General features: G+C 39.2%; 33 protein-coding genes and 1 riboswitch. Of the genes, 17 read left to right on the top strand and 16 right to left on the bottom strand.

Features of this window, described 5'->3' with window-relative positions; all coding sequences use genetic code 11:
* Positions 1 to 268, bottom strand: a 268-nt coding sequence (locus H4J50_RS08555) for a gamma carbonic anhydrase family protein (RefSeq protein ID WP_182255712.1), incomplete at its 3' end; no start/stop codon positions are given.
* Between the two features lie 285 nt (positions 269 to 553).
* Here H4J50_RS08555 and H4J50_RS08550 point away from each other — a divergent pair.
* From H4J50_RS08550 to H4J50_RS08530, 5 genes are all read left to right on the top strand, one after another.
* On the top strand, positions 554 to 2,092 hold the full coding sequence (locus H4J50_RS08550; RefSeq protein WP_108456382.1) for a Re/Si-specific NAD(P)(+) transhydrogenase subunit alpha: 1,539 nt from the start codon (positions 554 to 556) through the stop codon (positions 2,090 to 2,092).
* Positions 2,093 to 2,103: 11 nt separating this feature from the next.
* Entirely contained in the window at positions 2,104 to 3,507 is a 1,404-nt protein-coding gene (gene pntB, locus H4J50_RS08545; protein ID WP_182255710.1) for a Re/Si-specific NAD(P)(+) transhydrogenase subunit beta, read from the top strand.
* Positions 3,508 to 3,795: 288 nt separating this feature from the next.
* Positions 3,796 to 5,202, top strand: a complete 1,407-nt coding sequence (locus tag H4J50_RS08540; protein ID WP_182255716.1) for an alanine/glycine:cation symporter family protein — start codon at positions 3,796 to 3,798, stop codon at positions 5,200 to 5,202.
* A 126-nt stretch (positions 5,203 to 5,328) separates the two neighbouring features.
* Positions 5,329 to 6,669: a DEAD/DEAH box helicase gene (locus tag H4J50_RS08535; RefSeq protein WP_182255708.1), complete on the top strand. Its 1,341-nt coding sequence runs from the start codon at positions 5,329 to 5,331 to the stop codon at positions 6,667 to 6,669.
* Positions 6,670 to 6,702: 33 nt separating this feature from the next.
* The gene (locus H4J50_RS08530) at positions 6,703 to 7,341 is read left to right on the top strand and encodes a hypothetical protein (protein ID WP_182255706.1); all 639 of its coding nucleotides are present in this window, start codon (positions 6,703 to 6,705) and stop codon (positions 7,339 to 7,341) included.
* Positions 7,342 to 7,474: 133 nt separating this feature from the next.
* On the opposite strand, the gene H4J50_RS08525 is transcribed toward H4J50_RS08530, so the two are convergent.
* Positions 7,475 to 8,371, bottom strand: a complete 897-nt coding sequence (locus H4J50_RS08525) for a GGDEF domain-containing protein (RefSeq protein WP_182255704.1) — start codon at positions 8,369 to 8,371, stop codon at positions 7,475 to 7,477.
* A gap of 319 nt (positions 8,372 to 8,690) precedes the next feature.
* Between H4J50_RS08525 and H4J50_RS08520 the strand changes: the two genes are divergently transcribed.
* The gene (locus tag H4J50_RS08520) at positions 8,691 to 10,658 is read left to right on the top strand and encodes a monovalent cation:proton antiporter family protein (RefSeq protein WP_182255702.1); all 1,968 of its coding nucleotides are present in this window, start codon (positions 8,691 to 8,693) and stop codon (positions 10,656 to 10,658) included.
* 164 nt (positions 10,659 to 10,822) lie between these two features.
* Here the strand turns inward: H4J50_RS08520 and H4J50_RS08515 are convergent, their stop codons facing one another.
* From H4J50_RS08515 to H4J50_RS08470, 10 genes are all read right to left on the bottom strand, one after another.
* Complete coding sequence (locus H4J50_RS08515; protein WP_182255700.1) at positions 10,823 to 11,974, bottom strand: patatin-like phospholipase family protein; 1,152 nt, start codon at positions 11,972 to 11,974, stop codon at positions 10,823 to 10,825.
* A gap of 201 nt (positions 11,975 to 12,175) precedes the next feature.
* Entirely contained in the window at positions 12,176 to 12,535 is a 360-nt protein-coding gene (locus tag H4J50_RS08510) for a DUF3718 domain-containing protein (RefSeq protein ID WP_108456376.1), read from the bottom strand.
* Between the two features lie 66 nt (positions 12,536 to 12,601).
* Positions 12,602 to 12,695: riboswitch (cyclic di-GMP riboswitch) on the bottom strand.
* Between the two features lie 169 nt (positions 12,696 to 12,864).
* Positions 12,865 to 13,521 (bottom strand): 3-oxoacid CoA-transferase subunit B, encoded by a 657-nt coding sequence (locus H4J50_RS08505; protein ID WP_108456375.1) that lies wholly within the window; start codon positions 13,519 to 13,521, stop codon positions 12,865 to 12,867.
* Between the two features lie 13 nt (positions 13,522 to 13,534).
* Entirely contained in the window at positions 13,535 to 14,233 is a 699-nt protein-coding gene (locus H4J50_RS08500) for a CoA transferase subunit A (protein ID WP_182255698.1), read from the bottom strand.
* A 133-nt stretch (positions 14,234 to 14,366) separates the two neighbouring features.
* Positions 14,367 to 15,296, bottom strand: a complete 930-nt coding sequence (locus H4J50_RS08495; RefSeq protein ID WP_182255696.1) for a hydroxymethylglutaryl-CoA lyase — start codon at positions 15,294 to 15,296, stop codon at positions 14,367 to 14,369.
* The gene (locus H4J50_RS08490; RefSeq protein ID WP_182255694.1) at positions 15,296 to 17,308 is read right to left on the bottom strand and encodes an acetyl/propionyl/methylcrotonyl-CoA carboxylase subunit alpha; all 2,013 of its coding nucleotides are present in this window, start codon (positions 17,306 to 17,308) and stop codon (positions 15,296 to 15,298) included. The genes H4J50_RS08495 and H4J50_RS08490 overlap by 1 nt, the downstream gene beginning before the upstream one ends.
* Positions 17,309 to 17,313: 5 nt before the next feature.
* Positions 17,314 to 18,168 carry an enoyl-CoA hydratase/isomerase family protein gene (locus H4J50_RS08485; protein ID WP_182255692.1) on the bottom strand — a complete coding sequence of 285 codons (855 nt, stop codon included), beginning with the start codon at positions 18,166 to 18,168 and terminating at the stop codon, positions 17,314 to 17,316.
* Between the two features lie 12 nt (positions 18,169 to 18,180).
* Positions 18,181 to 19,788: a carboxyl transferase domain-containing protein gene (locus tag H4J50_RS08480; protein ID WP_108456370.1), complete on the bottom strand. Its 1,608-nt coding sequence runs from the start codon at positions 19,786 to 19,788 to the stop codon at positions 18,181 to 18,183.
* Between the two features lie 339 nt (positions 19,789 to 20,127).
* Positions 20,128 to 21,297, bottom strand: a complete 1,170-nt coding sequence (locus H4J50_RS08475) for an isovaleryl-CoA dehydrogenase (protein WP_108456369.1) — start codon at positions 21,295 to 21,297, stop codon at positions 20,128 to 20,130.
* A 74-nt stretch (positions 21,298 to 21,371) separates the two neighbouring features.
* Complete coding sequence (locus H4J50_RS08470; RefSeq protein WP_182255690.1) at positions 21,372 to 21,764, bottom strand: MerR family DNA-binding transcriptional regulator; 393 nt, start codon at positions 21,762 to 21,764, stop codon at positions 21,372 to 21,374.
* A gap of 299 nt (positions 21,765 to 22,063) precedes the next feature.
* Between H4J50_RS08470 and H4J50_RS08465 the strand changes: the two genes are divergently transcribed.
* The 3 genes from H4J50_RS08465 (at position 22,064) to H4J50_RS08455 (ending at position 24,879) form a co-directional block, all read left to right on the top strand.
* Positions 22,064 to 23,248 carry an acetyl-CoA C-acyltransferase gene (locus H4J50_RS08465; protein ID WP_182255688.1) on the top strand — a complete coding sequence of 395 codons (1,185 nt, stop codon included), beginning with the start codon at positions 22,064 to 22,066 and terminating at the stop codon, positions 23,246 to 23,248.
* 234 nt (positions 23,249 to 23,482) lie between these two features.
* Positions 23,483 to 24,253, top strand: coding sequence for a hypothetical protein (locus tag H4J50_RS08460; RefSeq protein WP_182255686.1), 771 nt, complete (start codon positions 23,483 to 23,485; stop codon positions 24,251 to 24,253).
* Positions 24,254 to 24,309: 56 nt separating this feature from the next.
* Positions 24,310 to 24,879 carry a GNAT family N-acetyltransferase gene (locus H4J50_RS08455; RefSeq protein ID WP_182255684.1) on the top strand — a complete coding sequence of 190 codons (570 nt, stop codon included), beginning with the start codon at positions 24,310 to 24,312 and terminating at the stop codon, positions 24,877 to 24,879.
* A 79-nt stretch (positions 24,880 to 24,958) separates the two neighbouring features.
* Here H4J50_RS08455 and H4J50_RS08450 read toward each other — a convergent pair whose 3' ends face one another.
* Complete coding sequence (locus tag H4J50_RS08450) at positions 24,959 to 26,218, bottom strand: alpha/beta fold hydrolase (protein ID WP_182255682.1); 1,260 nt, start codon at positions 26,216 to 26,218, stop codon at positions 24,959 to 24,961.
* 180 nt (positions 26,219 to 26,398) lie between these two features.
* Positions 26,399 to 28,195 (bottom strand): DNA helicase RecQ, encoded by a 1,797-nt coding sequence (gene recQ / locus H4J50_RS08445; protein WP_220466139.1) that lies wholly within the window; start codon positions 28,193 to 28,195, stop codon positions 26,399 to 26,401.
* 546 nt (positions 28,196 to 28,741) lie between these two features.
* Here recQ and H4J50_RS08440 point away from each other — a divergent pair.
* Both H4J50_RS08440 and H4J50_RS08435 read left to right on the top strand, forming a co-directional pair.
* The gene (locus H4J50_RS08440; protein WP_182255680.1) at positions 28,742 to 31,084 is read left to right on the top strand and encodes a TonB-dependent siderophore receptor; all 2,343 of its coding nucleotides are present in this window, start codon (positions 28,742 to 28,744) and stop codon (positions 31,082 to 31,084) included.
* Positions 31,085 to 31,158: 74 nt separating this feature from the next.
* Entirely contained in the window at positions 31,159 to 31,839 is a 681-nt protein-coding gene (locus H4J50_RS08435; protein WP_182255678.1) for a Fe2+-dependent dioxygenase, read from the top strand.
* 97 nt (positions 31,840 to 31,936) lie between these two features.
* Here the strand turns inward: H4J50_RS08435 and H4J50_RS08430 are convergent, their stop codons facing one another.
* Complete coding sequence (locus H4J50_RS08430) at positions 31,937 to 32,236, bottom strand: 2OG-Fe(II) oxygenase (RefSeq protein WP_182255676.1); 300 nt, start codon at positions 32,234 to 32,236, stop codon at positions 31,937 to 31,939.
* 273 nt (positions 32,237 to 32,509) lie between these two features.
* Positions 32,510 to 33,451: an AraC family transcriptional regulator gene (locus H4J50_RS08425; protein ID WP_182255674.1), complete on the bottom strand. Its 942-nt coding sequence runs from the start codon at positions 33,449 to 33,451 to the stop codon at positions 32,510 to 32,512.
* Positions 33,452 to 33,725: 274 nt separating this feature from the next.
* On the opposite strand from H4J50_RS08425, the gene H4J50_RS08420 reads away from it, so the two are divergent.
* From H4J50_RS08420 to gmhB, 6 genes are all read left to right on the top strand, one after another.
* Complete coding sequence (locus tag H4J50_RS08420; protein WP_182255672.1) at positions 33,726 to 37,121, top strand: methylmalonyl-CoA mutase family protein; 3,396 nt, start codon at positions 33,726 to 33,728, stop codon at positions 37,119 to 37,121.
* Positions 37,122 to 37,162: 41 nt separating this feature from the next.
* The gene (locus H4J50_RS08415; protein ID WP_182255670.1) at positions 37,163 to 38,956 is read left to right on the top strand and encodes an acyl-CoA dehydrogenase C-terminal domain-containing protein; all 1,794 of its coding nucleotides are present in this window, start codon (positions 37,163 to 37,165) and stop codon (positions 38,954 to 38,956) included.
* 173 nt (positions 38,957 to 39,129) lie between these two features.
* Positions 39,130 to 40,143 (top strand): oxidoreductase, encoded by a 1,014-nt coding sequence (locus tag H4J50_RS08410; RefSeq protein ID WP_182255668.1) that lies wholly within the window; start codon positions 39,130 to 39,132, stop codon positions 40,141 to 40,143.
* 51 nt (positions 40,144 to 40,194) lie between these two features.
* Complete coding sequence (locus tag H4J50_RS08405) at positions 40,195 to 41,361, top strand: enoyl-CoA hydratase/isomerase family protein (protein WP_182255666.1); 1,167 nt, start codon at positions 40,195 to 40,197, stop codon at positions 41,359 to 41,361.
* 89 nt (positions 41,362 to 41,450) lie between these two features.
* Complete coding sequence (locus H4J50_RS08400) at positions 41,451 to 42,212, top strand: SDR family oxidoreductase (protein ID WP_182255664.1); 762 nt, start codon at positions 41,451 to 41,453, stop codon at positions 42,210 to 42,212.
* A 175-nt stretch (positions 42,213 to 42,387) separates the two neighbouring features.
* The gene (gene gmhB, locus H4J50_RS08395; RefSeq protein ID WP_182255662.1) at positions 42,388 to 42,939 is read left to right on the top strand and encodes a D-glycero-beta-D-manno-heptose 1,7-bisphosphate 7-phosphatase; all 552 of its coding nucleotides are present in this window, start codon (positions 42,388 to 42,390) and stop codon (positions 42,937 to 42,939) included.
* Positions 42,940 to 43,233: the final 294 nt, after the last annotated feature.

Genomic DNA, 43,233 nt, shown 5'->3' with positions numbered 1-43,233 from the left:
TAGTGCAGCCATGTAGCATAACTTTATGGCCTACGGTGACCTTATTTCCAATCGTCATTGGATATTGAGCATCAACATGCAAAATGGAACCGTCTTGAATATTAGTATGCTCACCAATGTTAATACTGGCGACATCGGCGCGAATGACCACATTAAACCAAATACTGGTGTGCTCACCTAAAGTAACGTCTGCGATAAGTGTGGCATTGGGGGCAATAAAGTTACTTTCATTTACGTTGGGGACTAAATCAGCTAAACGATAAATCATCTATTGTTCCTTACATTAAATTTGTCTCTTCATATTAATCTATTTATATCTCAGAGCAAACTAGACCTTAGGGCTATGCCTGATAAAACTATAAACGCTAACATATACTGAAAATAAACAAGCTTGATGTATGAAAATTAAACAATTAATGGTAAAACATTAATCTAGTTAGTAATAATAATAATTTTTAACGTTCAATCGAATCAAATTCTCACAAGTAGCTCAACACAAGTTAGTTAAATATTGGGTTACTTAGCAGGGGTTTAGATGAAACAAAGGTGATTTATGATTATTGGTATACCCAAAGAAGCATTATCAGGTGAGAACCGAGTCGCTAGCGCGCCAACCGCGGTAGTTTCATTGCTCAAGCTTGGCTTTGAAGTGCAAATACAAAAAGGTTGTGGCACAAAAGCAAGCTTTACAGATCAAGAGTTTATTGACGCAGGTGCAAGTGTAGCGACTAAAAAAACTGTTTGGCAATCCGATATAATATTTAAAGTAAATCCTCCTACTATTGAAGAAATAGCGACCATGAAGGACGGTGCATATTTAATTGGTTTTATTGCGCCAGCTCAAAATGAAGATATTTTGAATGCGCTTAAAGAAAAGTCAATTACCTCGTTAGCGATGGAAATGGTGCCAAGAATGACCCGCAGCCAATCAATGGATGCATTAAGTTCAATGGCTAACATTGCCGGTTATCGTGCCGTTATTGAAGCAACTCATCATTTTGGACGATTTTTAACAGGACAAATAACCGCCGCAGGTAAAATGCCACCAGCAAAAGTGATGATTATTGGTGCTGGTGTTGCGGGTTTAGCAGCCATAGGTACAGCGAGTAGTTTAGGGGCGATTGTTCGTGCGTTTGATACTCGCCCTGAAGTAAAAGAGCAAATAGAAAGTATGGGCGCTGAGTTTCTAGAGCTTGACTACGAAGAACCAGAAGATACGGGCTCAGGTGATGGTTATGCAAAAGAAATGAGCAAAGCCTTTATCGATGCTGAAATGGCATTGTTTGCAGCACAAGCAAAAGATGTTGATATTATTATTACCACCGCGATGATCCCCGGTAAACCTGCCCCTAAGCTTATTACAGCGGCAATGGTTGAATCGATGAAAACCGGTAGTATTATTGTAGATTTAGCCGCTGCGGGTGGTGGCAACTGTGAATTAACTGAAGCGGGTAAAGTGGTTAATGCCAATGGCGTAAAAATAATAGGTTACACCGATTTAGTATCTCGCTTACCTAACCAGTCGTCACAACTCTATGCCAATAACTTAGTCAGTTTGACAAAACTGTTGTGTAAAGAAAAAGACGGTACGCTTAATATTGATTTTGACGATGTCGTTATTCGTAACATGACTGTGGTTAATCAAAACGAAATTACCTTCCCACCACCGCCAATTCAGGTCAGTGCGGCTCCAGCTAAACCTAAAGTAGCACCAGTTAAAGCTGCTGAAGTGAAAGTTGAAAAACCCATGAGTCCCACTAAAAAATACGGCATGATGGCAGCTGGCGCATTACTGTTTGGCTGGGTTGCTAGTGTTGCCCCTGCTGATTTTCTGTCGCATTTTACCGTGTTTGTTTTAGCCTGTGTTATTGGTTACAACGTGGTGTGGAATGTTAGTCATTCGCTGCATACACCATTGATGAGTGTAACCAATGCCATTTCGGGCATTATTATCGTTGGCGCAATTTTACAAGTGGGTAATAGTAGCCCGTTAATTCAATTGCTCGCCGGTGTCGCAATACTTATTGCCACTATCAACATTGTTGGTGGCTTTGTTGTCACTAAACGTATGTTAAAAATGTTTAGAAAATAAGGGACACTGTAATGGAATTTTCTCAAGGTTTTATCAGTGCAGCGTATATTGTTGCCGCGTTATTATTTATTTTTAGTTTAGCTGGACTAAGTAAGCAGCAAACCGCTGAAACAGGCAATTGGTATGGCATTGTCGGTATGGCTATCGCACTTATTGCCACCATTGCTGATCCTCGTGTTGACAACGTTTGGATTATTTTAGTCACTATGGTGGTGGGTGCCATTATCGGCTTGAAGCTCGCTAAACAAGTTGAAATGACTCAAATGCCAGAACTTGTCGCTATTTTGCATAGTTTTGTGGGTTTAGCTGCAGTAATGGTTGGCTTTAACAGCTACTTTGAAATGGATCATTCATTAACTGCTACGTTCACCGAGAGCCAACTAATGGCTGTTAACATTCATTTAGTTGAAGTTTTTCTAGGTGTGTTTATTGGCGCTGTAACCTTTACTGGTTCAATTGTTGCGTTTGGTAAATTGCGCGGTGTTATTAACTCAGCTGCATTAATGTTGCCTCATCGTCATAAATTGAATTTTGCTGCTGTCTTGTTATCTTTTATGCTCTTAATCAGTTTTGTTGAGCAAGGTGGTGGTGATAGCACATTATATTTTATGGCCTTAATTGCTTTAGTGTTTGGTTGGCATTTAGTTGCATCAATTGGTGGTGCAGATATGCCCGTGGTTGTTTCAATGCTTAACTCTTATTCAGGTTGGGCCGCTGCCGCTGCTGGTTTCATGCTAAATAATGATTTGTTGATTGTTACTGGCGCATTAGTTGGTTCTTCAGGGGCAATTCTTTCTTACATTATGTGTAAAGCGATGAACCGTTCTTTTATCAGTGTTATTGCCGGCGGATTTGGTACCAATGTTGTTATCGACACCGACACTGATTACGGCGACCATGTTGAAATTAATGCAGAATCCGTAGCTGATATGTTAAACGGCGCAAAGTCAGTTATTATTACTCCAGGTTACGGTATGGCTGTAGCGCAAGCGCAGTATCCTGTATATAAATTGACTCAAGCACTGAAAGATAAAGGCATTGAGGTTCGCTTTGCTATTCATCCAGTAGCAGGGCGCTTACCTGGCCATATGAACGTACTGCTAGCTGAAGCAAAAGTGCCTTACGATATAGTATTGGGCATGGAAGAAATTAACGATGACTTTCCTAAAACTGATGTTGTGTTAGTTATTGGGGCGAACGATACAGTTAACCCAGCCGCAGCTGAAGATCCTACCAGCCCTATAGCAGGTATGCCTGTATTAGAAGTATGGCATGCGAAAAACGTGGTTGTATTTAAACGCTCAATGAATACGGGTTATGCTGGAGTGCAAAATCCATTATTCTTTAAAGACAATACACAAATGTTGTTCGGTGATGCTAAAGACTCTGTTGAAGAGATCTTTAAAGCATTATAACTTGCTGGCTTAATGCCAAGTTAGATAGCTGAAATTGCATATTAAATAGCCGACACTTGTTGTCGGCTTTTTTAATTCCAACATTTAACTGCTTGGCTTCGTTTAATAAGCATTACTCATCACGCATTGCTATTGATTTTATTCGCTATTTCTTCTCTATTTCTTCGCTAATTCGGATAAAAATTACATATAAGGTAAATAATTTTGTTAAAGTACTGAAGATAAGAATTATTAGCATTTAACCCTTCGGAGAGTAACGTGGTAGAAGCCAGTATAATTGAACCCAGCATCATTGAATTGTGGGTCGGAACTATTAACGGTTACTTGTGGGGTAGTATTTTAATTTACTTACTGAGTGCCTGTGGGATCTGGTTTACCTTTCGATTGAAAGGTTTACAAATCACCCGTTTTTTTCATATGTTTACCATTTTAAAAACCAGTCGTAAAAGCTCAAGCCAAGGCATTTCTTCTTTCCAAGCACTTTGTACTTCTTTAGCGGCACGTGTAGGTACCGGTAATTTAATGGGAGTGGCAGTCGCTATTTCATTAGGCGGTGCTGGCGCAGTTTTTTGGATGTGGTTAATTGCCTTAGTTGGCATGGCAACGGCATTCGCTGAAAGCACTTTAGGTCAGCTCTATAAAGAACGTGATAGCAAGGGCAACTTCCGTGGCGGTCCCGCTTATTATATGAGTAAAGGCTTAAAAAATAGAAAATTAGCGATAACTTTTTCGCTGTGTTTGTTTTTTGGTTATGGCTTTGTCTTTAGTGCAGTACAAGCAAACTCTATTACCAGTGCTTTTAATGGTTCATATGGTTTTAACCCACTTTATACGGGGATAGTAATTACTATTCTTGCCGGTTTTATTATATTCGGCGGATTAAAAAATATTGCCCGCTTTGCTGAACTCACAGTGCCTTTTATGGGCTTGCTTTATTTACTGGTGTGTTTTGCGGTTATTTGGATAAACATTGAAAGAGTTCCTATGGTCATTAGCGATATTTTTGCTTCTGCTTTAGGATTAAAAGAAGCAGGTAGTGGTCTTGTGGGGGCTGCAATCGTGCAAGGTGTTAAGCGAGGTTTGTATTCTAATGAAGCGGGTATGGGTAGTGCACCTAATGCCGCGGCGGCAGCTGAACCTTATCCTCCACATCCGGTTTCACAAGGCTATATTCAGATGTTAGCGGTGTTTTTTGATACCATTGTTATCTGTTCTTGTACGGCAATTTTGATCTTACTATTTAAAGATACCGGTGGTGAAGCACAAGGTATTCAATTAACTCAACAAGCACTTGCTTATCAAGTGGGCTCTTGGGGCAGTGACTTTATTACTCTTGCTATTTTGTTGTTTGCTTTTACCTCTATCGTGGCAAATTTTGCCTATGCTGATAATAATTTAAAATATTTGAATATGGATAACGTCATCGGTCGTTGGTTTTTACGTATTGGTTTTTTACTGATGTTAGTGTTTGGCTCCGTAGCTACGTTACCTGAAGTTATCGCTTTAGCCGATTTATCTACCGGCTTAATGACCATATTTAATGTCACGGCGTTGTTTATGCTTTCTAAAGTGGTGGTTAAAATAACTAAAGACTACCATAGCCAACAAGACAAAGGCTTGTTACCAACATATGAAGCTGATGAAGCTGAAGAAAAGCGCTTAAATTTAACCAAAGGCATCTGGCTTAAAAAGTAGGATTAACACGCTTAATATTTAATACAAGCAACTGTTACCAAAGCTGCTATAATGCGCGCCTTAATATTTTGGCGCAATACTTTTAGTTATGCGCGTTGTTTACGATAATACAGAAATGGTGATGTAATGAGTGTGGATTCAATAGGTTTATCGGCTAACTTACTTAAAGCGGTAAAAGCCTGCGGGTATAAAAATTTAACCCCGATTCAACAAATAGCTATTCCTGTTATTCGTACCGGTGTTGATGTTTTAGCAAGTGCTCAAACAGGTACTGGTAAAACAGCCGCTTTTACTTTGCCGATTCTTGATAGTTTAGCAAATAAAGTTAAGCCAAACGCAGATGGCTTTGACACTACCACCACGATTAAGGCCCTTATTTTAACGCCAACTCGTGAGCTAGCAGCACAAGTTGAAAAAAATGTTAAAGCCTACAGCGAATTTTTGCCGTTACGTTCAGGTGCTATTTTCGGTGGTGTAAATATGCCTCCTCAAACTAAAATGCTTAAAAGTGGCGTTGATGTATTAGTTGCAACACCTGGTCGTTTAATTGAACACCTTGAACAACGCAACTTGGATTTATCGCAAGTGCAGTACTTGGTATTAGATGAAGCCGATCGTATGTTAGATATGGGCTTTTATAACGATATTGAACGCATTGTGGCAATGATCAAAGCCAAGCATCAAACCTTAATGTTTTCTGCTACGTTTTCGAATAAAGTTAAAACATTAGCAAAAAAAGTACTTAAAACACCAAAAACTATTGAAGTTGCGCGTCAAAACTCTACTTCAGGCAAAGTAAAGCAGTCAGTATATTGGGTTTCTGAAACCCGAAAAGCTGAACTATTGTCTGAACTTATTGGCGTTAACAACTGGCAGCAAGTGTTAGTATTTGCTGGTACTAAAGAAAGCGCTAACATTTTAGCGGCAGAATTAAAGCTCGACGGGATAAAAACCGCTTTATGTCATGGCGATAAAACTCAAGGCGCCCGTAATAAAGCCCTTGAGCAATTTGTTGATGGCAGTGTTCGTGTATTAGTCGCCACTGATGTTGCTGCTCGCGGGCTCGATATTGCGAACTTACCTTATGTGGTTAACTTCCATTTACCTTTCCTACCAGAAGATTATGTTCACCGTATTGGTCGCACAGGTCGAGCAGGTAAGTCAGGTACGGCTATATCGTTAGTAAGTCCTAAAGATGAGCAATTTCTTGATAATATTGAAGCGTTAATTGAGCGTAAATTCGAGCGTATAGTGGTCCCTGGTTATGAGTTAGACAGACCTTTACCTGCACACTATGATGCTAAAGATGATGCGCCTTTAAAGAAAAGTCGTTATAAAGCCACGCAAGAGAAAAATCAATTAATTGCGCGCAAAAAAGCTGATGCAACACCTGCAGCCCAACGCAGAGCAAAAGCAAACAAGAAAAATAAACCGGTAAGTAAAACAGTTAACAAAAAACGTAAATAGTCAGTTAATCTAATATACACGCTGAAGTTACTTATGTTTGATGATACTTATATCGACGTCCCTTTTAATTTTCGACACCACTGTTGGTTCTGTTCAGAGCCAGCAGGGCACTCTTTTACCTTCCCACATTCAGCCCATTTGGTTTTCGATTGTCCGCACGCAGTACTAACTATACCCAGTTGTTTAGAATGTTCACGTGCAGCAAACAAAGCCGAAGTTCGTTCAATTTGGCAAGTTGAACAAAGCGTTAAAGTATATTTGATTAAAAAATATCGCAAAGACCTAGCAATAGGCCTTAACTGGACAGAAGAGTCTTTAGCTAATTCTGGCTTTGAAAGTGGCAGTTTTGCTGGTTTTCAAAAGAGTGCTTGGTTTATGTATCAAGTAGCAAAAGATAGAGTTAATTTTCGAGGTTGGCCGCTAGTGCTTAATGGTGTTGAATTAATTAACGAAGACGTTGACAGAGAATTTTGCTTTGACGGGGTCAGTTACCCCAATATTGACCAAGCTATTGAGCACTATAGTCTTAATTTTAATTTAGACGCTGATTATCTTCGCCGAGTACTGGCAAAAATTGGTCTACAATACTTTGCAAAGGCGGTAAGATTTTGCCGCTTGTATGTAGGTGCTACGCCGAGTGAAAAATCACAAGCGTTACGAGAGTTCAGTTAACACTCAGTGCTTTGTCATGTTTAAGTAAAGTCAGAGGTAAATTGATAACTATCTGGGTATTAATGGCGTTTTGTTAAAGAGCTGCTTCATTGTGCTGCTATTTAACTCATTTGATTAGCTTACCTCAACGTTATCAACTTTGAGAAACAATACTTAACTTTTGTGGAATAGCCCTTTTTTGTGAATATAGAGCATTATCTGCTCGTTTAAAAAAGCTTGTCGCATTATCAGCTCTATTCATGAAAGCTAATCCTAAACTACTGGTAACATTGTACTTTGCTAACAAAGCATCACGCGATATGGCATGATAAATTCTCTGCTCTATAACAGCAAGTGACTGTTCAGTTGCATCTGCTACTATGATTGCAAACTCATCACCACCAAAGCGGAAAACAGAGTCAGTATCACGAACACTTTGACGTAATGCCTCAGCAAACTGTATTAATACATTGTCGCCTATATCGTGACCATAGTTATCATTAATTGCTTTAAACTTGTTGAGATCACTCAAAATTAACCCTGCACGTGTATGTCGACGACAGGCTTGTGCCATGGTACGTTTAATTTGTTCGTCAAAACTACGTCGGTTTCCTAATTGCGTTAAGCTGTCTTGCATCGCCAACTGCATAGCTTGATGATACTGAACGGTATTATTTAACGGGTTAATCAATAAGTCATGTAACTCAGTTAACACTTTAAAGTTGGCAATACTAATCGGCATATTAACCGCGTAGGTGATAATGCCAAAAAACTGACCATTAAGTTTTAACTCAAATTGGCGCTCAGATTTTGCTTGCCTGCTGCCTCTAGCGGTCGCACTTATATCGGCATGCTTGAAATACAGGCCACTAAAATCAAGATACTTAGCTACTTCTATCGCAAAAATGTTGATCAGCTGCTTAACATCTAATGTAGTTTGTAACTGCTCAAGCAAGGCCAAATTACGTTGGCTTTGTTGTTCACTGTGTTGAAATAACGTGAAGGCATTAAATTTTGAGTTAGGGTGATTAACAACATTGACTGTTCGCATAGTTTTTCCCAGCTAATTTTGACGTTTAAACTTTCTGCGTTAACTAAAGCAATAATCATACCTAATATATAAATGTTGTTAATATTACTTGCGAGCTTAATTAATTACCTCTAATAAACACGCTATACCGCAAGCTTAAAATAATGGAGTATATTGGGGGACTGTAAGTTAAGTCGTCGTTTTTATGCGCTTTTTCCTAACCTAAATATAAATAATTTAGACAAAAGGGTCTCTAGAAGGCTACACTGATATAACTGTAATCATTCATCAACCAGTAAAAATTCACCATTATCTGTTCATCGCTCTGTAAGGAATACATGTGACAAGCCACCTTGAATTACTCGCCATATTATCTAGTGCTGTACTTATAGTCTGGCTATTTCGTCGCTTGCAATTGCCTGCCATATTAGCTTACTTAGTGGCTGGGGTTTTGGTCGGTGAACATGGCCTAGCCTTAGCTCAAGAACATGTAGATTACGAACATTTTGCAGAGCTTGGTATCGTATTTCTGTTATTTACTCTCGGGCTTGAATTCTCATTACCAAAATTACTGGCCATGCGGCATTTAGTAGTTACCGTGGGGAGCTTACAAGTTATTATTTCCCTTGTGCTCTTTATGTTAGTCGCTATGTTTTTCGGTCAAAGCTTTGCTGCCGCCATAACCATAGGTGGCATTTTAGCCTTATCTTCAACGGCCATTGTTATACGCCAATTAAGTGAAAGTGGCGGTATGAAGAAAAAGTCAGGGCAATTATCAGTCGCTGTTTTGCTGTTTCAAGATGTTGCCGTTGTGCCTTTGTTAATTGTTATTCCATTATTAGCCCAAGGTGGTGACTCTTCTTTTATCATGGCGTTACTTTTTGCTTTGGTTAAAGGCGTTTTCGTCGTTTCATTGTTATTATTTGCTGGTAAATGGTTACTGCCAAGACTATTCAACTTAGTGGCGCAAGTTAGAACCGATGAATTATTTGTACTAACAACACTACTGGTAACCTTAGTCGCTTCTGCATTAACGCAATGGTTTGGACTTTCTATGGCCTTGGGTGCATTTTTAGCCGGGATGATGCTTGGTGAAAGCCAATATAAACATCAGCTTGAAGCCGATATTAGGCCATATCGCGATATACTGCTTGGTTTGTTTTTTGTGACTGTTGGTATGAAGCTCAACGTTGGTGTGGTTTTTTCTTCACCTTTGATTATTATTTCGCTATTAATTTGCTTTATGGCAGTAAAAATATTGGTGGTTGTTTTACTAGCAAAGCGGGCTGGAGAGTCATCAAAAGATGCTTGGGCTGCCGGTATTATGTTGGCGCAAATGGGCGAATTTGGTTTTGTGTTAATTGCCTTAGCGAGTCAGGTAGAAGTATTACCAGATACAACCGCATCAATTCTATTAGGTACGGGAGTGTTGAGTATGGCAATTACGCCATACATGATAAACCATGCAAGAACTTGGGCACTTTGGCTTAGCAAAGAAAAGCAGCTAGATACGCAAGCATTAGAAGAGTTACCTCAAAATACTTCATTACATGATCACGTTATTATTTGTGGTTTTGGCCGAATTGGACAAACGGTTAGTCGATTTTTAAAGCAAGAGTCTATTGATTTTGTTGCCATTGATATCGACCCATTAAGAACAACAAAAGCACGAGAGGCTGGCGAAAATGTACTTTTTGGTTCATCACGTCAGGCTGAGTTATTACATGCGGCAAAACTATCAAAAGCTAAGCTTGTTGTTATTGCTTTTGGTGAAGACAAACAATCGCTCGATGTCATTCAAAAAGTACGCGCTTTAGCGCCAGATGTGCCTATTTTAGTTCGAACTCGAAATGATGATCAATTAGACGAGTTACATGCTGCAGGTGCAAACGAAGTGGTACCAGAGAGCTTAGAAGGCAGCTTAATGTTAGTTTCACAAGTATTGTCATTATCTGGCGTACCTTTTTCTAGAATTGTTCGCCGTGTGCAAAAAGAGCGTAAGAATCATTACAACCATTTACATGGCTTCTTTCAAGGTGAACATACCGATATGAGCCCAGATGCGATTGATCGTATCGAGTTTGCTCATGCGATAATTTTGGTCGACGACTCGTTTGCTACTGGTAAATCTATTCGGTCATTAAAATTAGATGAAAGTCGCGTGTTTGTTATAGCGCTTAGAAGAAACAATATTGAAAGTGAAGAGCCAGATTTAGATACAATACTTTTAGCACAAGACACCTTGATTGTTCGAGGTAAGCCCCGTCGAGTAGAACGCGCAGAACGTTTTGTGCAAGAAGGGCATTAGCAATCTACATAAACGTTAACTCACTTTAATCGTTAACGTTTAGCTTCGTTCTCTTTTTAACTTTGCAGAGATTAAGGCGAGTGACGTCAACAGCATATTATAGGTTAGAGAGGTGCAGTCGAAAATCGAACTAATACTAAAAGGAACTACATCGACTAGCTTTATTAGATGTTAAGGAATTGACGTATTTTAGTTTCTTGTTCGAGCGCATCGTTAAAACCAAGTTTTATTAATTCTTTACAGTAGGTTTTCTCAAATAATAAATAGCTAAGCAAACTTGATTCTGCATCATTGCTTATGCCAATTCCGCGCAATAATAACCGAATCGACATAGGTAGTTTATCGTAATGCTTAACGGCAATACTGTTAAAGTTATGGCTAGGATTTATAACATAAGATTCAATGGTCTTTAAACCTGAGGTATTTCTTTTAGTTTCGTCGGGTATTAAAGACAATGTATGGTTAACTCGTTCCATACGTTCTATATCACTTTGCAAAGTATCTGAGAAAACAGAATCGAGTAAATGGCCTGCAATTGAAGCTGTTGTTGGCGGATGAGGGTTATTCTCTTGTGCGTGTATAGGCTCTTTGGGTTGTTCTACACCCACAATAAATATTTTATCAGCACCTAAATGAATAGCAGGGCTTAAGGGGGATAGTTGATGCACTGAACCATCACCCAAATGATGATTTTTTACTTTTTCAGACGGAAACACAAGCGGAATGGCAGCAGATGCCATTAAGTGTTGGCTGTTTAATTGTGTTGGCTCACCACGTCGCTTAGATCTAAACCACGGTGAAATAGAGTCTTCTGATTGAAAAAAACTAATAGAGTCGCCGCTTGAGTAACTTGATGCAGTAACCGATACAGCAGAAAGGTAACGGCGTCTAATGTTTGTATCGATTCGGCTAAAATCTACAACGGTTTCTAGTAGTTGCCTTAGCGGTGCGTTGTTTAATAAACTGCGAGCACTTTTATTGGCATAATCTGCTTGAAATCCACCCAAAAAACCACCAATTATGTGGCTAGATACACGCATAGGATCGGTATGATAAATTCTGCATGGATCTAAGTTATTCCAAACCCACTCTAATTTTTTTACCGCTAATTGGAAACATGAAGCATAGCAAGCCAGTGCAGTTGAGTTTATAGCGCCTGCTGAAGTACCACAAATAATTGGAAATGGTACTCCGTGAGTACGTGGCATAAACTTCGCTATTGCAGATAAAACACCCACTTGATAGGCTGCTCGAGCACCACCACCGGTTAATACTAGGGCATTATTACTGTCTATATAGCTGCGTTTATTGCTCATTCATGAAACCGATTTTTATTAATAGAAAATATTGACGTGATTTTAGTCAGTTTTCGCTAGCGTTACTAGCTGAAATTAGTTTTTGATGATTTTCAGGTGAAAAAAAGGCCAGCTAAAGCTGACCTTTTTAATGACACAGAATTATTAACTAATAAAACATAGAACTTACGATAAGTTAAACGCCTATAAGAAAATAAATATCTAACTGCTAACGCGTTCGTTTGCAGCGTCGATTAATGGTTGCGATCCATTTTGAATAAGCGCTAAGTTAGCTGAAATCGTTTTCTTTGGTAATTTACTAATCATCAAAGAGCCGGTTTTAACTGAACCTTTAGTAGCTGCGAATTCTAACAAGTTTTGACCGTTACACATAATACCTGAGAAGATATTACGAATTTTTAATTTATTCGTCTTTAAGAATGAACGCATACGTTTCTTGTCGTCAGCAGCAACATACTCACAAACACTTTGTGCTACGTTAGCAGCTTGTGCTTTCGGGGCGGATACAATAGACGTCATCGTTAAAGCAGTAATGGTTGTAACTAGTAATAATTTTTTCATTTTAATAACCTTTATAATTATAAATTAGAGTTAGTAAAAGAAAAAACCACAGGATGTACCTAATAACACGGTAACTCCGCTGTCATAGATAAACGTTATGTTTATCCTTAGACCGGTGGTTTTGCGTAACACGTTTTCGCGTGTTTTGCCTTTTCTTTGTCAATTTTAGTATCCCTAAAATCTTAACCAATTGCAACCTAAGTGTAACTTTTTGTACAAAAAAAGTAAGGTTTCTAGTGATAATATAGCCGTTTGAAATAAAACTTTGGGAATAAAAAAGGGGCTGATGCCCCTAGTTATATTATTGATTTAGTTACAAGTATTATTTTTTACAATTGCATCTCAGGTACTTCACCTTCAACAACAAGTTCACCGTCAGTTAATGAGATTATCTCTTCAACTGATACACCAGGTGCACGTTCTAATAAGTAAAACTTGCCATTTTTAATTTCTATAAAAGCAAGGTCAGTTAACACCTTTTTAATGCAACCTTTACCTGTTAACGGCAGGGTACAATTACTCAATAATTTAGAAACACCGTGTTTTGAAGCGTGTGTCATGGTAACTATAATATTATCAGCACCGGCAACAAGGTCCATCGCGCCGCCCATGCCTTTAATTAACTTGCCTGGGATCATATATGAAGCAATGTTGCCGTTTACATCAACTTCAAATGCGCCTAAAACAGTTAAATCGACATGGCCGCCGCGGATCATGGCGAATGACTCCGCTGAGTCAAAAATAGAGGCGCCTTTTGCCATGGTTACTGTTTGTTTGCCCGCATTAATTAAGTCAGCGTCAATTTCGTCTTCAGTGGGGAATTGTCCCATGCCAAGTAAACCATTTTCCGATTGCAGCATAACTTCCATGCCTTCAGGAACATAGTTTGCAACCAGTGTTGGAATACCTATGCCTAAGTTTACGTAGTATCCATCTTGTAGTTCTTGTGCAACGCGCTGTGCTAGTTGCTCTCTTGATAAAGCCATAAATTACTCCTTACTAACTGCGAATTGTGCGCTGTTCAATGCGTTTTTCGAATGTGCCCAAAATTAAGCGGTTTACATAAATACCCGGTGTGTGGATGTGATCTGGGTCTAACTCGCCCGGTTCAACTATTTCTTCCACTTCTACCACGGTTATTTTGCCAGCTGTTGCCGCCATCGGGTTAAAGTTACGCGCAGTTTTTCTAAACACTAAATTACCATAACGATCAGCTTTCCATGCTTTTACAATCGCAAAGTCACCTTTAATTGCCGGTTCTAAAATATAATGTCTACCGTCAAATTCACGTTCTTCTTTGCCTTCAGCTACCGGAGTTCCGTAACCTGTAGCAGTGAAAAAAGCGGGAATACCAGCACCACCAGCACGCATTTTTTCTGCTAATGTACCTTGTGGTGTTAATTCAACGTCGAGTTCACCATTCATCATTTGGCGTTCAAATTCGGCATTTTCGCCGACATAAGAGGCAATGATTTTTTTGATTTGACGATCAGGAAGTAAAATACCAAGACCAAAATCGTCAACGCCGCAATTATTAGATACTACGGTTAAACCTTTGGTACCTTTGCGTTTAATTTCATTAATTAAGTTTTCTGGAATACCACATAAACCAAAGCCACCTGCAATAACGGTCATATTGTCTTCAAGACCTTCCATTGCTTCTTCATAGCTTGACACTACTTTGTCAAATCCTGCCATTGTTTGATCCTCAATAAAAATTGTTGTCTTTATTCTTGTTGGCTAACTCATCTAATATTTTCATAAATGAATTAGCAAAATTACTTTTAGTTTTACTTAAGTGCTCAATCTAGCGCAGAAACAAATTAACGTGCTATTTAGCACGATATGCCACCGAAACTTTCGATATGGGGGCTTTACCTAACTTGTCGCTAATAAACCAACCCGCGTTGAGCAATTTGTCGAAATCAATATTGGTTGTTATGCCTAAGCCGTTAAGCATGTACAACACGTCTTCAGTCGCAACATTACCTGATGCACCTTTAGCATATGGGCAACCACCTAGTCCTGCAATAGCACTATCGACTACCTTTACACCCGCTTGTAATGCGGTGTAAATATTGGTTAACGCTTGACCGTATGTATCATGGAAGTGTACGGCTAATTTTTCAACCGGTACCTTAGTACTAACCACACGTAACATTTCACTTACGCTGGCCGGTGTACCAACACCAATAGTGTCGCCAAGTGAAATTTCGTAACAACCCATTTGGTATAGCTTCTCGGCAACTTTGGCAACTTGCTCAGGTGCTATTTCGCCATCGTAAGGACAGCCCACTACACAAGAAACATAACCACGAACGGGAATATTAGCTGCCTTGGCGGCCAGCATAATAGGTTCGAAGCGCTGTAAGCTTTCGTCGATTGAGCAATTAATGTTTTTTTGACTGAAGGCTTCAGAGGCTGCGCCAAAAATAGCCACTTCATTAGCATTAACAGCCATGGCGGCTTCAAAGCCTTTCATGTTAGGTGTAAGTGCCGCATACGTAACACCTTTTTTACGATTAATGCCGTTAAAAACATCGCTAGACGTTGCCATTTGTGGCACCCATTTAGGTGAGACAAAACTGCCACTTTCAATGTAGCTAACACCTGCATCGGCTAATTGTTCAATTAATTCGATTTTATCTTCGGCGCTGATTTGCACTTTTTCATTTTGCAGGCCATCACGTGGCCCAACTTCGACAATTTTTACTGACGTTGGTAACGAACTTTGTTGTGTAGGTTTAAATACAGCGCTCATTATTCGTCCTCAGCAGTAAAGGCGACTAATTCAGCGCCACCGTCAACCATATCGCCATCGTTATAATAAATAGCATCTATAACACCGTTGCTTGGAGCACGAATGGTATGTTCCATTTTCATCGCTTCCATGATCATTAATGGTTGGTCAGCAATAACACTGTCGCCAGCTTTAATTAATACCGACACCATAGTGCCATTCATCGGAGCGACTAAACCGCCATGGTTATCATCGCTACTATTGTCGCCACAATCAGGCAATATATGCGTGAAGTTAAACACACCATTTTGAAGATAAAGACTAATTTGGTTAGCATGTTGTGCAATGGTTGCATGGCTGCGATAACCGTCAATACTGACATGCAAAGTATCGTTTTCTATACGACCTTGGCAATCAACAGTTTTGCCATCAACGGTAATTAAATAATAGCTACAACTGCCTTGGCGTTTCTGCTCAACAACAATAGAGTATTCGGTGCCATTATGAGCCAATACGATATGATGAATATTGGCTTCATTTAAGCGCCATGCATTGGTCATGTTCCAAGGGGAAAATGGGTCGTTAGTTTTCGCCGCTTTTGTTTGCGCTTGTTGTGCTTGCGATAACACTAAATACAATGCTGCCATTGGTAATTCGCCAGCAAGGGCTTGCTCATCTTCATGAAATATTAATGCTTGGTTTTTCTCGATAAAACCGGTATCAATTTCGGCGTTAACAAACGGAGCAGACGTTGCTAAGTTGTAGAGAAAATCAATATTGGTAGTAACACCACTGATACGGTATTCAGATAAGGCTTTTGCCATGCGCTGCAAAGCTTTTTCACGGTTTTCGTCCCAAACAATTAACTTAGCAATCATTGGATCGTAAAACACGCTAACTTCGTCACCTTGGCGAACACCCGTATCTACACGAACAAATTCACTTTCTACTGGGGGTTGTAAAAACTCTAATGTGCCGGTTGCAGGTAAAAAGTCGTTGTTTGGGTCTTCAGCATAAATACGCGCTTCAAAAGCATGACCGTTAATTTTTAGTTCGTGTTGAGCTTTAGGTAATACTTCGCCTGCCGCTACGCGCAGTTGCCATTCTACTAGGTCTTGTCCGGTAATTAATTCAGTAACAGGGTGTTCTACTTGTAAGCGGGTGTTCATTTCCATAAAGTAAAATGAACCGTCAATATCTAGTAAAAATTCAACCGTACCCGCACCTTGGTAACCAATGGCTTGAGCTGACTTAATTGCAGACTCACCCATTTGTGCACGTAGCTCTTCGCTCATGCTAAAGGCAGGGGCTTCTTCAATTACTTTTTGATGACGACGTTGTACTGAACAATCACGTTCAAACAAATAAACGGCATTTTGATGATTATCACAAAATACTTGTATTTCTACATGACGAGGCTGGGTTAAGTATTTTTCAACCAACATGGTATCGTCACCAAATGATGATTTAGCTTCACGTTTAGCAGCAGCAAAGCCTTCAGAAAACTCACTTTCATTCCATACTTGGCGCATACCTTTACCGCCACCACCTGCTGTGGCTTTTAGTAATACCGGATAGCCCATATCGTCAGCGGCTTTTTTGATCACAGCTTCAGATTGGTCGTCACCATGGTAGCCAGGTACTAAGGGTACGTTTGCTTTTTCCATGATGTTTTTAGCCGCAGACTTAGATCCCATCGCTTCAATGGCTGCTACAGGAGGGCCAATAAAGGTAATTCCTTCTTTAGCACACATACGACAAAATTCAGCGTTTTCAGAGAGAAAACCATAACCTGGGTGAATAGCTTGTGCGCCTGTGCGCTTAGCTGCTTCAATGACTTTTTCAGATAATAAGTAACTTTCACGTGATGGTGAACCACCGATGTGAATAGCTTCATCAGCCATATTTACGTGCAGTGAGTCAGCATCAGCATCAGAATAAACCGCAACGGTTAATATACCCATTTTTCGTGCAGTTTTAATAACACGACAGGCGATTTCACCACGGTTGGCAATTAGTATTTTAGTAAACATGAGTATTATCCTTCGCCTTTATTTGTTGATGTTGCTAAGTTGTTTGGCGCGAATTGCCATGTAGGCTGGCGCTTTTCAAAAAATGCCGTAAGGCCTTCTTGACCTTCTGCTGATACGCGAATGGCAGCAATACGCTCACTGGTATTTTTTATTAATGCTTCGTCAATATCTTGGTAAGCAACATCGAGTGCTAATTGTTTTGCTTGTCGCACGGCTGATGGCCCGTTAGCCAATAAGGTATTTACCATGGCAGTAACGGCAGTATCTAATCCTGATAACGGATAAATTTCATCAACTAAACCTAGTTGTTGGGCTTTATCAGCAAAAAATCGCTCAGCAGTTTGAAAATAACGTCGGCTCGCTTTTTGGCCAATGGCATTAACCACATAAGGGCTGATAGTTGCTGGAATTAAACCTAGTTTTACTTCACTCAAACAAAAGCTAGCTTTGTCACTGGCGAGCACAATATCGCAACAACTGGCTAGCCCAACGGCACCACCAAAAGCAGCACCTTGTACTTTAGCTATGGTAGGTTGTGGGAGAAAATTTAGATTTTTTAGCATTTGCGCAAGGGCGTTAGCGTCTGACAAGTTCTCTTCATAAGAGTAAGATGCCATGCGCTTCATCCAGCTTAAATCTGCGCCTGCAGAGAAGCTTTTACCTGTTGATGCTAGCACCATGATATTAATATCATCACATTGTGCTATTGCTTTAAATAGTTGGTTTAGGGCGTAAATAATAGTGTCGTCAAACGCATTATGTTTATCGGCATTATTTAAGGTCACGGTGGCAACACCACGACTGTCAACGCTGAACAGTACTAATTCGCTAGAACTTTTTATATCGGTATGTGAAAACATATGTAAATACCCCTACATTCTAAATAGACCAAACTTGGTCTCTTTAATAGGTTTGTTTAATGATGCTGAAATAGCTAAACCAAGTACTTGACGAGTATCTGCTGGGTCGATTACGCCGTCATCCCATAAACGGGCAGACGCGTAATATGGATGACCTTGGTGTTCGTAATCATCAATAATCGGTTGTTTGAAGTTTGCTTCTTCTTCAGCGCTCCATTGTTCGCCAAGCTTTTCTTTTTGATCGCGCTTAACTTGTGCTAAAACGCCAGCGGCTTGCTCGCCACCCATGACTGATATACGCGAATTTGGCCACATAAATAGAAAACGTGGGTCGTAAGCACGGCCACACATGCCGTAATTACCTGCTCCAAAACTACCACCAATTAAAATAGTAAATTTTGGTACTTGCGCGGTGGCAACAGCGGTTACCATTTTTGCGCCGTGTTTTGCGATACCGCCAGCTTCATATTGCTGACCTACCATAAAGCCAGTAATGTTTTGCAAAAACACCAGTGGAATTTTTCGTTGTGCACAAAGTTCGATAAAATGAGCACCTTTTTGCGCTGACTCACCAAATAATATGCCATTGTTAGCAACAATACCGACAGGATAACCGTAGATATGAGCGAACCCGCAAACTAAGGTTGTACCGTAAAGTGCTTTAAATTCGTCGAATTCACTACCGTCGACAACACGGGCGATAATTTCACGAACATCAAATGGCTGACGCGCATCTTTTGGTACGATACCGTAAACTTCGTCGGTGGCATAAGCCGGTTCAACCACTTCTTTAATCGCCATTTGCACGGGTTTAACACGGTTTAAGTTACCGATAGCGCTGCGAGCAATTTCTAAGGCGTGATGATCATTTTGTGCCATGTGGTCGGCAACACCTGAGGTACGACAATGAACATCTGCACCACCTAAATCTTCAGCACTTACCACTTCACCGGTTGCCGCTTTAACTAATGGCGGACCCGCTAAAAATATAGTGCCTTGTTCTTTAACGATAATAGACTCATCAGCCATGGCTGGCACATAAGCACCGCCTGCGGTACAAGAGCCCATAACCACGGCAATTTGTGGAATGCTTTGCGCCGACATATTGGCTTGATTGAAAAAGATACGTCCAAAATGCTCTTTATCAGGAAAAACGTCATCTTGGTTAGGTAAGTTTGCACCGCCTGAATCTACCAGATAGATACAAGGTAAATTGTTTTCTTGTGCAATAGTTTGCGCGCGTAAATGCTTTTTAACCGTTAATGGGAAATACGTGCCACCTTTTACCGTTGCGTCGTTGGCAACAATAATACATTCTTGGCCACCAACGCGGCCAATGCCTGTGATAATACCGGCAGCAGGTACGTTATCTTCATAAACTTGATAGGCGGCTAATTGTGATAATTCAAGAAAGGCCGAGCCGGGGTCGAGTAGGGCGTAAACTCGATCTCTAGGTAAAAGCTTTCCACGCGATAAATGACGTTCGCGGCTACGTTCACCGCCTCCGAGTTTTATTGCCTCTAGCTTTATTTTTAAGTCATCAACTTGCACTTGCATATGAGCAGCATTTTCGATGAATTCAGGGCTGCGGGGATTAATTTTCGATATTATCTTAGCCACGGTATAACCTTTTTATTGTTAAACGCTGTGTAATGCGTTCTGTTAATCTTTTGCTTCGTCAGAGCATATTAATATTGTTGTCGATTCACTGATTTTAACTTCAGCACTTAGTTTAGTATTTAATTCTCTACTTATATTAGGCAGCTAATTAAGTACTTAGTGCGATTTTTTATTAGTCATAAGTGTTCAATAGCAATAGTCACTGAAGGACTTTTTGTATAAAAATTTAACTTTGCTCGAAGCCAATGAAGCGAGCTCTCGGAAAATACTACGCATAGTTGTCCGCGTAAGTATTTTGCACCGAGAAGTCGCGCTCATTGGCAATAAGAAAAAGTTAAATTAAACTGATTCGTTGAACAATTCACGGCCAATTAACATGCGGCGAATTTCTGATGTACCTGCGCCAATTTCATATAACTTAGCATCACGTAATAAACGACCTGCAGGGAACTCGTTGATGTAACCGTTACCACCAAGTAATTGAATCGCATCTAGTGCCATTTTTGTTGCTAATTCAGCAGAGTATAAGATGACACCTGCAGCATCTTTACGTGTTGTTTCACCGCGATCGGCTGCCATAGCACATAAATAAGCATAAGATTTTGCTGCATTCATTTGCGTGTACATGTCAGCAATTTTGCCTTGAATTAATTGAAATTCACCTATGGCTTGGCCAAATTGTTTTCTGTCGTGAATGTAAGGTACAACTAAGTCCATACAAGCATCCATAATACCTAGAGGACCGCCAGTTAATACCAAACGCTCGTAATCTAAGCCTGACATTAATACGCGCACGCCTTTGCCTTCTTCACCTAAAATGTTTTCAGCAGGTACTTCACAATCTTGGAAAACTAATTCACAAGTATTTGAGCCACGCATACCTAATTTATCGAGTTTTTGATGACGTGAAAAACCTGGGTAGTCACGTTCAACGATAAAGGCGGTAATGCCTTTTGAACCCGCGCTAGTATCGGTTTTTGCATAAATAATAAATACATTGGCGTCAGGACCGTTAGTGATCCACATTTTGTTGCCATTTAGAATGTATTTGTCGCCTTGCTTTTTAGCCGAAAGTTTCATGCTAACCACATCAGAACCAGCATTAGGCTCAGACATCGCAAGTGCGCCAATATGTTCACCGGTACAAAGTTTAGGTAAGTACTTTTCTTTTTGCTCATGGCTACCGTTTTTGTTTAATTGGTTTAAACATAGGTTAGACATAGCGCCGTAACTTAAACCTACAGAAGCAGAAGCACGTGAAATTTCTTGCATAGCAACCATGTGCTCTAAGTAGCCTAAACCAGAACCACCATATTGCTCATCAACCGTCATACCTAATAAACCTAAATCGCCAAACTTGCGCCATAAGTCGTTAGGAAATTCATTATCAATATCTATTTGTGCTGCACGCGGCGCAATTTCGTCACGAGCAAAAGCGTTTACCGTATCGCGGATCATGTCAACGGTTTCACCCAAGTTAAAATTCATTGATGAGAAAGTAGAAATCATAGTATTACCTTTAATAATTATTTATCGTGTTAACGCATTGTAGCTGGCGCCAGTTGTTACTCGTTTTTAGCTTGTTACTTATCAATTGACGCAAGTGCATTTTGACAGTTAGTTTCTAAGCCGGTTAGTTCAATCAACACCGCTTGAATATCTTCTAACTGTTGATTTAAGTCATTCTTTTTATTTGAAATTAAGTCCATAATTGTTTTTAATTGCGTTGCGCTAGATTTATCGGCATCGTAAAGCTCAAACAAACGACCGGTTTCGGCAAGTGAAAAACCTAAGCGTTTACCACGTAGGATTAACTTTAGTCGAACTCTGTCTCTTTGGTTGTATATTCTTGTTTGTCCTTTACGAGTCGGAAGTATTAGGCCCTGATCTTCGTAAAAACGGATACTACGAGTAGTAATATCAAACTCTCTCGCTAACTCACCAATAGAGTAGGTAACAGGGGTAATATCGCTCATTTTTATAACTCAACGTTAATTGGATTTATTCTCTGTGCGATACCTTACAATAAGTTTACGTTAACGTAAAGTACGCGTATGTGTTTGGCCATTATAATGCCTTGTTTATTGATGATAAAAAGCGGGTTTTAAATGCGAGTTGTAAAGAATGCTTGGCGATTTAGCGTTCAAAGTTAAAAGGTAACACTAAAGGACTATAAGCTTTACGTTGGCGTAAACTATGTTTTGCGGTAAAGTGTGGCGCAATTATTCTCGATTTAATTAACACTTTATCGAACAACACCTTATCGGAGAGCCTTATGTCTACTCAAGATCCTATTGTTATTGTTGCTGCAAAACGTACCCCTATGGGCGGTTTTATGGGCGGTTTATCAGCAGTTAGTGCTACCACTTTGGGAGCGACTGCGATTCGTGGCGCTATGGATGCAGCTAAATTATCTAATGATCAGGTTGATGAAGTGATCATGGGTTGTGTTTTACCTGCTGGCTTAAAACAAGCACCAGCGCGCCAAGCGGCACTAGAAGCTAATTTAGATCTTTCAACGGCATGTACCACCATTAATAAGGTTTGTGGTTCAGGCATGAAAGCGGCAATGCAAGCACATGATGCTTTATTAGCTGGCTCTATTGATGTTGCCATTGCTGGCGGCATGGAAAGTATGACTAACGCACCACACTTATTACCTAGTGGTCGCTCGGGTATCAAAATGGGCCATGGCCAAGTGCTTGACCATATGATGACTGACGGTTTAGAAAATGCCTACGACGGTATTGCCATGGGTTGTTTCGCGCAAGCTACTGCAGATGAATCTGCATTTACTCGTGAAGACATGGATGCTTATGCAATTCGTTCTTTAGAACGTGCTAACGCTGCCATTGCTGATGGTGCATTCGTTAATGAAATATCGCCAGTAACAATTAAATCTCGTCGTGGTGATTCAGTGTTTGAAATTGATGAACAACCCGGCAATGCGCGCCCAGATAAAATTCCTAGCTTACGCGCAGCATTTAAAAAAGACGGTACCATTACAGCCGCTAACTCAAGCTCTATTTCAGATGGCGCAGCTGCATTAGTGATGATGAAACTATCAGAAGCACAAAAACGTGGTTTAACACCGCTATGTAAAATTGTTGCTCATGCAATGCACGCTCAAAAGCCTGAAGATTTTACCGTAGCACCGGTTGGCGCGATGAAAAAAGTATTAGCTAAAGCTAACTGGACAACAACAGATGTTGATTTGTTTGAAATCAACGAAGCCTTTGCCATGGTCACTATGTTAGGTATTAAAGAACTTGACCTAGACGTTACTAAAGTAAATGTTAACGGTGGTGCTTGTGCATTAGGTCACCCGTTAGGCGCTAGTGGCGCTCGTATTATGGTGACGTTAATTCATGCTTTGAAAAACCGTGGCTTAAGTAAAGGCCTTGCGTCTTTATGTATTGGTGGCGGTGAAGCAACGGCAATTGCTATTGAAATGATGTAAATATTATAATGATTAGGAGCCCACTTATTTGTGGGCTTTTTTGATCTTGTGAAACTGACTTTTCAAGAGAATTTGTTTGATTTTTTCAAAAAACTAATTAAAAAGAAACACCTAGTAACATTTGTTGAAGTAATTAATATTGAACTACTTACGCTTTTTTAGGTATAAAGAGTGGTATCAATAGCGAATAGTTAATAAACCGACCAGTAAAATAATAATAAGGAATTTATTACATTGAATATTCTTCAACCCTCGAAATTAGCGCTTCTAGCACTTACGTTCTCATTTACACAAACTGTTTGGGCCGATATTTTAACTGATTTGCAGCAAGCGTTAGTTAAACTCGATGGAAGCCATCCGGTATCTGGTGTTTTAAAAGTTTCATTTTCTGAGTCTAGAGGTGAAGGGAAAGATAAAAAATTAAAGACTGGTGCGATTAAATCAACACTTTCTGAAAGCATGGAAGGTTTAGATATCCGGTATTCAAAAGATGTTTTAGTGCAAATAGCAGAAGAAAATCGTCTAAAATTAGCTGATGAAGAAGTCGACACGCCAGCATTAAATGGTGCAGAGATATTATCGGCCTCTTCATTAATTCCCATACTTTCATCGGCACAGAAAATTTTAGATGCTATCTCAAAAGGTAAGTTAAGAGGAGAGAGCAAAATTGAGTATTTTGATCAACAAGTTAGGGTGTTAGATTTTGAATTACCTTTAGATAGCTTTATTGATGATAAAAAAACCCGTGGTTATGTTAATAAATTTAAAGGCAGCTATAAAGTGTTGATTAATGATCAAGGTGTTCCTGTTGAAACACGTTTAACATATTCAGGTAAAGGGAGTGCATATCTCTTTTTCTCTATGTCGGCTGAGAGTGAAATAACCTCTCAATTTAAAGTTGAAGGCACGCGTTTGGTTAGAATTAATAAAACCGTTGAGTCGAGTTCTTCTTCTACGTTTAATGACCGTACTTATAGTGGTAGCTGGACATTAGCTTTGCATTAACCTTGCACTAGCTTCAGCTATACAAGTATTCAAGCATTAGTTGTTATGAGTAATATATGACTATAAAATTCAGTCCGCTTTCAAAATATGGCATTAACTATTCAAATGTCATCGAACTCTATAAGGAAGCTTTCACAACCGTTCGACGTGTACCTTCATGGATGCTTAGATACATGATGAGAAAAGGTAAACCAGGTTTTAGCGTGCTTTATGAAAATGATACTTGGATTGGTTTAATCTATATAACTCAGTATAAAGATATTGTATTTGTTCACTTTTTTGCGATCGATGCATCCCATCGTTCAAAGGGCTATGGCAGTAAAGTATTAGATTCAATGAGAGAAGAGTATTCTCAAAGCAGAATTGTACTTAATATTGAAGAGCTTGGTGATCACTTTGAAAACGCGCCACAGAGAGTAAAGCGAAAAGCGTTTTATGAAAATAATGGCTTTAGTTCTTCAGGGTATCTTATTAAAGAGCCTGAAGAGCGACTTGAAATGCTGATACTCGAAGGTAATATCAGCAAAGCAGAAATAAAAGCCATGTATAAGAACCTTTTTGGGGGAGTGCTTGGCTTTCTTTATCGACCTAAAGTCATTGAAATTTGTAGCAAGGACGATAAGTGATTTTCGTCTTTACAAAAACCACTTATTAAGGATTAGTTACCTGCATTATTAAGCATATGTATTTTTGGGGGCTTTGCTTTTATCTATTCTCCACATTGTGGGTAAGCAACCACTGATAAATGCTCATATCATAATCATCAAATCTATTATCATAAACCGCTTGAGAAAAGCCTCCTACTAATGCTTCAAGATTAAAAACAGCATGATGAATCGCATGCTCAGCATCAACCACAATAGATAGTTTAGGTAATACTTCTGGTTGGCAGTTATTTAATATCGAATTGTAAACCTTGATTGAATTATTAAAAGGGATAACTTCGTCATTAGTGGCATGAAACATCCATAGAGGAACACGTTCTATATCGCAAAAGTTATTTATTGTAGGATCTACATTATCAGCAAAAGCGGGTGATACTGCGGCAATAGCGGCAATTTTTTCAGGAAAATCTTTTGCGTAAGCGGCACTTAGAAAGCCGCCTTGACTATAGCCTGTTAAATATACCCTTGAGCTATCAATATCATAGGCACGAATAGCATACTCGACAAAAGCGTTTAGTCTTTCTTTATAACCCGCGCTTGGAACCGCACCTAAATGCGGAGCTAACACGACAAACGGTAAAGTATTATCCCATTCACCATCTTCAATAAGTTTTGGTATGCCATAATTATCAATCACGGCTTCAAGCGCTAACGTTGGATCTTTAGTGTTTGTAAACTCCAAGTTCCCGCCACCGCCATGTAAATAGATAATTAATGGCGCTTGCACCGTTGTTTGACCATACTCAACAGGTAAATGTTCAAGGTAGCTAAAGTTTGCGATAGTACTGCCAATAGGGCGGCGTGAAAAATTTTCTAAGGTATTGCTAATAACACGAATAATGCGCGTTTTTTCTAAAGCTAAATTTCCATCACTGTCAGTTACAGAGTACCTCACTAAATAATCACCCACTGCAGTGGTATTAACTTGGCTATTAATCTCAACTTGTGACGTTATATCTCCATCTTGTTGGTCTTCTGCCATCGCCCCAGATTCTATGTAATTATCTCCAAGAGCAAGTATGACCGTCTTTTCGCCAAGCAATGTAATGTTAGGTCTGTCGGGTTGATCGGAAAAATCGGTAATGGGCGCATCCCACCAAATCTCAACTGGAGGTGGATCAATAATAAGGCAAGCATCTTCTGAGCGGGCACAAGGTCTTTCGTCTGAGCCTCCACCACAACCGGGTATTAAAATAAAAACAATAAAAATTGCTGATGTTTTAAGCAGAAGGTTGGATATTGATTTCAAGGCTTTAGCCTTTTGTATGTATTGCATTATGAGGTGTCGAGAATTGATCATTAGAATTATTTTCCTTTATGTTGAGCACATCACAGAGTAACAATTTTTTAACATCTTAGCACGAACGGTTATAATTTATAGTTATCAGCTAAACAATACCTCTTGCTGAAATGTTAAGATGGTAAGTGACTAATAAGCAGTGTTAATTTAAGTCATATTTAGCTTAGCAACAGTTTAGCATCAGTTTAATAGCGCAATAATTTTCTCACCATAAAGCTCCACTTTAGTTTTGCCTAAGCCATTAACCTCAAGTAGTTGCTTTGATGTTTTTGGATTTTTTATAGCTATATCCATTAATGTTGCGTCATGAAAAACAACATATGCGGGTACGTTTCGCTCTTTTGCCCAGAGTGTTCGTTGTTGTTTAAGTTTCTCAAAGCTCGACATTTCTGCTGTCGTTAATTCATTTTTAATGGCTTGTTTTTTATTTTGAGCTGGTTTGGACTGTTTATACTTTGGCACTTTTAGTTGAATAGTACTTTCGCCTTTTAATAAAGGTCGTGCTTTTTCGGTTAATTTTAACACGCCATAATCCATTTCAACGGCTAAATAACCCATGGAAATGAGTTGTCTAAACACCGTTTGCCATTCCATCGCTTTGAGCTCGTTACCAATATTAAAGGTAGAGAGTTGTTGGTGATTTAAGCTGGTGATTTTTGGGGTTACTTTCCCAGTTAGTACATCAATTTGATGACCAACACCAAATCTTTGACCTGTTCTGTAAACCGTTGAAAGCGCTTTCTGGGCGGCACTGGTACCATCCCAAGTGGTTGGAGGGTTTAAGCAGTTATCACAATTACCGCAGGGCTCTGCTAATGATTCTCCGAAATAATTTAATAACACTTGTCTGCGACATGAACTAACTTCACAGTAACCCAATAATGCGTCTATTTTACGCTGGGTTATAAATTTAAACTGTTCATTACCGTCACTTTGACTTGCCATTTGTTTTAGTTTTATAACATCTTGCATGCCATACGCTAACCATGTGTTGGCATGCATACCGTCTCGGCCCGCGCGTCCGGTTTCTTGGTAGTATGCTTCGATACTTTTTGGTAAGTTTAAATGTGCTACAAACCTAACATCTGGCTTATCAATGCCCATACCAAAAGCGATAGTGGCAACAATAATAATACCGTCTTCTCTAAGGAATCGTTGTTGGTTACTATCTTTAACCTCATTAGCCAAGCCTGCGTGATAAGGCAAGGCTGTTTTTCCTTGTTCACATAACCATTGAGCGGTTGTTTCTACTGATTTTCGAGACAAACAATACACAATACCTGCGTCATTTTCGTGTTCGGTATTAATAAACTGCAATAACTGTTCTTTACTATTTTTTTGTTCACTAATGCGGTATTGAATATTGGGTCTATCAAAGCTGTGTACAAACGTTTTAGCACCCGTTAAGTTCAAAACTTGAATGATTTCATCTCGAGTTTTAAGATCTGCTGTTGCGGTTAAGGCAATTTTGGGTGTATTCGGGTATCTATGCCCTATGATAGAAAGTTTTTGGTACTCAGGTCTAAAATCATGACCCCACTGTGAGACACAATGCGCTTCGTCGAAAGCAAATAACGCGATATTGATACGGTCAAGAAGGGAGAGAAAATAGTCACTTAATAGTCTTTCCGGCGCCACATACAATAAATCAACATTGCCTGAGGTTATAAGTTGTTCAACACGGCGCTGTTCATCATGGTCTTGAGAAGAGTTTAAAAACTCAGCTTTTACCCCTTGCAGTTTTAACGCGTCCACTTGATCTTTCATCAAAGCGATAAGGGGCGACACCACAATACCCACACCTTGCAACACAATAGCTGGAATTTGGTAACACAGTGATTTACCGCCACCGGTTGGCATAAGGGTAAATACATCTCCACCATTAATGATTTCACTAATGATATTCGCTTGTTGATGACGAAAATCTGTATAACCAAATGTGTTTTGTAATACGGATTTTGCGTTGTTGATATTCAAATTAAGTCCCTTTGATAGCCAGATAATTTAAATCAGCTGAGTTGATTAGCGAACACCCAAATTCTCGAAAAAACATTCGGATATAAGCCTATTTTAATAAGCTATTTTTATTCTATTTAATTAGCAATTTAGTTAACAATTTAGTTAGTAATATATAGCATACGAAATACTTGGCGAAGATATCATTTATTTTTCAATAAATGAACAGGACGAACATTTGCATGGTTGATGATTATTGTGTGAGTCAGCCTACCGGTTAATGATTATAGCCTGCTATATGAAATACGTAATCAATAGGGTGGGTGACGTAATATCAAATATATGCCCAATTAACTGTTCTAAGTATTTACCTTGTAACGTTTATTCAACGTATAACGTTTTAATGAGCTCAATTGTACTCAGGGCTAATTTATCCAGCCTTATATACACCTAAATATAAACACAAGCACGAGTGCAAATAAGATCGATTATCATTTGCGTTTGGTGTTTTTGTTCGTTAATATCTAAATCCTCACTAATTAAGACATTAATATAAAAGTAAAAAACATGAACTCTCAACTAAAATCTCATCAAAAAAACAAAATGACATTAGGTGCACAAGCCGTAGCTGCGGCATTGGTATTTAGTGGTACATCAGCATACGCTGAAAATAACGTAGAAAATTGTGAAACAGACAGTACCGTTATTTGTGAATCGAAAGAAATTAATAAATCTGAAGAAGCGATCGAATTAATTAAAGTTCATGGCGCTAAAACTTCAGTATATTTACATGATGAATCTGGCGATATTCGTCGTGTTGCCGAACTTGTTGATACGCCGCAAATGATCACCGTTTTGACACAAGATCAAATCATAGAAGCGGGTAAAACCGACCTTAAAGATATACTTTCTGCCCAAGCGGGTATTACTTTAGGTACAGGCGAAAATGGTAACGCTTTTGGTGATCGTTATATTATTCGTGGCCATGAAGCACGCAGTGATGTTTTTGTTGATGGTTTAAGAGACCCAGGAATGAGCACACGAGAAAGTTTTGCTACTGAACGTGTTGAAATTACGAAAGGGCCAAGTTCAACTTTTGCGGGTCGAGGCTCATCGGGTGGTGCGGTTAACAGCATTACTAAAAAGGCTTCTGTAAATTATAACTTTGGTCGTGTTGATGCTGGTTTAGGTAGTGATGAATATAAACGTGTAACACTAGATTATAATTTACCCTTGTCAGAGAATACTGCAGTTCGACTTAATGCCTTGATTTCTGATGAAGATAAGCCTGACCGTGAAGGCGTTTCAAATGAGAGAAAGGGTGTACAAATATCAGGTGTATATCTTCCAACACAAGCGTTATCAATTACCGCTGATGGTTATTATTTAGATGCTGAAGATGTACCTGATTTAGGCAGTTATTATGATCAAAGTGCACGTGCACCTGTAAAAGATATTCCGGTATATTCACAAGCGTCGGACTTTTTAACGTCTGAGGTGAAAACATTTACGTTACGCACTGAGTATGAAGTTAACGATAATATCTCCATATATAATGCTACTCGTTTTGGTGAGACTAAAAATGGTTACATTACTACAGGGGCAAGTGGTACAACTCGCGCAGATTCTGATACAGAAGCTCCTGGTGCAGCAACTATTGGTTTAAGTACACACCAAGGTTATCAAGATGTTTCATACGTGAGTACGCAGTTTAACTTGTTCTGGAACACTTCTGTTTTTGACGTAGAAAACAACTTTGTTTTTGGCTTTGAATACAGCGATGAAAGTGTTAACAACGGTGTATATGATATTGAATATAATAACCCAACCAATTGTATAACCTCGGGTCGACGTGGCGATAGTGCCGGCTACTGTATTATCGACGGTGCAGGTGAGCAGCTTGATAACCTTGATCAATTGATGGGACGAACTTATAGCCGTGGCGATAACGATGCAGTACTAGATATTGAAACTGTGTCAGTTTACATGCTTGATACGGTACATGTAACCGATCAACTTGATGTGTTTTATGGCGCTAGATTAGATAATTTTGATTACAGTAATGAAGCAACAAGTGGCGGAACATCAGCACTTTATGCTTATTCAGATACTATGTACAATGGTAATTTTGGTATAATCTATGACTTTTCTGAAGACGTTAATGTTTATGCAAATTACAGCACAGCAACCAATATTAATGGTGGAGAAACTGATTTAGGCGCGAATTGTGGCTATGGCGGAGTTTGTGGTAATGCAACACAAGTACCAGATTCGGATCCTGAGCGTGTAGAAAACATTGAAATTGGTACAAAGTTAATGCTACTTGACGATAACTTTATGTTCAGTGCGTCTATCTTTCAAATAACTAAAGATGATGTTATGGAAAGTGTAGGTGACGATGATTATGCTACTTTAGGTACGTTAAATACTGGCGAGAATAGAGTTCGTGGTATTGAAGTTGGCTTTGTTGGTAATATAACTGAAAACCTCAGTGTACAGTTCTCTGCTACGTCAATGGACTCTGAAGTGTTAGACTCGATAAATGATGAAAGTATTGGTTTAGCGTTAAGTAACTTCGCTGAAAAAAGTGTTTACTTACAGCTAAGATATGAGCTTAATGAATCGTTTGTTGTTGGTGGTGATTATGCTTACCAAAGCGAGATGTATGCGGGTCAACCAGATACAGCTGCAGGTTATGACAGCGAAAATAGCCGATACAGCGTTGTTGTACCAAGCTACCAAGTTGTTAACTTATTTGCTAACTACTACGCGACTGACGATTTAACCTTTAGATTAAATATTGGTAATGCATTCAACGAAGAGTATTTTACAGCCGCATATCGCTCGGGTGCATTTATGTATTTAGGCAGTGCTACCAGTACAAAACTTACCGCAACATATGAGTTTTAATAAAGACTAAATCCATGGTATTAGTTTCTGATAGAAACTAAGTAGAATTGAGTTAAACAGGTAAAGTAATCGTAATGATTGTTATAGAAAAAATATTATCTAAAGAAGAAGTTAATGCTTATCGTCAACAGCTTGCTAACGCCCCTTGGGGTGACGGTGGCAATACAGCGATGGGTATGGCGGCTTCGGTGAAAAATAACAATCAAGCTGATGCCACTGATAACCATGTGCGTCAATTAGCTAACCAGCTATTGTCGCGCATTGGTGAAACACCAAAAGTTGTATCAGCGGCTTTACCGAATAAAATATTTCCACCTTGTTTCAATCGTTTTAGCGAAACTCAAGAATATGGCTATCATGTTGATGCTGCAATAATGAGAGTTGCAGGTAGCTCTGAAGTATTACGCAGTGATATGTCAATGACCACATTTTTGAGTGAGCCTGAAGAATATCAAGGTGGGGAGTTAATTATATCTACCGAATTTGGTCAGCAGTCAATTAAACTGCCTGCTGGCTATGCGGTAGTATATCCGTCAAGTAGCTTGCACAAAGTCACCGCTGTAACACAAGGACAACGCGTTGCCGCCATTACTTGGATGCAAAGCATGATTTCAGATGCCACTATTCGTCAAAACCTTTATCAGTTAGATCAAACGATACAAAATCTTATTAAAGAAAATAAAACCTCAAGAACTGAATTAGACAATTTGCACAATGTTTACCACAACTTAATTCGACAGTTTGCGCAGTTGTAGTAAATCTTTTGCTTTTTATCGCTAAAAAACAGCTCAATACAACGCTAACATCAGTAAATGCTAACTAAATAAACTATTTACTCGATTAGCTATATCGTTAGATATTCAGCGCAAAGCTCAACAATACCCGCTTTCCCGACTCAATTTTAGATACACTGTGTTCATATTTATCTGGGCGAAAAAGATATACCCGATTAAATAAATTTATAATGCAGTTTGAGCATTCAAACACGCCACCGACTTTAGCTTTCACCAACACAAAATTAAGTTTGTAATAACGTCCTTTTTGTACCGGATCACTGTGTTTCATCACACTGTGGTTAGTAGGGTAGGTGACATAATTAATAGAAAAAATTCTACTGGCAAAAATTGCTTTATTTGTTACTTTGGCGATCATAGCCACTCCATTATTTTGAGCTTAATAGTCAATATCTATAACACTCAGACCCAATAATATTGGGTTAAACAATGTCAATTACAAGCGATGAAACGCCAATGAGTTTATTTAGTTATTTAAGAATAAATCATGGCTTGAATAAACCATGGCTTGAATAAACCTAAGTTGCCGTTATATAAAGCCAGTTAACACCTAGCATAAAAATGCTCGGTGTTGATAGGGTGGTCTGAAATGTCAGGGCGCTAACAAGCTATTGCGCACAAGAGCTAATTTTTATGAGCTATGGCGAGAGTCACGATATTGTTTTGGTGAAATACCGACTAATTTCTTGAACAAGCGAGAGAAATAGTAAGGGTCGCTATAGCCTAAGCCACTAGCAATGTCTTTAATGGCAATATCGCTATTATCGAGTTGTGAACAAGCATGCTGAATTTTCATATTAATAAAGTGTTGAATAGGGGAGCTGTCGGTTAACTCCTTAAACTTTTTCGCAAAATGAAATTTAGATAATTGGCTATAATGCGCTAACGTATCTAAGCTCAATTCTTGATGCAAGCTGTTACGCATCAATGCTTCAACCGCCTCTAAATCAAAGCTCGAACTGTTGTTAAACATGGTTAAACGTAGTTGCAATGCGAGAAAGCTTAAAGCTTGCTGTAAAATATGCACGGCATGAATAACGTTGGTTGCTGTATAGCCGCGCGCCCCCAATGCTAGTAGATGATCAAAATCGCCAACAATATTATTCAGCACACCTACGTGCGCGACACCATTATCCATTTTCATTAGCAGTCGATCGGCAAAGTCTTGTGCTAACGTGCCTGTAAAGTTAATCCAGTAAACAATATTGTTAGTCGCTTTGCTATCACGGTTACTGAGTTGCTTTTCATTGTGACTAATTTTAGCGGCGATATGTTTAGATTTTTCAAGTGTAAAGTTAAAAGGGGTGTTGGCATTGATAATAACAAGATCGCCACGTTCTATTATTTTTTCTTTACCTTGGTAGTATAATTTACCCGCACCTGACAAACAATAAATCAAGCGATGGCAATGGCTATTATCGTGTTGCAACTTATAGTTGTTATTAGCCTGTGTTATGCCTAAAGAAACTGGATATAGCCCGTCAGTTAACCGGTGCTTAGATAACTTTTTTAATAAAAACACGGGTATAAATAAACGAATATCAGTTGAATTTTTTTGTTTGATAGTTGACATATTAACCTACAATTATTGTCGGTGTTATCTTGGTGGTCTAATCACAATATAGTCCATTAAATTGACAATAAAATCAATGTTCATTGTATTTTCAGTGTGTTCTAATTTCTATATTAAGTTTCCATTATCGAGTTTTACGACTAAAACTAGTGCATGAGTACTAACTAGGTTGTGAATTTAAGGTAATTATTGCTTCATGATGTTGCTGTTAACTATTTCCAAAACCGAAGCAGCTATTATGAAACAGCGATTTTGACAAATAAGAGAGTATGAGATGAATACTGAAAGATATCAGTTAAAAAATAAAATTCGCATTGTAACAGCGGCATCATTGTTTGATGGTCACGACGCGGCTATTAATATTATGCGTAGAATTTTGCAATCAAGCGGTGCAGAAGTTATTCATCTCGGTCATGACCGTAGTGTTGAGGAAGTCGTAAATACCGCGATTCAAGAAGACGCTAATGCCATTGCCATGACATCTTATCAAGGCGGCCATAACGAATATTTTAAATATATGTATGACCTGCTCAAAGAGCGCGGTTGTGAACATATTCGTATAGTAGGCGGCGGCGGTGGCGTTATTCTACCTGACGAAATTAAAATGCTGCAAGATTATGGCATCACTCGTATTTACTCACCTGATGATGGTCGTGCTCTTGGTTTACTTGGCATGATTGACGACATGTTAGAACGCTGTGATTTTAAAACTGGCGTAAACGTTAAAAAAGATGACGTTGCCAATTTAAAAAAAGGCGTGCCACTACAAGATAAAAAACAAGCCATTGCGCGTTTAATTTCAGCGGCAGAAAACGCACCAGAAGAAAACAAAAGCGACCTGACTAAAATTCGTAAGATTGCCGCAATCAGTAAAACTCCGGTATTAGGTATTACTGGCACCGGTGGTGCAGGTAAATCATCTTTAGTAGATGAGCTTATTCGACGCTTTTTAATGGCAACTAGTGATAGCAAAATTGCTATTGTGTCGGTTGATCCGTCAAAGCGTAAAACGGGTGGTGCTTTACTCGGTGACCGTATTCGTATGAACGCGGTGAATAACGACCGTGTTTATATGCGCTCGCTAGCAACACGTCAGTCTAACTTAGCCTTGTCAGTGTATGTGAACGACACGCTCGATATTTTAAAAGCGACTGACTTTGATTTAATTATTTTAGAAACTTCAGGTATTGGCCAGTCAGACACCGAAATTGAAGAGCATTCTGATGTTTCTTTATATGTGATGACACCAGAGTACGGTGCGGCAACACAGCTTGAAAAAATCGATATGTTAGATTTTGCTGACATTATCGCATTAAACAAATTTGATAAACGTGGTGCACTTGATGCACTTCGTGACGTTAAAAAACAATACAAACGCAACCGTGGCATGTTTGAAGCAGGCGATGATGAAGTACCCGTATACGGTACTATCGCGTCACAATTTAATGACCGTGGCATGACCGAGTTATACAACGCGGTGATCACAGCGTTAAATACAAAGTCAGGCTTAACCGTTGGTGATCTTTTATCTACTGAAGGCACGCTAGCGAATAAGAGTAGTGTTATTCCAGGTAACCGTATTCGTTACTTATCTGAAATATCAGAAAGTAACCGTGGTTACGACGCTTGGGTTGAAAAACAAACAACGGTTGCTCAAAAGCTTTATGGCATTCATCAAGCGATTGAAACAGCAAAAGAAACTGAGACAGATGTGTCAGCAGGTTTAGTTGCTCAACTTGAAACATTATATACCCATGTCGAGTTAGACTTAGATCCAAAAAATAAACTATTACTAGAGCAATGGGCAGATAAAGTTCAGCGTTATAAAGACCCTGAATTTAAATTTAAAGTACGTGATAAAGAGCTTTCAATCCAAACGCATACAAAATCGTTGTCGGGTAGTGCTATTCCAAAAATCAGCATGCCTAAGTATCAAGGTTGGGGTGACATTTTAAAGTGGAATCTACAAGAGAACGTACCCGGTGAATTCCCATACACCGCTGGTTTGTTCCCATTTAAACGTGAAGGTGAAGATCCAACACGTATGTTCGCCGGTGAAGGTGGCCCAGAACGTACTAACCGTCGTTTTCATTATGTCTCTAAAGGTATGCCAGCTAAACGTTTATCAACCGCGTTTGACTCGGTAACCTTATATGGTAACGATCCGGCTATTCGCCCTGATATTTACGGAAAAATTGGTAACGCCGGTGTTTCAATTTGTTGTTTAGATGACGCTAAAAAACTTTACTCTGGTTTTGACTTAGCACACGCCATGACTTCGGTTTCAATGACCATAAATGGTCCAGCGCCAATGTTGCTTGGTTTCTTCTTAAATGCCGCCATTGATCAACAATGTGAACGTTTTATCACTGAAAATGGTTTAGAAAAAGAAGTTGCTGCAACGATTAAAAAAATCTACCAAGGCAAAGGTTGTGAACGTCCGCAATATCAAGGCAACTTACCAGAAGGTAACGACGGTTTAGGCTTGATGTTATTGGGTGTTACGGGCGATCAAGTGTTGCCACCAGAAGTCTACAAAACGATAAAAGCGAAAACATTAACCTTGGTTCGCGGTACAGTACAAGCGGATATCTTAAAAGAAGATCAAGCTCAAAACACCTGTATTTTCTCCACTGAATTTGCATTGCGTTTAATGGGTGATGTACAAGAGTATTTTATTGATAAAGGCGTGCGTAATTTCTACTCAGTATCCATTTCTGGCTACCATATTGCAGAAGCTGGCGCGAACCCGATCACTCAATTGGCGTTAACTTTAGCGAATGGCTTTACGTTTGTAGAATATTACTTAAGCCGTGGTATGGACATCAACGAGTTTGGTCCAAACTTATCGTTCTTTTTCTCAAACGGTATTGACCCAGAATATGCGGTAATTGGCCGAGTGGCTCGTCGTATTTGGTCAAAGGCGATGAAGAATAAATATGGGGCTAATGCCCGTGCACAAATGTTGAAATACCATATTCAAACCTCTGGCCGTTCATTGCATGCACAAGAAATTGATTTCAATGACATTCGTACTACTTTGCAAGCGCTTTACGCTATCAACGATAACTGTAACTCTTTGCATACTAATGCTTATGATGAAGCAATCACAACGCCGACTGAAGACAGTGTTCGTCGTGCAATGGCAATTCAATTAATTATCAACCGTGAATTAGGACTTTCTAAAAATGAAAACCCAATTCAAGGCGCGTTTATTATTGAAGAGTTAACCGATTTAGTCGAAGAAGCAGTATTAACTGAATTTGACCGTATTAATGAACGTGGTGGTGTACTGGGCGCGATGGAAACTATGTACCAGCGTGGGAAAATTCAAGAAGAAAGTATGCATTACGAGCACTTAAAACATTCAGGTGAGTTCCCTATTATTGGCGTTAATACCTTCTTAAGTTCAACTGGATCACCCACAATTGTGCCTGAAGAAGTTATTCGTGCTACTGAAGAAGAAAAAACCTATCAAATTGAGATGTTAGCCAGTTTAAATAAAGCCAATGAAGCTGAAGTAGAAGTATTACTTAAACGCTTACAAACAGCGGCAATTAAGCATGAAAACATTTTTGAACTGATGATGGATGCTTGTAAGGTTTGTTCTTTAGGACAAATTGTAAATTCACTATTTGAAGCTGGCGGTCAATACCGTCGCAACATGTAAGCTTTGTTCAATTAATATTAGCAACCAGATGGGTATGAGTGATGAGTAATTACCAAGCGCCAATGCGCGATATGCAATTTTTATTGCATGAAGTTTTTAATGCTGAAAAATTATGGTCAACCATGCCGGCTGTTGCCGAGCTAATTGATAAAGACACCGCCGATGCGATTTTATCGGAGGGCGCAAAGTTAACCGCTGGTGTTATCGCGCCCTTGAATCGAAACAGTGATGAACAAGGTGCTACTTGGTCAAGCGGAGAGGTAACTACACCTGACGGTTTTGCTAAAGCATATCAAATGTATTGCGAAGGTGGTTGGGGGGCGTTAAGTGGCGATCCTGAGCATGGTGGTATGGGTATGCCAAAAATGCTGCAATCGTTTGTCGAAGAAATGACCCAATCAGCCTCTATATCATTCGCGCTATATCCCATGCTAACAGCTGGCGCTAGTTTAGCGCTGAGTGCACATGCCAGTGAAGAAATGAAGCAAACTTACCTTGAGAACATGTACTCTGGTAAATGGGCTGGCACTATGTGTTTAACTGAGCCACATGCCGGTAGCGATTTAGGTATTATGACCGCAAAAGCGGAAGCGTTAGATGATGGTAGTTTTGCTTTATCGGGCACCAAAATATTTATTACTGGCGGTGAGCAAGACTTAACTGAAAACATTATCCATTTAGTGTTAGCAAAAATACCGGGCGCACCAGAAGGCCCTCGTGGTATTTCTATGTTCGTAGTGCCTAAATTTTTATTAAAGGATGATGGCAGCTTAGGCGCTAGAAATACGGTTACTTGTGGTTCAATTGAACACAAAATGGGCATTAAAGGTTCAGCAACTTGTGTGATGAACTTTGATACCGCTACAGGCTTTTTAGTTGGCGAAGAAAACAAAGGTTTAAATTACATGTTCACTATGATGAACTATGAACGTTTAGGCATGGGCATTCAAGGCGTTGGTGCGGCTGAAACCTCATATCAACAAGCGGCAGAATACGCCATTGAACGTATTCAAGGCCGCAGCGCTACAGGTGTTAAATCAGCGGATAAAAAAGCTGACTCGCTTATCGTTCATCCTGATGTTAGAAAAATGCTGCTTACTATGCGTGCCTTTAACGAAGGTGGCCGCTGTTTTTCTACGTATGTTGCTAAACAACTCGATATTGTTAAGTTTTCTGTTGATGATGTTGAAAAACAACAAGCCGAAGCCTTAGTTGCATTATTAACGCCGGTTGCTAAAGCATTTATGACCGATATGGCTTATGAAAGCTGTAACTTAGGGCAAATGGTTTTTGGTGGTCATGGTTATGTGCGCGAATGGGGCCAAGAACAACTCGTACGCGATGTGCGTATTGCTCAAATTTACGAAGGCACTAATGGCATTCAAGCACTGGATTTACTCGGGCGTAAAGTCGTTGCCAATAAGGGTAAGTTTCTTGATGTCTATTTTACTGAGATAACAACATTTATCGACCAACATGCTAATAACCAAGCATTGACTGGTTTTGTTCAACCTTTAGCTGTTGCTCTAGAAAAATTAAAAGCAGTGACAGGGTTAATTATTGCTGAGCATGATCAAGATAAAAATATGGTTGGTGCCTCGGCAAGCGATTACTTAGCCGCCTTTGGTTTACTAAGCTATGCCTATATGTGGGTTTTGATGGCAGAAAAGTCATCAGCACATAAAGATGAAGATTTTTATCAAGCAAAGCTTTATGTTGGTGTATTTTTTAATGAACGATTATTGCCAAGAATTGATGGTCATATTCATGCCATTGAAGCCGGTAGTAAATCATTAATGGCTATGCCAGAAAACCTCTTTAATTATAACCATTAAGGTTTGCTAAATCACTGGGCTAAACTGAGCTAAACGGGACTAAAGTTTAATTGTTTTGGTCTATGTTTTATTGAATGCTAATTGATTTTAACATTACGTAAATCTACTTTATTAATGGCTGAATTTCATCACGAAGTTCAGCCATTAATATTATGTATAAAAAGGCGCTTAATATGCTGAACATACCAGAAAAATTCACCGCATTTCGTATTCATAAAAATGATAAAAACATTACCAGCGGTTTCGAGCAGATTAGTCTAAACGACTTAACCGCTGGCGAAGTGGTTGTTAAGGTTGCTTATTCAGACATTAACTATAAAGATGCGCTAGCAGCAACGGGTAAAGGTCGCATTTTAAGAACTTACCCATTAGTCGGCGGCATTGATTTATCAGGCGTTGTCGTTAGCTCTGAAGACTCGCGTTTTCAGACCGGCGATAAAGTGCTAGTTTGTGGCGCGCAATTATCAGAGCTTTATGATGGTGGTTATAGTGAATATGCCCGTGTTAAGGCCGACTCAATCGTTAACTTGCCTATTGGCATGAGTTTACGTGATGTTATGGCGCTAGGCACTGCCGGTTATACTGCGGCGCTTGCGATACAGCGAATGGAAGATAACGGTCAAATACCAGAACGAGGCCCAATTGTTGTTACGGGTGCTACGGGCGGTGTCGGTAGTTTTGCGATTAACATGTTGTCGAATATTGGCTATGAAGTTATTGCCTATACGGGTAAAACAGAACAAGAACCCTATTTAAAAGCGTTGGGAGCAAGCAAGTTAATTAATCGTCATGATATTGAAATGGGTACCAAGCCATTAGAAAATGCCCAATGGGGCGGGGCGATTGATAATGTTGGTGGTGATACTTTAGCTTGGTTAACTCGCACAACAAACATTTGGGGCAATATTGCTTCGATTGGCTTGGCTGGTGGTTACAAACTTGAATCAACGGTTATGCCTTTTATTTTACGTGGTGTTAGCTTGCTTGGTATTAACTCAGTTGAAATGCCCTTATCGGTTAGAACACAAGGATGGAAGCGCTTAGCTAGCGATTTAAAACCTACTAAGCTCGATCTTATTTCTCCTACCACCATTAAATTTGCTGATTTACCTCAAGCGTTTGACGCTTATGTCGAAGGTAGTGTTACTGGACGAACCGTAGTTGAAATTGATGCGAGCCTAGATTAACCGCGATTGATTCAAAATATAATATGTGTAAATACAAAGTTAAGGATTAATATGTCACCGGTAATATTTAGCGAAATAAAAACAAAAAATAATAAGCGCATTGCATTTGCAGAATTAAATGCCCCAAAATCGCTTAATGCTCTTAACATGAGTATGTTTGTGTTATTGCATAAACAACTACTGGCATGGCAAAGCAATGATGAAATTGCCATGGTAATTATTCAAGGGGCAGGAGATAAAGCCTTTTGCGCTGGTGGTGATGTTGTTAGCTTATGCCATACGCTTAAAGAGGAAAGAGAAAATAGCGCTAACATTGAGTCGAATTACTTAACACAAACATCGGCTAGTATAATCAATGACGAAACTATTATTGCATCCTTTGGGCATGAGTTTTTCTCACTAGAGTATCAAGTAGATCAACTGATACACGAATTTACTAAACCCACTTTAGTTTGGGGTGACGGGTATATCATGGGCGGTGGTATTGGCTTATTTGCTGGTGCGAGTCATAAAGTGGTTACCGAAAAAACCTTGCTAGCTATGCCCGAAATCACGATAGGTTTATATCCCGATGTTGGTGCAAGTTGGTTTCTTAATAAAATGCCTAATAATATCGGGCTATTTTTAGGTATGACGGGCGCAATTTTTAATGCGGCAGACGCGTTAAACATTGGTTTAGCTAATGTTGGTATTAACAGTAGCTTTAAAAATGATGTAATAGCAGACCTGAGTAATATTGATTGGCAAAGTAATAACGAAAACTATGACTTGCTTGATCAAGCATTGAGTAAGTTTGTTCAACAAAGTGAGCAAGCATTCAAATCAATGCTATCTAACATAGTCGAGCATCAAGCGGTGATTACACAATTAACCCATTTTGATAATGGCGCAGATATCTATCAAGCTATTTTAGCCCTAGAAACTGATAATGACTGGTTACAGCGAGCACAAGGTAAGCTGAGAAAAGGTAGCCCGCTTTCGGCGATAATAACCTATCAACATTTAATAATGAGTAAAGATCTCACTTTAGCAGAATGCTTTGCCGCTGATATCAACTTAAGTTTACGTTGTTGTCAGTATCCAGAATTAAGTGAAGGCGTTCGGGCACTGCTGATAGATAAAGATAAAAGTCCGCGCTGGACCTATGAAAACATAAACGATATTCCTGCAGAATTACTGACTTGGTTTTTTACCCCTTTAAAAAACCTAAGCAAATAAATTATTAATATCGGCTTTAACTCATTTAATACCTATGTAGTTTAAAGCCGACGTTACAAATAAATTAAAAGATAAACAGAGGATTAACTATGAATTTAAACGGTAAAACTATAGTAGTGACTGGCGGCGGACAAGGTCTTGGTCGTGCAATTGCCTTAAACTTGGCAAAATCAGGCGCAAAAATAGCACTTATTGATCTCAATGAAGAGCAATTGCAAACCACCGTTAGCTTGATTGAAGAAGCAGGTTCGCAAGCTAAATACTATTTAGCAAATGTAACTAATGAAAGTGAAGTAGAAGCAATATTTGTCAAAATTAATGATGACTTCTCAGGTATCGATGGCTTAATCAACAATGCCGGTATTTTACGTGATGGTATGTTTGTTAAAGCTAAAGATGGCGTTGTAAGTAAAAAAATGTCACTAGATCAATTTCAATCAGTCATTGATGTTAATTTAACGGGCGTGTTTTTATGTGGACGAGAAGCTGCTGTTCATATGATTGAGGGCAAACGTAAGGGCGTGATCATTAATATGTCATCAATTGCCCGTGGCGGTAATATGGGCCAAACTAATTATGCTGCATCAAAAGCTGGCGTAGTGGCAATGACAGTTACATGGGCGAGAGAGCTTGGCCGCCATGGTATTCGTGTTGGTGCAATTGCACCTGGTGTTATTCGCACAGCAATGACAGATGCAATGAAACCTGAAATGCGTCAACGCTTAGAGAGCATGAAGCCTGTTGGTCGTTTAGGCGAAGCTGATGAAATAGCTCATACCGTTAACTACATTATTGAAAATGAATTTTTCACCGGACGTGTTGTAGAGATTGATGGTGGCTTGTGCATGTAAATGCGATACTCATTATTGAATGTGCAGCTTAAATTGTTGAATATATAAGTCATCTGCACAGGCGTGCTCTTATCCTTAAGAGCAAGGCATCGTTAATACTTACTTTGTATATAACGATGCCTTCAGAGTAAATTGCTAGTTTATAGCGTATTTGAAGCAACTAAATAAGAAAGTAATGATGAATAAAGCACTTTTCCTTGATAGAGATGGCATCATCAATGTAGACCATGGTTATGTTCATAAAGCAGAAGATTTTGAATTTTTAGAAGGAATATTTGAGTTATGCCAACTAGCTATAGACAAAGGTTATCAAATATTCGTTATAACTAACCAAGCAGGTATAGCTCGAGGTTATTATGATATAGCGACTTTTGAAATTTTATCGAATTGGATGGTTAATGAATTTAGTAAGCACAAGGTAACGATAACGAAAGTGTACTTCTGTCCACATCATCCTACAAAAGGCGTTAACAACTTTGTCATGCCATGCAAGTGTCGCAAACCTGAACCAGGTATGATTAATCAAGCACAGAAAGAGTATGGTATTACCTTAGCGGATAGTATTTTTATTGGCGATAAAGTTTCTGACATGCAAGCAGCCGATAATGCAGGTATAAAATCTAGAATTTTAGTCGATAGCCGCTATACTCAAGAGTCACCTACAGACAATCTTGAAGGTGTAATTCGCATCAATGAGCTAAAACAAGCTATTGAATATATCGTTTAAGCTTGAATTATCGTCATATTGTATAATTAAAAAGCAAACAAACACATTATCGAAATTAAATGCACTTTAGGTGTTGACGTGAGGTCAAAAATCTCTAAAATACGCTCCAGTTCCAAGGGGTCACCCCAACGAACTGTTTTAATAAGTTATCTAGCACGGTTTAGGCTGATTTAGATAACTTAACGTTTTAAAGATAGGTTTTGAAAGTTTTAAAAACTTTTAAAATAAATTCAAATAAAACGTTGACATTAAAACTGAGTTGCGTAGAATGCGCATCTCGCTTCAGGCAAGGCC

Origin of the sequence: Colwellia sp. 6M3, assembly GCF_014077595.1 — a bacterium.
Lineage (GTDB): Bacteria > Pseudomonadota > Gammaproteobacteria > Enterobacterales > Alteromonadaceae > Cognaticolwellia.
Note: the sequence above shows the minus strand (reverse complement) of the source record. Positions and strands in the feature narration are given on the sequence as shown.

What these genes read in the sequence shown, in the direction of transcription:
- H4J50_RS08550 (WP_108456382.1), top strand. Translation starts at nt 554, where the DNA reads ATGATTATTGGTATACCCAAAGAAGCATTATCAGGTGAGAACCGAGTC.
- H4J50_RS08495 (WP_182255696.1), bottom strand. Translation starts at nt 15,296, where the DNA reads ATGAGCGCTGTATTTAAACCTACACAACAAAGTTCGTTACCAACGTCA.
- H4J50_RS08510 (WP_108456376.1), bottom strand. Translation starts at nt 12,535, where the DNA reads ATGAAAAAATTATTACTAGTTACAACCATTACTGCTTTAACGATGACG.
- H4J50_RS08415 (WP_182255670.1), top strand. Translation starts at nt 37,163, where the DNA reads ATGAGTAATTACCAAGCGCCAATGCGCGATATGCAATTTTTATTGCAT.
- H4J50_RS08425 (WP_182255674.1), bottom strand. Translation starts at nt 33,451, where the DNA reads ATGTCAACTATCAAACAAAAAAATTCAACTGATATTCGTTTATTTATA.
- H4J50_RS08475 (WP_108456369.1), bottom strand. Translation starts at nt 21,297, where the DNA reads ATGATTTCTACTTTCTCATCAATGAATTTTAACTTGGGTGAAACCGTT.
- H4J50_RS08485 (WP_182255692.1), bottom strand. Translation starts at nt 18,168, where the DNA reads ATGTTTTCACATACCGATATAAAAAGTTCTAGCGAATTAGTACTGTTC.
- H4J50_RS08420 (WP_182255672.1), top strand. Translation starts at nt 33,726, where the DNA reads ATGAATACTGAAAGATATCAGTTAAAAAATAAAATTCGCATTGTAACA.
- H4J50_RS08465 (WP_182255688.1), top strand. Translation starts at nt 22,064, where the DNA reads ATGTCTACTCAAGATCCTATTGTTATTGTTGCTGCAAAACGTACCCCT.
- gmhB (WP_182255662.1), top strand. Translation starts at nt 42,388, where the DNA reads ATGATGAATAAAGCACTTTTCCTTGATAGAGATGGCATCATCAATGTA.
- H4J50_RS08490 (WP_182255694.1), bottom strand. Translation starts at nt 17,308, where the DNA reads ATGTTTACTAAAATACTAATTGCCAACCGTGGTGAAATCGCCTGTCGT.
- H4J50_RS08430 (WP_182255676.1), bottom strand. Translation starts at nt 32,236, where the DNA reads ATGATCGCCAAAGTAACAAATAAAGCAATTTTTGCCAGTAGAATTTTT.
- H4J50_RS08410 (WP_182255668.1), top strand. Translation starts at nt 39,130, where the DNA reads ATGCTGAACATACCAGAAAAATTCACCGCATTTCGTATTCATAAAAAT.
- H4J50_RS08515 (WP_182255700.1), bottom strand. Translation starts at nt 11,974, where the DNA reads ATGAGCAATAAACGCAGCTATATAGACAGTAATAATGCCCTAGTATTA.
- H4J50_RS08525 (WP_182255704.1), bottom strand. Translation starts at nt 8,371, where the DNA reads ATGCGAACAGTCAATGTTGTTAATCACCCTAACTCAAAATTTAATGCC.
- H4J50_RS08535 (WP_182255708.1), top strand. Translation starts at nt 5,329, where the DNA reads ATGAGTGTGGATTCAATAGGTTTATCGGCTAACTTACTTAAAGCGGTA.
- H4J50_RS08400 (WP_182255664.1), top strand. Translation starts at nt 41,451, where the DNA reads ATGAATTTAAACGGTAAAACTATAGTAGTGACTGGCGGCGGACAAGGT.
- H4J50_RS08530 (WP_182255706.1), top strand. Translation starts at nt 6,703, where the DNA reads ATGTTTGATGATACTTATATCGACGTCCCTTTTAATTTTCGACACCAC.
- pntB (WP_182255710.1), top strand. Translation starts at nt 2,104, where the DNA reads ATGGAATTTTCTCAAGGTTTTATCAGTGCAGCGTATATTGTTGCCGCG.
- H4J50_RS08450 (WP_182255682.1), bottom strand. Translation starts at nt 26,218, where the DNA reads ATGATCAATTCTCGACACCTCATAATGCAATACATACAAAAGGCTAAA.
- H4J50_RS08435 (WP_182255678.1), top strand. Translation starts at nt 31,159, where the DNA reads ATGATTGTTATAGAAAAAATATTATCTAAAGAAGAAGTTAATGCTTAT.
- H4J50_RS08500 (WP_182255698.1), bottom strand. Translation starts at nt 14,233, where the DNA reads ATGGCAGGATTTGACAAAGTAGTGTCAAGCTATGAAGAAGCAATGGAA.
- H4J50_RS08405 (WP_182255666.1), top strand. Translation starts at nt 40,195, where the DNA reads ATGTCACCGGTAATATTTAGCGAAATAAAAACAAAAAATAATAAGCGC.
- H4J50_RS08440 (WP_182255680.1), top strand. Translation starts at nt 28,742, where the DNA reads ATGAACTCTCAACTAAAATCTCATCAAAAAAACAAAATGACATTAGGT.
- H4J50_RS08455 (WP_182255684.1), top strand. Translation starts at nt 24,310, where the DNA reads ATGACTATAAAATTCAGTCCGCTTTCAAAATATGGCATTAACTATTCA.
- H4J50_RS08470 (WP_182255690.1), bottom strand. Translation starts at nt 21,764, where the DNA reads ATGAGCGATATTACCCCTGTTACCTACTCTATTGGTGAGTTAGCGAGA.
- H4J50_RS08505 (WP_108456375.1), bottom strand. Translation starts at nt 13,521, where the DNA reads ATGGCTTTATCAAGAGAGCAACTAGCACAGCGCGTTGCACAAGAACTA.